The following is a 57,671-nucleotide window of genomic DNA, read 5'->3' as shown; positions in this document are numbered from 1 at the left end:
CACCTCGCAATTTCGTGACGAGCTCAGCATCGTCGCGCACTTCGTAGCCGTAAACGAGACTGTCGGCGTCGGCTGTGCTCAGCCTGGGGGAGCACAAGATGCGCATGGAGCCCGAGTTTTCCAGGAAGAATGCCTCAAGCCCGGACTGAATCAGGTGGAACGCCGTTGAGCTGAAGAAGCCGGTGATTCGGTCATAGTGGGACGCTTCACGCAGGCATGGGTCATAGAAGTCGCGGGGGATGTCGTCGGTATCTGTGGTGTATTCAGTTCGCAGGCTGCCGAGGTCCCTGAGCATCAGAACAACCCCTCGCACATTGCTTCGTTGCTCAGGTGGATTCGCATGCTCAGTGCCTCAACGAGACGATGGGGGCGGGCGGCGACGATCGTCTCCGTCAATCTTCCATGAAGCCTGCGTGAGCCGTGTGAGATGTCCTTCGCCAAGGCGGCCCAGACGATTTCAGGAGGAGTTTGTACATTCTTGGAGGCCCCAAAGCCGCCGTTCAGGTCATGTAGGTCGGCGTCCCACAAGATGAACAGGTTCCAGTCGGGGTGGTACCCCATGACGACCGGCCGAATGTTGTCAGCCCGGTCGAACCAGAGCCGCTTCGCCCGCGGGGGCGCGGGCTTGCCCTCACGCGTGACACCGGCAGTCAGCTGGATCTTGAACGTCCCCGGCTGGCGCTCAGACGGGTGCTGCGTTGCCGCATAGACGTAGAAGCGGAGGCGCGGGGGCAGCGGCGAGGCAAGATCGAGAACGAGTGGCTTGCGCTTCAGGGCTTCGTCGGGGGGTACCCCGTCGACGGCAGACCCCAAGGCGCGGATCAGTACACGATGCAAGTAGCCGCTCGTGAAGTTCTTGGCAGGCCGGTACCGCTCCTGGAACTCGTCCTCCGGCAGTGTGAGCCAGCCGGGTGTTGTCGATCCCAAGCCTCCCCCTCGTCTCAACCCTACTGTCCGTCGTTGACCATGTACACAGTCTCAGACACCACTGACATCGGGCCTGGTTCAAGGGGTTCTGCCTGATCCGGGGCGTCGCAATGGCACTCAGCAGCCCCCATGGCCGCTATAGTGTCTGGGGTTGATCGGTTGCGGAGGGGCTCTACATGCAGAACATCCTTGACCGCCTGCGGTCGGGTCGCGTCTGCTACACCACGCCGCACGGCGCTCAGTTCACAGGTGACAGCTTGGAGCTGCTTGGCGAGTTGCCGGCGAACAGTGTCGACCTCTTCATGACAAGCCCCCCCTTTCCTCTCCTGCGTAAGAAGGCTTACGGGAACAAGGATCAAGAGGAATACGTCGCCTGGCTCGTGAAGTTCGCGAAGCTCGCGAAGGATGCTCTCAAGCCGACGGGCAGCCTCGTGATCGACATCGGTGGCGCTTACCAACAAGGCGAACCGGTGAGGTCGCTACATCAATTCCGTGCACTGCTTGCATTTGTTGACGACCTTGGCTACTTCCTCGCCGAAGAATTCTATTGGTACAACCCTTCTAAGCTGCCGTCGCCCATTGAATGGGTGAACAAGCGTAAGTATCGTGCCAAGGATGCCGTCAATACGGTTTGGTGGCTCTCGAAAACCGAGCGGCCGAAGGCTGATGTCGGTAAGGTTCGCGTACCCTACTCCAAGTCCATGCAGCAGCTACTAAAGGACCCCGCAGCCTATTACAGGCCCAAGGAAAGGCCGTCTCACCACAACATCGGCAAGGCATTCGGCGTTGATAACGGTGGCGCGCTTCCTTCCAATCTGCTTGAGATCCCCTTTCTTGAGGATCTGCTTGAGATCCCCAATCTGCTTGAGCTCCCTAATAGCCAGTCCAACGATGCGTATCTTCGTACGCTGAAGGCGATGGAGCGCCCGGGTCACCCCGCTCGATTCCCGATCAAGCTGCCCACATTCTTCATTAAGATGCTGACCGATCCGGGAGACGTCGTTGTGGACTTCTTCGGAGGGTCGAACACGACTGGCCGTGCTGCGGAAGACCTGGGCAGGAACTGGCTGTCGTTCGAGCTGGACCCTGCATACGCTGCTCTCTCTGCTGTGCGGTTCATGGAGGGCCAGGACCTCAAGGCCATAGAGCGGGCGGTGAAGAAGATCGAGGGTGGCACCACGCTGGAGCTGACAGACGTCTCAACGCCGTCGAGCGAGGAGACCGAGGCGGGTGCCGGAGTGGAGCCAACAAATGTCTCGACCCAGTTGAGCATCGACGCCAGTTGACGTCTCGTTCCGCGATGTCGCGCCGTCTAGTTCTCTTCGACCTCGACAACACCCTCGTGGACCGGCGGGGAACGGTGGCCGACTGGTCCGCCGAGTTCACCGCCCGGCACGGTCTGGATGGCGAGGAGCGGGCGTACGTGCTGGGCATGGTGGCCGAGCGGGCCTATCCGTCCACCTTTGACATGATCCGAACCCGTACGGGCTGCCCACGTCGACAGCGGAGTTGTGGCGCGCGTACTGCATGGTGCCTTCCACGATCGGTTTCCTCCAGCCACACGCCCCGCCTGCTGCCGACACTGGGCGTGGGGCGCTGACCTTCGTGCACCATCCGTTGGAGACGATCAGCGAGGTCCTGGACGCATCGCTCGTTCTGCTAGGGGGGCACCCGTGCGCTGGTTCTTCGCAGATACGGTCCATGGTGGGCGCGGGTCATACTCGTTCTGCCTGTGGCACAGGGAGGTCAGACAGCGTGACGACGAACGAACGAACCGCGTTCGACTCCGCAACGGCAGAGAACATCTTGCGTAGAGCCTGCGAGCTGGCCGGGTTGGACCCCGACGGGATCGAGATGCTGCGGCTCGGTGATCACGCGGTGTTCCGCGTCGACGGCGGGCGAGTCGTTTCGCGAGTCGGCCGACACGCTGACCGCCTGCCGTCGGTGCGCCGAGAGGTTGCTGTGGCGCGATGGCTCGAAGCTGAGGACTACCCGTCGGCGCGACTCGTCACGGAGGCTGACCAGCCTGTCGTCGTCGAAGGGCATCCGGTGACCTTCTGGGAAGGGCTGGCCGACGGCGAGAAATACGCCAGCACGCGTGAGATGGGTGAACTCCTGAGACGGCTCCATGGACTGGAACCGCCGCACTTTCCCCTGCCCGAACTCCGTCCCTTCGACAAGGTCAGGCAGCGCCTGGGGCGTGCTGAGATCCGTGCCGAGACTCGCGCGTATCTAGCCGGGCTGGCCGAGGAGTTGGCGGCCGAGTACCAGGAGCTGGAGTTCCTGCTTCCGCGAGGGCATCTGCACGGCGACTTCAACGTCGGCAATGTCCTGCGAGACGCCGAAGGCCACCCGCAGGTCATCGACCTGGACGGTTTCGTTACCGGTCCCCGTGAGTGGGACCTCATACAGACGGCCATGTACTACGACAGCTTCGGCTGGCACACGGAAGCCGAGTACGCCGACTTCGCGGACGGCTACGGCTTCGACGTCCGGCAGTGGTCCGGGTACACCGTGCTCCGTAGCGTCCGCGAACTGCTGATGGTCACCTGGCTCTCGCAGAACGCCGGCGCGGATCCGCGCGCCGCCGAGGAAGTCGAGAAGCGTGTCGAGACGCTGCGGTCCGGTGGCTCACGGCGAGCTTGGGCGCCGTTCTAGGCGACCCCGGCTTGCTGCCACAGGCGGAAGCCGCGTGCTCGTTCCGCGAAGTCGCGGAACTCCGCGGCCCGCCGCATGCCGTCCGTGACGCGGCCCTGAAACTCCCGCACGTACTGCAGACAGCGTGCCGACTTCAGGCCCTCACCGAGGCTCAGCGCGCTCAGGGCGATCTCGAAGCCGCGGCTGATCTCGCCTTGGTTGATGTACGCCTCGGCCTGCACCATCGTCGCGAAGAAGTCACTGCGGGTGTTCATGCCGTTGCCGAAGATGGAGCCTGCGCCTCGCTCGGTGGCTTCGACAGAGCGCCCCAGGTCTCGGAAGCAGTGGCCGATCTCGGCAGCCAGCTCCACCTCGTCGAAGTACGAGATGTACGGCGGGTCGCTGTCGGCTGTCCGTTGTCCGAGTCGGCGTTCTGCCTCCACCAGGGCGAGGTCACAGCCTCGGTCGTCGCCAAGACGAGCCAGAGCCCGCGCCTCCATCGCGCGGAACTGCGCGGCCATCGTCGGCCCCAGGCTTGCGGCCGGGTTGGTGTACGCGGCTCGGGCGAGAGTCACAGCGTCCTGGTATCGGCCTGTGAACGTGGCCTGATGGCTCATCGCGGACAGGATGCTTCCGCCCAGGCGTCTGTCACCAGCCGCCTGCGTCATGCGAAGGGCTTGGATGAAGTACCGCTGAGCGATGCCGTGCAGGCAGCTGTCGTACGACATCCATCCGGCGAGCAAGAGTGCTTCGGCCACAGCCGAATACAGTTCCTTGCCCACGGCGTCGGAGTACTTCCCGTCGAGCATCGGCCGGACATCCGTGTGCAGGTACTGAATCAGCGCGCGCCGGGCGTGGCCACCGCCGAACCTCCCATCGAGCATGCTGAATGCCTCGGCGGTTGAGCGCACCATTTCTACGTCCACGGCGCCGATAGCCCGGTCACCTGCCCGCGTCAGCACTTCGTCCGGCGGGGCGACGAGCCAGCGCAGGGCAGCGGCGTTCCATGCTGCAGAGTCCAACTGTGCCCGGACCAACGCCTCGGCATCGGCAAGGTCGGCGCGCCACAGGTCGGCCACGGTCTTGGCCGCTGCCTCAGGACGGTCCGCGAAGTCGAGCCCCAGGTCAGGCTGCACGGCGGATACCGCCGCGTCGCCCATCCCGATGTCGTCGATAGTGAGGCGGCGTCCCAGCTTGCGCCCGATGGCGTCGGCGATGAGCTGCGGCATGTTGCCGCGCGGTATCGAGCCCTTGAGCCAGCGGGTGACGTACGTGTGATCGCAGGTGATGTCTTCGCCTGCTATGGCAGCTGCGGCGACTACCGCGCGGGCAAGCGACTTGTGCGAGAAGTCGGCTTCCTGCATGAGCGCGGCCAGCCGGGCGTTCCGTTGTGCCATCGGACCCCCCAGAGAACGGCCGTAGTGCCAGCTTGACGCACGGTCACTCTACGCAGGTCACAGCCAGGGTGCAGGAGGTTTGCACGTAGGAGTGCACGAGTGCACCCCCAAGTGCACGCTCCCGAAGTCGCCTCCGCACGGCGACAGTTGAGTCATCGCCGCAAGATCAGCTCGGCCCTCTTCGAGGTGGTGGCAGCCAAGCCGCTCTCCTTCGTTTGTCGGACGCCTCCGCAAGGCGTCGTGGGGTCGTGGATACCCAGCCGGCCGGAGGACTGGGTTCTGCACAAGATCACCGATCTACTGATGGAGCCTTGCCATGCGCTATCCGCCGACGAGTACCGCCTTGTCGACGAGCCTGTCCGCGGTCAACACACACCCCGTGAGCGACGTACAGCTTGGCGCCTCCCTGGTGCGGAGTTCCGCAATCCGGGCTCCAAAGCCGACCGCGGTGGTACTGGATCTCTTCGGCACACTCGTCGCAGCACCGAGCGCAGTCGAACGGAGTGCTGCCGCCGCCCAGCTCGCCGATGTCCTGGGCGTATCCTCGGCGGTCGCCGAGGCGGCGCTGTCCGGCAGCTGGCGGGCGAGGCACGACGGGCATCTGAGGTCCACGGCTGAAGTCGCGGCGCATCTCGTCGCGCACTGCAACGCTCCCGCTTCCCGTGTGGATGAGCTGGAACGGCTCCTGGCGAAACTCGCCCGCGACCGGCTGCAGGCCGATGCCACTCTCCTGCAGTCCCTGAAGGAGCTTCAGCAGGGTGGGCTCAGGCTGGCTCTCCTCAGCGACGCATCCCCCGACATCGCCGAGGCATGGAGCCGCAGCGATCTCGCGTCGCACTTTAATGCCGCCGTGTTCAGCTGCCGGGAGGATGCGATGAAGCCCTCTCCTCAGCTCTTCGATGCGGTGCTCGACGCACTCGATGTCGCCCCGGAGCGGGTCCTCTACTGCGGCGACGGCGGCGGTGACGAACTGGCCGGCGCGGAGCGCGCCGGGATGCATGCGGTTCGCGTGGAACGCCGGGGCGGACCGCACGGCCTTGCGTTCGGCGAGACCGCTTGGCCCGGCAGGGCGATACCCGCGGTGGAGGCTCTCCCGTCCTTGCTGAGCACGTGGAGGGAACGATGAACGTCCCGTACGCCTGGGCAGTTGAAAGCGGCGCACTCCGCCGGCTCCCCGCTCCGATCGACACCCACCCGATGGGCGACACGACGATCATCGAGCCCCGCTACACAGGCGTGTGCGGGAGCGACGTCGCGAAACTCAGTCACCCCTGGCAGGGTCGGCTGCCGGAGCCGTGGTACCCCGGACACGAGATCGTCGGGGTCGACACGGAGTCGGGAGAGTGGGTCGCGGTCGACCCGCTGGTGCCCTGCCGTTCGTGCCACTACTGCGACCGCGGCTTCGTACACATCTGCCCGGAGCTGCGACGCATCGGCTGGGACCTGCCCGGTGGTCTCGCCAGCGCCGTGAGGGTGCCCCGCGACAATACTCGCCCGCTACCTCACCTGCACGATCCCGCACACGGCGTCCTTGCCGATCCGATGGCAGTGGCACTGCACGGAGTCCGCTGCGGCCTCCAAATGCCGCTGGGGCGGCTCGGCGTCATAGGCGGCGGCGTCATCGGGGTCTGCACGGCGATCTGTGCGGCGGAGGCCGGGTGGGACGTCCACGTGCTGGTCAGGGAGCCTTCGCGGTCGCACCAACTGAGTTACGTCCTCGACCCGCACATCAACCTCCACTCCGCCGACCTGCCGCCGTGCGACGTCGTCGTGGACGCCGCGTCGGGCGACAGCGACGCCCCCGTACGCCAGGCGCTGAGCGCCGTGCGTGACGGTGGAACGGTTCTCGTACAGAACGCCTACGCACCCCGGGTGCTTCTCTCGGTCCCCCTGCGGGACGTCTTCCGGCGCTCGATCACTCTGCGTGGCTCCTTCTCGTACTGCCGCGCGGACGGCCACGACGACTTCCGCGACGCCATCGACGCCCTCGCGAAGGGCGGCGACTGGGCTGCCCTGCTGACCCGGGACCGATTCCCTCTGAGCGACCTGCCGCAGGGGCTGGCAGCCCTGAGGAGCGGGTCCCGCCATCGCCCCTTCAAGGTCCTGCTCACGTCCGACATCTGAAGGAAGGAGCCAACCCCATGGCGGTGACAACGCCATTGCTGGCCCAGAAGATCAACTCGCCCGCCGACATCGCACCCGAGGACATCCACGAGGGCATCCTGAACATTCTCGCGTTACCGGAGGGCCACACCCGGGACGTGATGCTCGGCAGCGTCCTCACCGGCCTGCTCCTGCGAGGGCCGAGACTGGAGGAGGTCGAGGCCGCGGTCCGGGCAGCGACGTCCCTGGACCGAAATGGCTGGGACTTCCACCGGCCGCCCACGGGCATGCGGTTCGTCGGCTACACGGGCAGCGGGAAGAAGACCTTCAAGACGATCAACCTCAGCACGGCTGCGGCGCTGGTGGCGGCCACCGGGGGAGCACATGTCGCGAAGCTCGGATCGCGCAGTGCGTCGTCGAAGACCGGATCGCGCGACTTCATCGACGTCGTGGGGGCGACGGGCGACACGGTGCCGCACCAGGAGATGGTGGACATCACGGCGGAGGTCGGCTTCGGGTTCTTCTCCATCGAGAACCGCGTGCCCGAGTTCGACCGCCGTTACGGAGGCAGGTTCCAGGCTGTACACGCCCTCAGCCTGGCGTTCCCCGCTCTCCTGAGCCCGGTCACCTGCCCCGCCTACGTGTACGGGCTCTCGCACCCCGCGGTTGGCGCTTCCGCCCGGCTGCTCTCCCGGCTCGGGCTGCCGGACGTCACGGTGATCAACTCCAGCGTCGGCCAGGCGGTCCAGGTCGACGAACTGCTCCCCGGAAGCACCGTGCGGGCCTGCCGCATCAACGCTGGCGCCGAGGATCTGGCCTTCAACGACGAGGTACGCAGGGGTGCGGCCTCGATGCCGCAGGACCTGATGTCCATCGCCCAGCACGAGGACCCTTTGGAGAACGTCGCCGCGGCGATCCGAGTGCTGGCCGGCCGGGACACCAGCCAGGCGCGGAACGCGGTCGCCCTCAACGCGGCCCTGCTCATGGTGATGTCCGAGGCGGCTTCCACGATCCAGTCCGGCATTGACAGGGCGCTCACCATCATCGACGCGGGCGCGGGTCTGGACACCCTCCAGCAGTTCGTTCGGCTCACGGGCGGTGCCCCGCACCAGCTCCATTCGCTCCTGCGGCCCGTCTCTCCGCCGGCCTCCCTGATCAGCCCCGGCAGCAAGGAGAAGGCCCCATGCTGACGCACGAAGAACTCGGGATCGTCCACCTGGTCCTCAACACCGACTGCAATGCATGGGACCTGAAGCCGACCAGCACGTCACCGGGCGTGTGCCGCTTCTGCTACCGCGAGCGCAACCGAGTCAGCACCGATGCCGAAACGGTCCGCCGGGTCATCGACCGCGTCCGTTCGGAGTCGGAGGCCCATCGGTGTGTCTTCACCGGCGGCGACCCCGTGATGCCGTACGACAACCACCTGGAGGTCGCCCTCCGGCACGCCACCGAGGTCGGCTTCGAGACCAACCTCCACACCAACGGGCTGCTCCTGAGCGATCGTTACGCCGGTCTCCGCGACCACGTGACCATCTACTCCCTGGCAGTCGACGGTCCGAACGCCGAGACGGCCAACTGGTTCCGCGGCCAGGGGTACTTCGAACGTTTCCTGTCCAACGTCGAGTTCCTCACCGCCGACCAGCGACGGCTCGCCTTCAACACGTTCACCACAGCCAGCTCCGTGAAGGAACTGCCTCGCCTGGCACAGCTCATCGCCGGGGTGACCCAACGGACGGACGTCGAGTACTGGCTGATCTCCCAGTACCGCCCCATCGGCCGAGCGAACACGCGTAAGGCGGAGATCTACGGCTTCGAGCGGGACGACTTCGTACGGGCCGTGGACGACGTACGCGACATGGTCGACGGGGTGGAGATCTACGCCCAGCCCACGCGTGCCCCGGAGGACCAGTACCCGTTCCGGGTCTGGGTCCTCGCCGACGGAACGGTCACCGCAGACCTCGGCAGCGTCGCGGCTCCCCGCAACGAGGTGCTCGGAGACCTCCTGGTCGACGGCTTCGAGCCGCTGGTCCGCCGGGCCTTCGCCCTTCGCGAGCAGACACAGTTGGAAGGAATCGCATGAAGTTCGACACCGCGTACTACGAGAGCGTCATCGACCAGCACCGCTACGAACGCCTGGGGCTCGGCGCCATCGACTTCGCCCTCGCGGGGATGAGCCCCGACGACCTGCGCACGAAGTGGGTGTGCCACACGGGAGCGCGCGGGTTCGCGGAGGCGGTCGCGGACGGGCAGCCGGCGATCGTCACCACCGGGGTCGGGCTCGGAGGGCCGCCCCACGCCGGCACGCTCTTCCAACTGCTGCGTGCGATCAAGCTGCAGCAGTGCGGCCTCGACGTCCAGATCGTGCTGGGCGACCTCGACTCCTACAACGCCCGCCGTACGCCCCTGGACTCTGTGCGGAAACTCGCCGACCAGTACGAGGAGTTCGTCCTGGGTCTCGGGTTCGACGCCAAGCGCGGTGTGCTGCGCAGGCAGGAGGGTGAGACCGACATCCTGGCCACCGCGTTCCTGCTGTCGCGCCACCTGGACGACGACGACTTCCACTGGGCGGAGGAGGACCTCGCCGGTCTCTACCGCAACCACGGGGTCTTCGACCGCCTCAACTACGGCATGAAGCAGGCCACACTGCTCATGGCCGCGGACTTCGTGCACCTCCTCCGCGAAGGGCGTCACGTCCTCGTCTCCCTCGGGGTCGACGAGCACAAGTACGTCGCCCTCGCCCGGCGCGGAGCGGAACGCTGGGGCCTCCCCGCCGACCGCCTCTCCGGCATCTACACCAAGATGATCCCCGGCCTCGGCGGCCTCCCGAAGATGAGCAAGAGCATCCCCGGCTCCGGGATCGACGCCTCCATGTGCGCCGAGGACATCCGAGCCCTGCTCAAGACGGACACCGACACCGCCCCCACCGACGACGGCTCGGCGCTGCTCCAGATGTACGCGTGCCTGCCCGAGGTCGACGGACGGGCATACGACCGGGCCTCGGCCGCGCGCCGCGACGGAAGCCCCGAATGGCGCACCGTACGCGAGCAGCTGGTCGAGCGGATGCTCTCGCTGTTCTCCCACTGGCCGAAGTAAGCAAGGAGTCCCTCGTGCACACAAACACCGCGACCTCCCGCCAGCCCATCGGCGGCGCCGAGACCTACTTCATCAGGAGCGGCTACCGCAGCCGCACCGAGGTGGAGTACTTCCTCGACGAGACGGACGACACCGTGACCTGGCAGCCCGACGTCTACCCCTACGCTGCCGCCCGGGCCCAGGAACTCGGCCGCGACGTCGTGATCGACATCGGCTGCGGACGGGCGGGCAAACTGGCCTCGCTGGCCGGCGAGTATCCGGCCTGGTCCTACATAGGCGTGGACTTCGGGGACAACCTCGTGTGGTGCCGCGACAACCACCCCTTCGGGGAATGGATCGACGTCGACCTTGAGTCGGCCGAGCGGCTGCCCATCGACCCCTCCCTCGTGCGCCGGTCCATCGTGGTCTGCTCCGACGTGATCGAGCACCTGATGAATCCGATGCCGGCCCTGTCCCTGATCCGTGGCCTCCTCATGGAGGGCAGCGCCGCCGTACTGTCCACGCCGGCCCGCGAGTGCCGCAGCGGTTACGACGCTCCCGGCCCGCCCCGCAACCCCAGCCACGTCCGGGAATGGGCGAGCGACGAGTTCCAGGCACTGCTGCGGGCGTCCGGGTTCGAGATCCACTACGCCGGGCTCACCCGGAGCGACGACGCCTCCAACGGCCTGTCCACCCAGATGCTCCTCGTCGGCGCGGGAGAGGTGGAGGGGGAACAGCGATGAGCGCGGTTCCCCGGTCCGACGGCATGCGTGTCGTCCACCTCCCGGCTCGCACTCCGTACGCGTGGAAGCTGCAGGGCCGTGACTTCCACATCCTCAACGGGACGGAGATCCCCAGCGGCGGCACGGTGCCGGCGGCGGTCACCGCTGCCTGGCTCCTCAAACACGGCCCTCTCACATGGCTCGACGTCCTGCACCTGCACCACATCGACTTCGAGGACCTCACCACGCTGGAACGCTTGCTCGATGAGTGCCTCAACCACGGAGTCAACGTGGTCTTCACGGCCCACGACACACGCCCCATGGTCGGCAGCGACGAGGACTTCACCGCGCGGCTGCGAATGCTCCACTCCGCCGAGGTCAGCTGGGTCTGTCTCACCGCAGGCTCTGTCACAGTGCTCGCTGAGGTTCTCGGCGAGCACCCCCAGGCAGCGGTCATTCCGCACGGGTACGTAGCAGCCCCGGAGTCACTGGCCGGCCTGGAGCGCGAGTCGAGCAGCTCGGCGGCCCGGTACCTCATGTTCGGCGCCTCACGGGCCAGCCGGGACCAGCTGTCCACCATGGCCAACTGGAGCCTTGGGATCACGGATCCCCACAGCACTCTCCACGTCCTTCTGCGCGCATTCAGTCCGGCCGACTTCGCCGACGGCGGCCGTGCTCCGCTGCTTCTGGAGACGGCCCGGCGCGATCCCCGCATCCGCCTCACCATGCGCCCTTACCCCACGGACGAGGAAGTGGTCAGAGCCGGGCTGGCTTCGGACTCGCTGCTGCTGCCGTACCTCTGGGGCAGCCACTCCGGGCAGATGGAACTGGCCTTCGACCTGAACCTGCTTCCGGTCTGCTCCCTCACCGGCCACCTGCCCGAACAGTACGAGCGGCACAAGGGGCTCGTCGAAGAACCCGAATGGTTCGACTGGTCGCAGGGGCACCCCAACCTCTTCGGGGAGAAATTCCTGACCGCGCTGGAGAACGCGGCAGCGCGGCTCGACGCTAAGCCACGCCGCCTCGATCGTGAGTTCCTTGAATACAGGGCCCAGGAACACAGGACGATCCTGGACAACTACGCCCGCGTGTATGGAGGTGACGGATGAGCACCCCTCCGCGCATTTCGTGCGTGATCCTTTGCCATAACTACGGCCGATATCTCGACCGGGCCATAACGAGCTGCCTGGAACAGGAGCCAGGAGGCTTCACGCTTCACGAAATCATCGTCATCGACGACGGCTCGACCGACGAAACGGAGGAGGTGTGTCTGCGCCACGAAGGCGACGTCAAGGTCATCCGGAGAAGCCAGCAGGGCTTCGGTCAATCCCTGACCGATGCCTTTCTCCTCAGTTCTGGCGATTGGGTGGCTCCGCTCGATGCCGACGACTGGTTCCACCCGTCGAAGCTGCGCACATGCGCAGAGGCGATGAGGGGTGAAACGCTGTTCATCGAGCACTGGGAAAACGTGGTCGACGTCGATGGGCACCCGATGCTGAAGGAACCGCATCCGGGCGGAAACACGAGCACACTCGTGGTCAACCGCGATGCCGCCCTCAGCCTTCTGCCGGCAAGTAACGAGATCTTCTTCCACGCATTGCGTGAGGCCGGCCGAGGCATCGCGCTCCAGGACCCGTTGACCTTCTACAGGGTCCACCCCCGCAGCATGACCGACCGCAGTACGCCCGGCCTATCGCAGGATTATCGAGCCGAGGTCTGTCTGGCACTTTCCGATCGGCTCCATGCGATGTACGGGAATCCACCCTCCTGGGCAACCACTCACGTGCTCAGGAGGATCTCCCAGCATTTCCATGCACTCGCTTCCGGGCACAGAGTGGAATCTGCCGTGCAGCGAAAGAAGCGTCTATCCGCCTTGTCGCTGATTCCGGGAATGCTCATCGCCACGCTTCGAGCCCGAGACTCACTGGATCCGTGGTTCCGGTCCCTCTCCAGTGCGATCGCAGGTCGGCCGCTGGTACGGCTCACGACAGACCAAGGACAGCAGGCTGAATCGTGATCATTCCGACGATGCAACGAGGGCAGCGATGATAAAATCGCCGCTTCCAATCCCATACTGGTCTGGCCAGTTGTCCGACCCAGGAGCGTATAAGCGCCATGAGCCGTTTGAGTGAGTCTGTCACCCGTGTCATGCACATCCTCGATGGGGCGGACCTGGGCGCGGACTATACGGTCGCGCAGCTGCTCGGCGAGACAACAGCCAGGCGCTCCCTCGACCTCTCCGACCTGTCCCCGCAGGAGCAGGCCGCCCTGGTCGAGGGGCGCGCGATCAACCTGATCCCCTCGGCCGCGGTGCTCGCCGAGAAGATTGAAAGCGCCCGGTCCGAGGGGCGCCCGCTGGTCGTCAAGTACGGCATCGACCCGACCTCGCCTGATGTTCACCTCGGACACGCGGTGCCGATCATCCTCGCCAGCCGGTTCCAGCGGATGGGCCACCACGTCGTCTTCATCATCGGCGACGTCACGGCCAAGATCGGCGACCCGTCGGGACGCTCCTCGGAGCGTCCGCCCCTCACTGACGAGGACATCGCCCGCAACCTGAGCGGCTACCAGCAGCAGGTCACGCCGTTCATCGACTTCGAGCGTGCCGACCTGCGCTTCAACGGCGAGTGGCTGAACAAGGTCACCCTGCCGGAGCTCGTCGGGGTCCTCGCCCGGGTGCCGGTCTCCATGTCACTCCAGCGCGAGGACTTCCGTACCCGGCTCGCCGAGGGCCACGGGCTGTCCGTCGCCGAGTTCGTCTACTCCGTCGTCATGGCGTGGGACTCGGTGGCCATCGACGCCGACGTCGAACTCGGCGGCGTGGACCAGCTGCTGAACCTCCAGATGTGCCGCAAGGTCATGGAGATCTCCGACCAGGCTCCCGAGGTCGTCATCACCACCCCGCTCATCGAGGGCACCGACGGCACGGGCACCAAGATGAGCAAGAGCAAGGGCAATTACGTGGGCCTGACGGCGTCGCCCGATGACGTCTACGGCCGGCTGATGTCCATCCCCGACCACCTGACCGAGCAGTACCTCCAGCTGCTCACCGAGTGGACGGACGACGAGATCCGCGTGGTCACCAAGCGCCTGGAGGCGGGAACCGCCCACCCGATGGCGGTCAAGCGCATCCTGGCTGGCGAGGTCGTCGCTGCTCTTCACGGCTTGGACGCTGCTGCCGCCGCCCGTGCGGAGTTCACGGCGCGCTTCTCTAAGCGTTCCTTCGGGGATGCCCAGAACCTCCCCGTCATCTCCCTGAAGGACCACGCCGAGGACACGCTCGGGGCCCTGATCAGCGGTACGCTGGACTTCGCTCCCAGCATCTCCGCCGTACGTCGTGTGGCTCAGCAGAAGGGTCTTCGACTGATCCGCGAGTCGAATGGAGACCAGCAGCCGACGCCGCTCACGGAGGCTTCTGTGCAGCAGACGCTCGGCGCAGTCGTCAGCGAGATGGGGGCACTCGAAGGTGCCGAGCTGTACCTCAAGGTAGGCCGTAAGGTCGCCCGTATCGACGCCTGAGTTTTGAGACACGGCGCTGGCCCACCGTGTGGGTCGGCGCCGTTCTGTTCGGGGAGGAATAGTCTCGATAGCAGTGGTGAACATCCGTCCCACGTGGCTGTCCGACACTCCTCCTAGCGTCGGTTGAATGGATCACGACAGCGACGAGAACCTGCACAGCGTGCGGATCATCGCTCGCGGTGCAAAGGCCGCGATCGAGATCGACGGACAACGGGTGGACCCGGGTGCCCTGAGCGGCTACACGGTCACCCACCGAGACGGGGAACAACCGCAGGTTGTCCTGTACTCGGGGGACTATGCCGAGTCGACCTTCGAGGGCCTTGTCCGAGTCTCCGTGGCCGACATGCCCGACCCGGGCCCGGCTGCCGCGGTGTTCTTGTCGGCGATCGATGCCGAGGAGCTGGAGCGGTCCGCGCTGGCTCGGCCCGACCTGGGCACCGGCCCGCATTCCCTGACTCAGGCGATGCTCACGCAGCTCGTGGAGTGGGCGCGTGGCCTTTGACGTGGAGGGTGCGCGTCGGGTCGTCGGCCGCATCCTGGACGACAAGCTCGAAGTGTGGCGGGACGGCGCCGGCCGCGCGGACGATGTGCTGGACGAAGCCACCGGCCAACTCGTGTCCCCGACGCCGGACGAGTCCTTGGTCTGGGACGGGCTCGGCGCCGTGATGCCGCTGGGCCGTCCCGCGATCACCCGGCCGCTGAGCGGTGCCGTCGCCGTCGAGCCGCCCACGACGGACTACCAGGCCGTGCTCCCCGTTGACACTCCGGAACTCCGGCCGGACGACGTGGTGCGCGTGGCCGGATCGGTGAGGCCGGGCGGGCCGCGTGATCCTCAGCTGGTGGGCCGCCGCTTCCGCGTCTCGGACGAGACCGTAGGCACCTACAGCGTGGTGCGCATCGTCAGGGTGCAGGTGATCGACTGATGGCACCGGCGAACCCGCATCCCAACGCCCACCCGGACGCGACCGCGTTCCGCGACCCGATCGCGCTGGCCGCCGCGCTGGCGGGGATGGGTCCGGCCACCCGCGCCCGAACGCGGACGATCACGCGGCACCACGCCATGCTGTTGCGGGTCCGCATCCAGCGGAACGCGAGCGGCAGGCCCGGCCCGAACGTGATCACCGGGCAGTACCGCGCCTCCTGGGACGTGCGGGTGCGCACTGGCGGCGGCGAGGTCACGGCCGAGGTGTTCTCCGATGCCCCACAGGCGCGACGGCTGGAGTACGGCTTCGTCGGTGTCGACTCGCTGGGACGGCACTACCGCCAGCCGCCGTTCCCCCACGTCGAGCCCGCGTTCCGGCAGACCGAACCGGCGTTCATCCACTCCCTGGCGGACGGGGTGCTCCCGTGACCGCCCGCCTTCCTGTGACCCGCGCGCTCGCCGCCCTCCTGGAGCACGCCACGGGCCGACCGTGCGGGATCGGTGAACTCCCACGTGTTCAGGGGAAGTCCGGCTGGGAGCCCGCGACTGTCCCGTACACGATCCTCGACTCGCTGCCTGCCGAGTTCGCAGGCCCGCCCCTATGGGACTGGCACGCCGATGCCGCCTGGGCCTACCAGATCACCTCGGTCGGGGAACGGGTCGACCAAGTCGAGTGGCTGGCCGACCGCGTACGCGCCGGCATCGTCGGCCGTAGAGACGGAAACTGGGCCCACGACCTGCACGTTCCCGAAGCCCGCGTCATCGACCGGGAGTTGACCTACGACGCCGGAGGAGAGCCCTCGGTGTCGGCGGCAGGCGCTATCGTGTCCTACGTGCAGCGGGTCACGATCACCGTGACCCCAGCCTGAAGAATCGTTTCTTCTGATCCTCACCGCGGAGGCCTGCGCGGACGCTAGGCCCCAGGCCAGGCGAACCCCCTTTGAACGTCAAGGGGCAGGGCCTCGGCACGGGACGCTGCCCCAGAAGTGGGAGCGGACCGGTGTCCACGAGCACGAAGAAGACCCAGACCCGATTTCTGCGGCGCGGCATCTCCAAGATCCTGTGGTCCAAGGACCTCAACGACCCGAAGTACCCCAGCCGCCGAGAGATCACCAACGCCTTCAGCCTGACCGACGCCGTCTCGGACATCGAGGGCTGGGCGCTGGAGAACGACCCCATCGAGACCCCCGACATGGGCTCGACCTTCAACTCCTCGATCCCGGGCAACGACAAGGCCGAGAACTCCAGCCTGACCTTCTACGAGGACCGGTTCTCCGACGCGATCGAGCAGCAGCTCCCCAAGGGCGCGAAGGGCTACGTCATCCTGCTCCGCAAGGGCGACCTGCCCGGCTCCCGCTCGGTGGACGTGTTCCCCGTACAGGTCGCCACCCGCGCCGCGACGTACAGCACCGGCAACGAGGCCGCGAAGTTCAAGGTGGACTTCACGATCACCGACGAGCCGTCCCTCGACCGGCCGGTGCCGCAGGCGCAGCCCCGCCCGCTGCCGGACGAGGAATGCGAGACCGACCACGGGCACGGTCACCACGACCACGACGGTGACCACGTCGACGTGACCGTGGTCAGCACCACGAAGACCAAGACCGAGGCGACGGTCCGCGAGCACGACGCTGACGAGGGCTGATCGTGTCGCGCCCCGCCCAGGCCAAGCGCCCGTCCCCCTCCGCCACGTCGGCGGAGGGGGCGTGGTCGGCCAAGATGGAACGTCTCCGCCGCCGGGCCCGCCCGCAGAACCGGCTCCGGATCTGTGACGACGCTGAGCTGCGCAAGCGGTACGAGGAGGCTGAGCAGGCCGCCCGTCGTGCCCGGTTCGTCGCCGAGGCCAACCCGGGTGACGAGCTGGCCGCGCGCCAGGCCACCGACGCAGACGCTGCGCGGGACCAGGCGCTCCAGGCACTCGACGCCGCCTCGGAGTTCCTGACCTTCCGCGCGCTGCCGCGCCCGGTACTCGAGGAGCTGATCGCCGAGCACCCGCCCACCGAGCAGCAGGCGGAGGAGGGGGCGATCTTCAACGCCGACACCTTCCCCGCCGCGCTGGTGGCGGCGGCCTCGGTGGACGGCATGAGCCGGGAGGAGGCCGAGGAGCTGCTGAACGGCTGGTCGGCGCCGGACGCCAACGCGCTGTGGGACGCCGCCTGGCAGATCCAGCAGGAGAGCCGGGTCGAGCTGGGAAAAGGCTGAGTCGTGACGCCGGCCTGCGTGCCGAACTGGAGCTGTGTGAGCTGTACGGCATCCCGCACTCGCAGTTCCTCGGCGGCGACGGCCGCTGGACCGACCTCGACCGGGCCAAGGCGTTGGCCTGGGCGGAGTGGCAGCGGTCGGTGTGCCCGGAGTGCCACACCCGGCTGGAGGAGTGGGACCGCGAACGCGGCGGCGGCCCGCACGCCTACGTCACCGACACCCTGCGCTGCCCCGGCTGCGAGCTGATCGAGCAGGAACGCGATCACGTCCCGCAGGACCGGTCCGGCTACGGCGTGAAGATCCAGCTCCTCCCGCGCGCGCAGTACGAGCCGCGCCCCTGATCCACCCCCGCACCATGTAAGGAGGCCGCCGCGGTGGCCGGGTTCACCCTCACGGTCGCGATGCGCGCCGAGGTCCGCGACCTGATCGCGGGAACCCGTGCTGCCTCCGCACAGATGCGGACCCTAGGGGAGCGCACCGACGCGGCGAACCGGTCCCTGGCACGGCTGGACGCCAACGGGGCCCGGCTCGCTGCGCAGTTCGCTGCGCTGAACCGTTCCTCCCGCGCGGCCGTCGGCGAGCTGAACCGGATCGCTGCCCGCGCCGGGGCGGCTCGTGTCAGCCTTCGAGCAGCTGGGGACGACGGAGCCCGCTCCATGTCCCGCCTCCAACGCGCCGTGGCCGGCGCAGGCAGAGGAGGCATCTCCACCACCAACATGCTCGCGGGCGGCAGCCTGCTGCTCGGCGCGGGCGAGATGGTCGAGGAGGGCAACCGCTACCAGCGGCAGATGAACCTCTTCCGCGCGGTGACCAACGCCACCACCGCGCAGATGAAGCGCGCCGCCGTCGTCGCGCAGGAACTCGGCAACGACCTGAACCTTCCGGGCTCGACCGCGGCGGATGCGGCGGAAGGCATGGTCGAGCTGAGCAAGGCCGGTTTCCGCGCCGATCAGTCGATCGACGCCGTACGCGCCTCACTCCAGCTCGCTGCGGCGGCCGACGTCAACGCCGCCACATCGGCCAAGTATTTGGGCGACATCATGGATCAGTACGGCCTCGGTGCTGATCAGGCAGCCAAGGCGTCGGACACCCTGGCCGCCACGGCGAACTCCGCGTCCGGCTCGATCACCGACATCTACTACTCGATGCGGTACGCCGGACCCGTCGCCAACGCCCTCGGCGTCTCCCTGGAGGACACCGCGGCCGCGGTCGGCATGCTCGGCAAGGCCGGCATCCTCGGGCAGACGGCGGGCACCAGCCTGCGAGGGATCTTCGCGAACCTCGCCGCGCCCACCCCGAAGATGCGCACCGCGCTCAAGGAACTGGGCATCGACGCCTGGGACGCCCAGGGGCAGTTCCGCGGGCTGCGCGTCGTGATCGACGGTTTGGCCAAGGCTGAACACGACATGTCGCAGAAGGACTTCGCGGCAGGCGTCACCAGGGCGTTCGGCAAGCCCGCGCTCAGCGGTGCGGTGGCGCTCGCGCATCAGGGCACCGAGTCCTTCGACGACCTGTCGATGGCCGTGCGGCAGACGGGTGCTGCCGCGTCCATCACGGCCTCGCGCGGGCAGGGCCTGTCCGGCGCGATGGTGCAGCTGCGCACCCAGGCGCGGCAGACCGGGCTCGCGCTGTACGAGGGCATGGCACCGGGACTGGAGTGGGTTACGCGGCTGCTGACCCGCGGACTGTCAGGAGCGACCCCGTACCTGACCACCGCGCTGGAGTACGGCCGCAACCTCGCCGTGCTGTACGGCCCGGACCTGAAGGCCAAGACCCAGGAGGGGCTTGGCGGCCTGGTCGATGAGGCGAAACGGTTCGTCGGGCCGCTCAAGGAGCTGGGCGAGGACGCCCTTGCCACCGGCCTGAACCTGCTGATCAACGCCGCCCAGACCCTGGGCCAGGTCCTGGACAACGCGGCCGACGGCGCGGAGCCCATCGTGTCCGCCGTGGCCGACCTCGGTGAGGAGGGCGGCGCGGCGGCCGGCACGCTCGACATCATCGCCACCGTCGCCAACGCGGCGATGGACGCGGTCTCGGGCCTGTCCCTCGTCCTCATGCCGATCGGGCACATTGTGGGCGGTCTCGTCACCGCCTTCGGTGCCCTGCCCGGCCCGATCCAGTCGGCTGCCCTGGCCATGCTGCTGTTCCGCCGTGTCCAGCCGAGCCTGACCAACGTCGCCAACACCGTCACCGGCCCGATCCGCAGAGGGTTCCAGGGCTTCGCCCAGCAGATGCGGGTCCAGCAGGCGCTCGCGGCCTCCGCCGGAGTGTCGCTGTCCCGGTACGGCGCAGCCTGGGCCGCGGTGCAGGCGCGCGTCGGCTTCCTCGGCAACATGACGGCGGCGTTCCGCAGCGCGAACGGCGCCGGAGTCACCTTCATGGGCACGCTGAACGGCATCGGCCGTGCGGCCGGTTCCGGGCTGCGCTCCGCGGTCGGCGGCGTCACCAACGCGCTCGGCGGTCCGTTCGGGATCGCCATGGCCGGTGTCTCCGTCGGCCTGGGCCTGCTCGCGACCCGCCAGCAGAAGGCCGCGCAGGCAGCGGCCGAGCACCAGCAGCGCATCTCCTCACTTACCTCGGCCCTGCGCGAGTCCGGCGGGCAGATCGACAGCAACGTGCGGCAGCAGGCCGCCCAGATCCTGCTGGACACCAAGACCAGCCAGGGCCAGCTCACCAAGGTTATGGACCAGGCCGGCGTCCCGCTCGCGACCCTGACGGACGCGTACCTCGGGCAGGGCACCTCGCTGGAGACGCTGCAGAAGCAGCTCCAGGCGACCGCCGACAAGCACAAGGTCTGGAAGGACGTTGCGGCCGGCAAGGCGTCAGTCCGGGACTACTCGGATGTCGGCCAGCAGTACAAGGACGCCGCGGACGCTCTCGGCAGCGTCAAGGGCGAGATGGCCGAGTCGGTCAAGAACGCCCGGGAGCTGGCTAAGGCGGCGAAGGGCGCGGGGGACGGCACCTCCGCCTACGACCGGCTCAAGGCCGCCGTCGGCGGGCTGGCGGACGAGACGGCCGACGCCGACACCCGCACGCGCTCGCTCAAGAGCGCCCTCGACCTGCTGTCCGGCGGCCAGATCTCTCTGCAGGCGGCGAAGGCGAAGGTCAATTCCGCTGTGCTCGACCTTCAGGAGGGCAGCAAGGGCGTCAATCGGGAGCAGGGGTATGGCGGTAGGCAACTGGTCAACCAGGACAAGACCCTCAACACCACCACGCGGAACGGGCAGCAGCTCTACACCCAGCTCACCGCCCTGTCCGACGCGGCAGCCGATGCCTCCTTGGCGACGTACGACTTGGCCATCCGTAATGGGGAGTCGCTGCCCGCGGCGCTGGCGAAGGCCCGTGGGGAGATGAGCCGGGCGCGGGCTGAGGCGATCAAGGCTGCCCGCAGCTACGGGCTGACCAAGGCCCAGGCCGAGGGCGTCGCCGACAGCCTCGGCCTCCTGCCGTCGAAGGTGTCGCTGCTGCTCCAGACCAAGGGTATGGACAGCACGCTCGCGAACCTGATCGCGGTGCAGGCCGAGTTCCACCGGCTGCCGAAGCAGAAGACGATCAAGGTCGACTCGCTGAGCGACGGCGCGCAGAAGAAACTGCGCAGCCTCGGCTTCACCGTCAAGACGGTGCCAGGCACGCGGCAGATCAAGATCACCGCGCCGACGGCGGGCGCCCGCAAGAACCTGGACGTGCTGATCGACAAGCTCGGACAGACCCCGAACTCGAAGAACGTGAAGGTGTCGGCGCCGACCGCCGCGGCGATCAAGAGCCTTGAGGCGGTGCAGGCGAAGATCCGGGCGACGCCCAGCGCGAAGTCGGTCATCGTGCGCGCGCCGACGGCCGAGGCCCGCAAGCAGCTGCAGGCGCTGGGGTTCCGGATCGAGAAGGTGCCCGGCTCGAAGAACGTGAGGGTCACCGTGCCCACTGGGGGTCCGCGCAAGGCGGCCGACTCCATCCAGCAGCGCATCAACGCCCTGCGCGGCAAGGAGGTCACGGTCACCACCCAGCACGTCTCGGTCTTCAGCGAGCTCGCCGAGCAGAACACCAACGTTGCGGACGCAATCCGGCGACAGGCCGAGGCTCAGGCCCGTGCCGCCAAGAAGCACGCCGATGGCGCGGTCGTGGACTACTTCGCGGACGGCGGCGTCACCGGCGGCCCGCGCCGGGAGCGGCACGTCGCTCAGATCGCCCCGGCGGGGAGCTGGCGCATCTGGGGTGAGCCCGAGACCGGCGGGGAAGCGTACGTGCCGCTGGCCGCCTCGAAGCGCGACCGGAGCAAGGCGATCGTGGAGACCGTGGTCGACCGGTTCGGCGGCCAGGTCGAGTGGTACGCCAACGGCGGCGTACGAGGCCGCCGCAGCCGCGACTACAACCCGATGCTCGCCAGCAGCTTCAAGCAGGCCCGCAGCGTCGCGGCGATGGCGGGCGTCGTGCGCTCCTTCGACCTCCGCACCAGCAGCGACCGGGCCCGCACCCGCGTGGTGGACGCCCGCGCCGGCGGCCGGGTCCAAGTAGTCGTCGTGCGCGAACAGCAGCCGCTGATCGGCACCATGCCGGTCACCGTCACCGACAGCTCCGCCACCCCCGAGCAGATCGGCAACGAGATGATGCGCACCCTGCGCAACGCGCAGCGGGGCGGGAGAGTGTGATGACCACAGCACTGAACAAGCACGACTGCCCCGAACTCGCCCCGTGGCAGTACGAGATCGGCGGCGTCGTCCTCGGCACCGGCAGCTACGTCCCCGTCGGGAACGTCGAAGGGCTCGGATCACCCGGCACCAGGCCGCAGGACGCCGACAACTCCAACAGCGACGGCACCTCACCGGGCCGTGACTTCTACGGTCCGCGCCCCCTGCGCTTCGAGGCGGGCATCAAGACGCCCGGCGACCCGGTGAAGGCCGCCGAGATCCTCGCCCGGCTGGAACGGGCCCTGGACACTCCCGACGCCCGTACCAATCCGGACGGCCGTCACGTCCTGCGGGGCCGGTGGCCCGGGCATGCAACGCGCCGCATGTACGGGCGACTTCGGCGGATGGAAGCCACCAGCACGGCCAACGCCGTGCACGGGTGGATACCCCTCGACATCGAATTCGTCGGCCTGGACAACCCCCGCTGGTACGACGACGAGCTGTCGAAGCTGACGCTCGGCCTGGACCAGGCCGCCCGCCCCGGGACCGGGGACCGCACCGTCGACGAGGCAATGGGCCGTCCTGCCGCGTGCCGCCGCCCGGCCGACCCGCACCACCACCTGGCCGACGACCGCCCCGGCTGGGTCACCAACCACGGCGACGTGCCGACCTACCCGAGCCTGCGCGTGCACGGCCCCGTCACCAACCCACGCATCTGGAACACCGTCACCCGCCGCGTCCTCGAACTCGACCTCTCGCTGCGCGACGGCGAATGGGTGGAGCTGGAGACCCGGCCCGGCACCTGCTGGGCCCTGCGCAACGGCACCGTCAACGTCGCCAACGACCTCAGCCCCGCATCCCGTCTCGACCTGTTCACCCTCCCGCCCGGACGGTCCGAGATCGCCTGGAGCGCGACCGACCCGTCCTGCACCGCGCGCCTCGAGGTCGCGTGGCGGTCCGCGTACACCACCCTGTGAACGGAGAGCATTCGTGACGCTGCAACCCCCGATGATGGTGCGCGGGGCCGACCACTCCGCCCGCGCGATGCGCCTGATGATCCGCGATCTCGCCCGCGGCCGGCAGGGCGTCGCGGAGAGCGAGGACCTGAAGGTCCGTCCGCTGGAGACTCCCGGCCCCGGCGTCCGTGTCGGTGACGGCTCTGCCCTCATCCACGGCGCCCGCCCGTGGCAGGGGGCCTACACCCAGAGCAACATCGGTGACGCGCGGGTCGACGTGGACCCGACCGGCCCGTTCGCCCGCACCGACCTGATCGTTCTGCGGATTGAGGACCCGGAGTGGGAGGGTGAACGCGATCCCCGCACGCAGGAGATCGGCTACTTCCACGTCGTCAAGGGCGTGGCCCGCGACGCCGCCACCGTGCCCGAGGGCATGACCGGGATCGCCCTGGCCCGCATCACCCTGCCGCGCAACACGGCGGCGATCACCGCCGACATGATCACGGACCTGCGGCAGATCGCGAACCCGCGCGCCGAGCGCACCCTGCGTACCGTGCACCCGACCGCGACGGAGGAGGTGCCCGGCAAGCACGGAAAGTGGGCGGCCTGGCCCAAGGAGGCCGCCTGGGATCTTGACGTCCCGGCCTGGGCGACGACGGCCACCGTCGTCGTCACGCTCTCCGGCCTGCGCGCCGAGGCGGGCTCCGTGTACGCCGAGCTGCGCACCCGGCTCGGAGAGCGCGCCGCGAAGCCGACCGTCGTGGACGACGACGGCACCACCACCCGCCGCTCCTCCGTGACCCTGGCCGACACGCTCGCCGTGCCGCCCGCCTACCGGGGCACCCGCCAGCACCTGGCCGTCGAGATCAACCAGAACGACAAGTACGGCGACGGCGACTTGAGCGTGGCCAAGGGCACCACGGTCACGCTCGACGTCGCGTTCACGGAAGGGCCTGCGTGACGATGGCCGACTACCGCTACATCGTCGCGCGGGCCGCGACCGGTGACGTTCTGCACTGGAACCTGCCGCTGAGCGAAGTCGAGTACGGCCCGGAGATATCCGGGCCCGGCTCGCTGAAGGCGACCTTGCCGACGGCGTTCCGCCGCTCCCTCGGCGACGCGCTCGACGCCGGCGACACGGTGCTCCTCGTCGAGCGCAACGCCCGCCTCGACTGGGGCGGGCTGCTCTGGCGCGCCGAACCAGAGGGCAACACCCTGCCCGTCGAAGCCTCCGGGTTCACGAGCTACCTCCACCGCCGCTTCGACCTACACGGCAACCTCGACGGCCGCGGCCCATACATCGAAGCGGACCCGTGCGACGTGATCCGCGATGTGTGGGCCTACGCGCAGGCCCAGCCGGACGGCGACCTTGGCGTGGTCGTGGACGACACGAAGTCGAAGGCGAAGACCGGCACCGCGAAGGACCCGTACTCCACCTCCAAGACGGACCCGCGCAACCTCGGCGAGATGGTGGACGAGATGGCCGAGATCGATGACGGCCTGGAGTGGTCGGAGACCGTGGCCTGGCGCGGGCGCCGCGCCGAGCGCCGCATCATCCTCGGTGCGCCGCGCCTTGGCCGACGCCGTGAGGACCTGACGTTTACCACCGGCGCCAACGTGGTCGGCACCCCGCACGTCATCAAGGACGCCGACTCCTACGCCCAGTGGGTCATCGGGCTCGGGGCGGGCGAGGGCAAGCAGCGCAAGGTCGTCGTGGACGGCGCACGCAACGGGCGCCTGCGCCTGGAACACCGGCTGGAGACGAGCGAGAGGAACGAGGCGAAGCTGAAGCAGCGGGCCCGCCGCGAACGGCTGGCCCGCCAGGTCCTGCCCTCGCTGACCGAGCTGGAGGTCATCGACCACCCGGCGGCCCCGATCCACGCGCTGCGCATCGGCGACGACGTACGTATCCGCCTGTTCGAGCCGCACACCGAGTTCGACGGTTGGTGCCGGATCGTCGGCTGGACGGTACGCCCCGGCGAGGGCGAGGCGGCCGAGCGCGTGACGCTGAAGCTGGAGCGCACCAACAAGCCCGAGGACGAGACGGGCGAGGGAGAGGAGCAGTAGGTGCCGGACACGATCGCCGACCTCGGCCGCCGACTGGCCAAGCTGGAGAAGCGCGTCGTCACCCTGGAACGCGCCCGCCGCGCGCCGTACCCGGAGTGGCGCGACCTCCCACTGACCGGCGACACCACCGTCCCGGACGAGGAGCAGCCGCCGCAGTTCCGGGCCAACCCCTGGGACACGACCGAGTTCTGCGGCCGGATCGGACTGGCGGGCGGCCGGGCCGCCGACGAGCAGCTGGTCGCGCTGCTGCCCGAGGGGTACTGGCCGGAAGCGCCGCGCACGGTCGATGTCGCCTCCGACGCGGCACGCCGCAGCCTCCAGCTCGACATCGACCCAAGGGGTCTGGTGCGTTTGCGTGTCCAAGGTGGAGGCAGTGTTCCTGCGTCCTGGATCAGTCTCGATGGGTGTATGTGCCGCACCGATAGCGCCGACGAGGGCGACTAGTTCGCCAGATCGATCACCACCGACATCATGAGCCGAGGGTCGGGGGGCCGGACGTCACGTCCCGCGATCATGGCAACAACACGTTCAGGCAATGCGGGGAGCGGCTGATCGTTGGCGTTCCGCAGGGCCAGGCGCCGAGAGACACCGCTAGGCAAGGCATAGGAATCGACCAGGGGTGCCGGTTGAGTCACTGCCGGAACCTCGGCGTGGTCGCCTGACGCAGATGGCCGCTTGTCACCCTTGCCCGTGTCGTTTTCAGACCGTTCGGCCCTGAGAACGACAGAGGTTTCAGCCCATGCTAAGTGGGCGAGACCAGCTCGGTGCATGAAGTTGACTACCGCATGGGTATCCTCCAGTTCGGCCCGGTTTCGATCTGACTCGTCGCAAAGGATCGTGTGCCACGGCATGCTCTGCTGTCTGGCGTACCTTGGCCCCAACGTGGGATCAAGAATTGCAGCTCTCACTGTGTGGGCGGAGACGATGGTGCAACCGAGATGGGCCTGCTCGCCGGAACCGTGAGGGCAGTCGAAGACGGCGTGGCCTGTGGAGTAGGGGGTCCAGTTTCGGTGGTTGTAGAACACGTAGGCGGGCAGGCAACCCGACGCTTGCGCGTCTTCCACGAGTAGATCGCTTTGCAGGCGGCCTCTTACGGTGTACTTCAACTGATAGCTGCCGCCACGTTTCATGCGCTTTGCTTGTACCCGCATGCCGAATCCCCGTGTACCGGAGTAGAACCACCATTCCCAGTCGGCACCGTTCTGAGCCTCTTCGGGTCGATGGAACTCCTGGATCTGCACGCGGTCTTTGTGCAGTCGGTGAAATCTCCGCAGATTCTTCTTGGTGAATTCCTCCTCGCTCGCGGGAGAGCCATGGACGTGGTCCATCGCGAGGTCCTCGAATGTCTCCTTCGCGCAGTCGCGAAGCGTGCGACACAGGGAGCCGGGAGGCGCCGAGCCTTGCGCTGATAGGGACTTGGTGGACCCGTCAAGCGGTGTTCCGCAGTACGGGCAATAACGGAACTGCTGGTCGATCTGATGCCCGCAGCACAACATTGGTCCCCTCCCGGTGCAAGTGATGCGCGGAGCAAAGGCTAGCGGGCTACGCCCGAGGTGCGGCTGGGTACCATGTGGGCGGGGTGACCCTCCATCCAGCTTCGATCTCCCGAGGGACCGGACCGCCGCGGCGGCCACGGCCGACTGCCATCCGGCGCAGGGGAGAAGGACGAAGCGCGTGGCTACACCGCTGAGCGCCGACAGGTTTCTGTCCGTGCTGAAGGGCGCCGGGCTCGGCGTGGTCGAGCACGGCAAATGGCGCACCCACAACCGGAACACCCACGGCAACTGGGGCCCCGCGAACGGGGTCATGATCCACCACACCGGGCCATACAGCTCCGAGAAGGACATGGTGGAGCTGTGCCGCGTCGGCTACCAGGATCTTCCAGGGCCCCTCTGCCATGGCGTCATCGACCGGTCCGGGACGATCCACCTGGTCGGCTACGGCCGGACCAACCACGCCGGCATGGGGGACACAGACGTCCTGCTCGCGGTCATCACCGAGAAGGCGGACCTGCCGCGCGACAACGAAGCGGACACCGACGGCAACCGGCACTTCTACGGCTTCGAGTGCATCAACGCCGGGAGCCAGCCGTGGCCGGTGGCACAGCTCGACGCGATGGCGCGTGCGGCCGCGGCCATCTGCCGCGCACATGGATGGAACGAGCACTCCGTCATCGGCCACAAGGAGTGGCGGCCAGGGAAGCCGGATCCGGGCGGTATCGACATGGACGACTTCCGCGCCCGGGTCGCCCGGCACCTTAATGACGGCGGTAAGCCGAAGCCCGACCCCATGCCGAAGCCCAAACCGGACCCCAAGCCCAAGCCGAAGCCGACACCGAAGTACGCGGCGTACCCAGGCAAGCAGTTCTTCCGCGAGGGGCGCTCGTCCCCAGTAATCGCCGCGATGGCGAAGCGGCTGATTGCCGAGGGCTGCGACTCCTACGACACGCCGCCCGGCCCCGTGTGGAACGACGCGCACCGCCGCTCCTACGCGGCCTACCAGATTAAGCGCGGCCACCACGGCGCTGACGCCGACGGCATTCCCGGCCCGCAGACCTGGGCGGACCTGCGAGTCCCGCACCAGGCCGGTGCCGCCGACCCGACCCCCACCCCGCCGAACCAGGAGCACGACCCGATGCCGCAGGCCCTCGCCGATGTTGCTGAGCGCACGATCGCCACGTACCTCCAGGCGCTGCTGGGCCTGATGGCGGCCTCCAGCACGACGGACATGGTGTCCCTGTCGGCGTGGCAGGCCGCCGCGGTCTCCTCGATACCCGCCGCGCTCAGCGCGCTGAAGTCCACCCTCGGCACCGTCCTGGGCAGGCCCGGAACAGCCTCGTGGCTCCCGCTCAAGCGCGACCCGGCCACGCCCAAGCACTGACCGCCGGGCCGCGAGAGAAGAGGAGGAAAGACCGTGCCCGAGGGACAGGTCGCGCTCGCCCTGGCGGAGCTGCGCCAGGCGCTGGAGGTCGGATTCGCGCGCATCGACGGACAGTTGGCGCTGCTCGTCCAGCGCAGCGACCAAGCGGACAAGGCCCTGGAGGACTTGGAGGAAAGGGTGAGCGCGCTGGAGAAGACCAGGTGGCCGCTGCCGACCGTCGCCGTACTGGCCAGCATCACCGCGGTGGTGCTCACCGCCTTCAGCCTGGCCCGCGGCTGAGACGAACGCCCCTGCTGTCAAGCGGTGTTGTCCGACAGCGCGCATAGCGTGAGGGCGCACTTGTTCCTGCGGCCTGGGGGTCATGATGGATACGACAAGCCTGCTCGTCACCGACCTGGAGGTGGACACCGCGCTCGCGAACCCGGCGGTCCCGGCCGCCATCCGCGCGGTGTGGCAGCTGCTCTGGGAGTTGGAGGTCCGGCTGGACGAGGTCCTGGCGTTCGTCGTGCCGGACGCGGAGCTGGATGACCGTCTGGTCGTCATCCGTCATGCGAAGGAGGCCGGCGTCTACGAGGCCGGGATCACCGTGTCGGCGGCCAACGCGCTGCGCGAGCTGATCGGGGCCCGTACGGACGGACCGCTGTTCACGCTCGGAGGGCGGCGGCTGACCAAGGCCGAGGTGGCGACCGCCTTCCGCAAGGTGACCGGCGGGCGCACCATCCACGCCCTGCGGTTCACGCGACAGAGGAAGGAGCAGGGCTCGACCCGGCTCAGCTCCACCGCCGACCATCCCGAGGGCAAGAGCGCGTAGAGCGCGCGGCAACGCACACGGCCCCCGCCGAGGCGGGGGCCGTTTGGCCTCTTGGAGAAAAGACCGCCGCCACCATAGCAGCGACCGCCGCGTACGCCGGCGTGCCCGTACGGCTACGCTGCCCTCTGCACCAGGGCAGACACCGGAGGACGGGGATGAGTCGGGGCAAGCCGTATCTGGTCGGGCACCAGGAGTTCGCCGCGCTGTACCGCGTCGATCCGAAGCAGGTCGCGCAGTGGCTGGCGCCGAGCCGCGGCAGCGTGCTGGATCCGGAGACCGCCATCATCGTCAGTGGGGTGCGGTATTGGCCGCTCGGCTTCGCTGCCCGGTGGGGAGCGACCACGGCGCGGTTCCGCCAGGTCGACCTGGACGTGAAGGCGCGGATCATCGCGGAGCAGGGCGAGGGCTGGGAGCCGGATCTGGGGGATGAGCTGCCACCGATCGTCGGCCAGCAGGAGATCATCGAGCTGTTCCATCTGCCCGCGCAGGGCAACTTGGCGACGACCATCGCGACTGGGCGGTTTCCGGAGCACGACTGGCTGCTGTCCGGGTCGATGCTCTGGATGCTGGACACCGTCCTCGATGCTGTCCCGAAGCTCCGCGAGAGCGCGCGGGGCCTGCCCTGGGACGTGGACGAAGTGGTCGTCTCCGCGCTGCGCGACGGCACGTATGACGGGCCCGGCAGTCGCGTACTGACCCGAGGCCGCCACGCCCGAAAGGCCCTCTGACCTGCGCAAACACTGTACTTAGCCTCGAACTGCAATTAAGATATAAGTAATCCCCGTTATGGGGGTCGCAGTTCACCAAGGAGGCAGTAGTGCAGTTCATCGCCACACCGGGCGGCGACGAGATCGCGGTCATGGATGCCCGTGAGGCCCTGGTCGTCGAAGGGGCCCTCTCGCTCTACGTGCTCAAGCACCCCGAGTCCAACGTTGCCATCGATGCCCTGCGGGCTGCGTCGGCGGCCAACGAGGCTCGCGAGGTGCGCATGGAGGAGGCGGCTGAGCGGACCTCTGCCTGACCTCGGGCTGAGCGTGTGAAGTCGCGCCTGTAGCCGGTGGGGTTGATCATCTGTCCGCCGACCCGCAAGATAGGTGACATTCTTGAAAGAAGTCACACCAGGGGGTGGGTATGGCAGCCGTCCAGGACGAGATACCGGGCCTGGTCATCCACACCGTGAGGCAGCCGGACGACCAGCCAGCGTCGATCCAGGCCCAGTTCGAGACGTTCCACCAGCTCAACCCCTGGGTGCTGCGTGCCCTGGAGGCCCTGACCGCCGACTACCTGAAGCGCGGCGCGAGCCGAGTCGGCATCGGGATGCTCTTCGAGGTCCTGCGCTGGCGCTACGTCACGGCGACCGAGGGCGACGAGTTCCGCCTCAACAACAACTTCCGCAGCCGGTACGTCCGGCTGCTCATCGAGCGCCACCCCGAGTGGGCGGGCGCCTTCGAGGTCCGCGCCCTGCGGACCGACTGAACCAGCTCTCTTGGAGACGAACGACCCATGAACCAACCGACCGAGCAGCAGGGCGACGACGCTCCGTCCACCGCCCCGCCCCTGACCACCACCGAGGTACTGCCCGAACGCAGCGTGTCCCAGACCGCCGTCGTCCTGCGCGCCGACCAACTGGAGTTCGACGTACGTCAGGTGGCCGCCCTGGCCCTGATCAGTCCCGGGCTGGAGCAGGCACCGCGTGCGCAGTTGGCCGTCTTCTTCCACTACTGCGTGCGCAGCGGCCTCGACCCGTTCGCGCGGCAGATCTACATGATTGGCCGCACCAACTGGAAGGCCGCCGACAACCCCGACGAGCCCGAGAAGACCTGGACCATCCAGACCGGCATCGACGGCTTCCGCACCGTCGCGCACCGGGCGGCGGCCAAGGCCGGGGAGTCCATCTCGTACGAGGACACCGTCTACTACGACTCCGAGGGCAACGCCCACGACGTCTGGCTGTCCAAGGCGTACCCGGCCGCGATCAAGGTCACCGTCCTACGCGGCACCGCGCGCTTCCCGTTCATCGCCAAGTGGGACGAGTTCGCCCCCACGTACTACGACCGCAAGCAGGGCGCGTACGTCGTGGCGAAGATGTGGCAGCAGATGCCCGCCCACATGCTCCGCAAGTGCGCCGAGGCCGGCGCACTGCGCATGGCCGCACCGCAGGACCTGTCCGGCGTATACGCGGACGAGGAGATGGCGCGGGCCGACGCCGAAGCCGTCGTCCGCGAGGCGGAAGAGGCGACCCGACGCCTGCGCGAGGCCGCCGGACTGGAAGCAGGCGACGACAAGGACGGCGACGCGAACGACGAGTCCGCCGAAAACTCCCAGGCCGGGGACCAGGAGCAGAGCACGGACAAGCCCGCGCCGAGGAAGCGGGCGCGAGCTGCGAAGAACGCCGCCCCGAAGGCCAAGCCGGAGACCTCCGCCGAGTCCGCCCCGTCTGACGAGGCCCCGGCCCCGGCGAAGCGCGCACCGCGAAAGCAGACCGCCGCGCCCCGCCGCGCCTCCTGACCTCTGACGACACCGGGTGCCGCCCGCGCCGGCGGGCGGCACCCCACCCTCTTGGAGAACACCGTGACCACTATGGGCATCGCGCCAGAGCGGCCCGTCAGCCTGTGGCCCGCCGCTCACGCGGCGGACGCACGCCGTCCCCGCTCCCAGCAGACCAAGCTCGGCGCCAGCGACACCGTGTGCGCACGCCGTGCCGGATACCTCCTGCACGGCCGCACCCCGACCGACGTCGGCGAGAAGCGGAAGGCGATCCTCGGGACCTGGCTGCACGCCGGGATACTCGAGGCCGCCCGCGAGGAGTACGGCTGGCTCGTCGAGCGCCGCGTCGAGGACCAGACCGTCCGGGGCCACATCGACGCCGTCCAGCTCGATAGCGCCACCGCCGCCCGGCTCCCGAAGCGGCTGCGCCCTACGCTCCCGGCCGAGGAGACGACCGTCGAGGACGTGAAGACCAAGAGCACGTACCAGTGGGACAGCGTCCTGCGGTACGGCGCGAGCGAGGCCGAGCTACGGCAGGTGTACCTGTACGCCGACCTGCTCGGCACGGAAGGCTTCGCCAGCGTCCGGGGCCAGCGGCAGCTCGCCCACCTCGGGCCGGTGCCGGTCGCCCGGATCCGCTTCCGGTTCATCAACCGCGACTCGGGCGACGACCACGTACAGGAGATCGCCTACGAGGCCGAGCGCGCCCGCCGTGCCCGCTGGTGGGTTCAGCAGGTGCGGGCCGCTGCCTCCCCGGAGGAGCTGCCGCGCACCTTCCAGGGGCCGGGCATCTCCGCGATCTGCGACCACTGCCCGTTCCGTACCGCGTGCTGGGGGCCGCTCGTCGCCGGGCGCTCCCCGCAGAGCCAGCTCATCCACGACGACGAGGACCGTGCGAAGGTGCTGGCCGAGTACGCCGAGGTCTCCGAGCAGATCAAGCCGCTCAAGGACCGGCAGAAGTTCCTGCGCGCCCAGCTCGAAGGCTCCGAACCCGGCGTCTACGGCGACAACGTCCTGAAGTGGAGCGGCGGCAACCCGACCAAGGTCGATGACGTCGAGGCGATGGTCGCGCTGTACCGCCGCGCAGGGCTGGAGGTGCCGATGGCGCCGGACGCGGCGGCCATGAAGGCGACGCTGAAAGAGGTGGGCATCCCTGTGCCCACGCGCCTCGACCACGACCGGCGGACCGCGGTGAGCATCAGCGTCACCGCGCGCAAGAAGCCCTGATCGCGCATCCGGCGGGGGCGCGGTCGGCGTGCTCCGCCCCCGCCCCGGCGCGGCGGGAACCGGACGGAACACGGAGAGGTGCCGGTGAGCATCCAACTGATGGTGGTCGCTGCCTACCTGCCGAAGGAGGTGATCAACACCACGCAAAAGCTGGTCCTCATGAAGATCGCGGATTCGGCCGACGACCAGACCCGGCTGGCTCGGCCGGGTCTGGAACGGATGATGGCCTGGGCCGGCGTGGGGGAGAAGCAGGTCATCACGGTCGTGACCCAGCTCGTCGGGCTCGGCCTGGTCGAGCGGGTCACGGTCGGCCGTGTTGGCCGCCGCGCCGAGTACCGGGTGTTCCCGCACGGCGTGCCGCCCATCCCGTCGACGGAGGAGCTGATCGAGCGGCGCCGGGCGGCGCAGCGTGCCCCGACCAACCCCCGGCTGGCCCGCAAGACCGCGCGCCGCAAGCCGTCGGCGGCGGCCCGGACCCAACAGGACGTCGCCGCGCGGGAAGAGGCGCGGGCCACCGCCGAGGCCGCTTCGGAGCCAGGGTTGCCCCAGGGGAACCCTGATGACGCTCCGGGCAGGGTTGCCCCGGGGAAACCCAGTGGGTTGCCCTCGGGAAACCGGGCGGGTTCCCCTGGGGAAACCCCTTCTCTTCCTCCTTCTTCCTCTTCTCTTCCTCACCCCCCTACCCCCACGGCTGACGCCGCAGGGGAGCCGGAGGCGGAACACGGAGAGCCGCAGCGGGCGGGCTGCCCGAAGCACGCCGAGCCGGTGTCGAACTGCCGTGGGTGTGGGACGAACCCGCGTGCCGGGAGAGAGCAGGCGCGGCGCGAAGCGGCCGACCGCGAGCATCGCCAGCAGCAGGACTGGCTACGGCAGTTCTTCGCTGAGCAGGAGCGGCGTGTTGCGCAGACCGACCCGCAAGCCCTGGAGATGGCCCGCCAACGAGTGCGAGAGCTGGCGCGAATGGGGCGCGAGCAGGCGGCTAACTCCCGGCAAAGACAGGGGCGTTAACAAGATCGGCAACATTGACGCCCCGGTGTACGCCATTAAGATATAAGTACGAGTTCGGAACTCGCCGAACTCACCGACCTCTTGGAGACCACCTTGACCGACACACTCACCCCGGCCCCCGACGCCTACGTCGTGGTCGCCGAAGTGATCCACGGCGAACCGGTCGCACCGCGCCTCGGCGGCCACGTCTACTGCTCGGCCGAGTGCGCCGAACACGGCGTCCGCGAGCTCGTCAGCGACCTGAGTGAGGAGGAAGGCGGCAGCGGCTTCGTCCTGCCCCACGAGGGGCGTGCGATCGGCTGCGTCGTCACCCGCGGCGGCCGGATGTGGTCGGTGCAGATCCTCGCCCGCAGCGAACTGCCCACCGTCTGACATCCGCTTCACCTCAGATAGGTGACATTTTTCAACGGCGGGCGTGCTTTCTGTGCGCCCGCCGTGCACACCCTCTTGGAGACCAGCACATGACCACCACGATCGCGGCTCTGCCCGACCACAACCGCACCACCGACCCGCTGTGGCAGCGGCTCTTCCACGGCTACAGCCACGTCGTCACCCCGCTGCGCTACGCGGGCTGGGTCACCGACATCGAGACCTGCGGCGGCGAGTTCCACATCCGCGCCGACCTTCGAGACGGCACAGAGTTGATCATCGTCTCCGAGCACAGCCTGCCCGCCGACCCCACCGAGGTGGACGGCTGGAGTGCCATCCGGCAGGACGTACAGGACCCGAGCAAGCACACCGTCCTGTACGACTCCACCCCCAACGGCCCCCAGCGCCACCACGGCAACAGCCTCATCCCGCTGCTGATGCGCGTCGACGCCCTCGACGTGCCCAGCCGCGCGCCCCGGCTGATCGTCTCGGCCACGCACACCGCGCCGTACGGCGCCAGCCACAACCAGACCGCCGGGATCGAGGGCGCTGCGACCGCCATCGCCCGGTTCTGGGAGTGGTCGCAGCGACTCATGGACCACGAGGGCTACCGCCGCGTGTGGCAGCGGCCGGAGAGCGACTACCCGCTGGCGCTGTTCGAGAGCGTCGGGCACATCTACACCCTCCGCGTCACCCGCAGCGATGACTGATCGGCCGCGCCGCGCACCGCGCCCCACCGGGAGTGCGGACGGGTGATCTGGCTGCTGATCGTGTGCGCCTTCGGCCTGCTGGGGTTCACCGCCCTCGGCATCGAGGACAGCCGCCACCACCGCGCGTTACGCGCCTCCGACGAGTCCTGACCACGGCCGCCCGGCCCGCCATCCGGGCCGGGCGGCCCCTGCCTCTTGGAGACCTAAGACCGTGCCCCGATCCATCCACCTGCTCTGCGGAGCGGGCGGAGATGCCACCGGCCTGTTGGAAGCCGGATTCGACCCCATCCTCGGCATCAACCACTGGCAGACCGCCGTCGACACGTTCGGGCTCAACCACCCGAATGCGGCGGCGCGCTGCGCCGACATCCAGAACTACCCCATGCGCTGGCCCCGGAAGGCCCTCGTGCTGTGGGCCAGCGTCATCTGCACCGAGGTCAGCCCCGCCGGCGGGAAGAAGCGGCCCGACCCGGCGCAGGACGCGCTGTTCGAGGAAGAGGAGCTGTGGCGCGAACTGCCGCCCGAGGCGTTCGAGATGACCCGGGTGACCGCCTGGTGCGTGCTGCGCGCCGCCGAGGCGAAGCGGTTCCCGTGCGTCGTCGTGGAGAACGTCGTCGAGTTCATCACCGACTGGCTGCTGTTCCCCGAGTGGATCCGCGCCATGAAGAAGCTCGGCTACCGGGTCCAGATCGTCTCCGTGTCCTCCGCGCACATCGGGTCGGAGACGAATCCGTACGCCCCGCAGTGGCGCGACCGCGTGTACCTGGTCTTCACCCTCACCGGTATCCGCCGCCCTGACCTCGCGCCGCGCCCGCTGGCGTACTGCTTCGAGTGCGGGCGGGACGTCAAGGCACGCCAGAGCTGGCGCGACCCGCGGGTGAAGGTCGGCAAGTACCAGCAGCAGTACGACTATCGCTGCCCGAACAGCCGCTGCCGCCACGCGCTGGTGGAGCCGTACGTCCGGCCCGCCTCCGACGCGATCATGTGGGACGACATCGGCCAGCGCATCGGGGACCGATCCCGCCCGCTGGTGCCCAACACCATGCGCCGCATCGCGGCCGGACTGGCGAAGTTCCCCTACGAGCCGTCCGTCGTCACGCTCACGCACGGCAAGGACGGCACCGACCGGGCCTTCGCCCCGCACACCCGGCCGCTGCCCACACGCACGGCCAAGCTCGGTGAAGCCCTGCTGGTGCCGGTCGGCGGCTCGTGGAACGACACAGCCTCGCCCGTCGGGGAGCCGATGCGCACCCGCACCACCCGGGAGAGCGAAGCCCTCGTCACGGTGGACCCGTTCATCGTGGAGTTCCGCAACAACTGCGACGCCGCGCCGATCGACGCCCCGCTGAGCACCATCGCCACGGCCCGTCACCACGGCCTGGTCGTGCCCGACGGCGACGTCCGCACCCGGGCACGCAACACGTTGGTGATCCCGTACCGCAAGGCCGTGCCGAAGACCGCGGCCGAGCCCCTGCACACGCTGTCGACCCGCGACTCTGCGGCCGTCGTGCGCAGCGCGCCCGCCATCGAGGACTGCCACTTCCGCATGCTCCAGCCCCGCGAGCAGCTGCGCGGCCAGCGGTTCCCCGACACCTACGAGGTTGTCGGCTCCAAGGCCGCCCAGACCCAGCAGGCCGGCAACGCGGTGAGCGTCAACGTCGCCCGGTGGATCGGCGAACGTCTCAAGCCCGTCCTCGCCTGACCCCATCCCCCCAAGAAGAAGGGACACCCCTGCCATGACACCGGCAGCACACGACCAGGCGGCCATCCTGGCTCAGCAGCGGGAGGAGCTGTCGCTCGCGCTCCGCCGAGCCGAGCAAGCCCACTGCCTGGCCATCATCGATCACCTCGCGGCCAAGATCCGTGCCCGCTGCCACGAGGCCGTTTACGTGGCCTTCGACCGCAGCGGCGACGACCGCGCCGTCACCGTCCACGGCGTGCTCGGCGAGCAGCCGAGCCCGCTGGGAGCGTGCCCCTGGCTGTGGGACGGCACCGAGACCGGCCATCCGCTCAACGAGATCGACTCGGACATCACCCTGGACGTCGAGTACGCGCTCCTGCCGCCGACCTCACCCGTGTGGGCGCTCGTGCACCGCAACACGGGCATGGACGGCAGCTGGCTTCTGGAGCTGCCCCCGGTCGACCGCGCGGCCCGCGCGGCCGAGCTGATACATGGGTACCACCCGGCGGCGACGGCGATCATCGTGGACGGCCGCGCGGGCGGGGGCCGTGTCGTCGGGGTCATCGAGGAACAGGCTGATGGCGACGCCCCCGTCCCTGTGGCCCGTCCACGCCTTAGCCGCGCATGTGACGAGGCCCTCACGCGCCTCGTCGCGCAGGTCTTCCTCCTCCCGCCGCTGGCTGACCGTCACCTGATGCCGGTACCGCGCGGCTTCGGCCATCCCTACGGCTCCAGCGTCAGCGATCAGGTCCGCCTGATGCCGCTGCCGCAGACCGCGTAGGGCACGGGAGGAGGAGCAGATGAGCGGCAACGGGTGGGTCGCCCAGGCCCCCTGCGCCGGGGACGCCCGCTTCACGTCCGAGGAGACGGCGGCCGAAGCCCCGACGGAGCCGCTGGTCCTCTCCCTCCTCGCCGCCTGCCAGGAATGCCTGTTCCGGTCGCAGTGCATCGACCTGGTCATGCCGAGCATGAGCCTGTTCGACGGCGTGTGCGGAGGGCGGCTCTGGCGCAACGGGCAGGTCCTCGCGACCTGCGAGGGCGCTGAGCCCGTCGAGCTACGCGAGCGCGGACGACGCCCGATCACCCACGGCACCGAAGCCGGTGCCCGTGCCCACAACCGGCGCGGGGAGCGCGCCTGCTCCCTGTGTCTGGAAGCCGGACGGCTCGCCCAGCAAGCCCGCCGGGCCCGCAAACGCGCCTCCGGCTCCTGATCACCACCCCTACAACTCCTGCGGAGATCCAATGTGTTCACCATCAAGGCCGAAGACCTGGCGGTCATCCTCGACCAGGCCGCCCCGCACCGCTTCCGGACGGAGGACCCCTTCGACCCCGACGCCCTGATCCTCGACTGCGCCCCCAGCTACCTGCATGTCGTCGGGTGCAGCGCGCGGACGTTCGCCATCGCGCGCACCTCGGTAGAAGAAGGTGACGTGTGGACGGCTCCCGTCGAATACGAGGACGCCGCCGCGCTGCGCGGCTGGCTGGAGTCCTCCCACACCGTCACCGTCGAGCACGTCACCGCCGACGGCCACCAACTGCTTCGCTTCACCGAAGGCGTTGCGCAACTCACCGTTCCCGCCGCGCCTCACGTCGGCCGCTGCATGCCCTGGCGGGTGCTGATGCGTCTCATGCTCGACGCCCGCCAGCACCCGCTGGCTCAGGGGCGGCCTGTGCAGTTCAACACCGAGGACCTGTCCCTGTGGTCGAGCGCCGGCGTCAACGGCGAGGCCATCGAGTTCCGCTCCCTCGGGCCCTTGGGAACCCTGGTGACCGCCGGACCGGACTTCCTCGGCCTCCAAACCCCGCACGGCTGGGACGGTCCGGAGCCCGGCGAGGGATGGGCCTCGTCGCTGCGCGCCCGCCAGTTCCCCTTCGCTGGACAGTTCCTCGAGGTCGGGGCTCGCTACGTGGACGCGATGGGCACGGCCTGGATCGTGCCTGCCAAGCCCGGTCCCGGCGAGGAACCGCATCTGATCTCGGCCGACTTCGCGGCCGTCGCCCTGCCCATTTCCCAGGTGCTCGCGGTCGGGAAGTACCTGATCCGCGTGCATGCCTAACGCAAGATAGGTGTCATTTATGAAACACGGTATGTGCACCCATGGTCCGGTGTGCGACCAGGTCGCGGACCCCGGCTACGGACTGAACCCGTGGCCCGCCGCGTGGCGTGCCCGTCCCTCGACTCCTGCGGCCCAGCCGAATCGAAAGGAAGAACCTGTGAACAAGGCCCAGCTCACCCAGGCCGTGGCGAAGGTGACCGGCAACCGTGCTCAGGCGGCCGACGCGGTGGAAGCCGCGCTCGACGCGATGGTCCGCGCCGTTGCCGCCGGAGAAGTCGTCTCCGTCACCGGCTTCGGCAGCCTCACCTCTGAGGTGCGCCCTGCCCGTACCGCCCGCAACCCGCAGACCGGTGAGCCGATCGAGGTCGCCGAGCGTCGGGTTGTGAAGTTCCGCCCTGGAGCCCGGTTCCAGGACCTCGTCGCGGGCCGCCGGGCGATGCCCGAGTCCGGCAACTGCATCCAGAAGGACCGCCCCGAGGCCCCCCAGGCCGCCCGCCCGTAACCCGTCGCACACCAGGGGGCCGTCCCGGCACGCGCCGGGACGGCCCCGCCGAAGGAGTACGAGATGAACGACCGCTCCGTGGGCGTCGAGATCGACGCCACCGCGAAGTGGCTGGAGGAGCGCGGCATAGTCGGCGCGGCCGGTCTGCTGCGGCGCGTCGCGCGCCAGAGGGACGACGCCCTGCGACAGCTCGGCCCTCGCCTTGCCCCGCCCGCGCACCCGGGGGGCCGCGTCGAGCACCCGGCCCCGCGCGACCTGGACGCCGCCGCCGAAGCAGCAATGCTCCGCACCGACGTGGCTCGTCTGCAGGCCCTGGCCGAGCGCGCCGGCTGGGTGCCCGACCTGGCTGCGAAGCGCCTGTTGCGGTGGCGCGACGGCTGGTGGGAGCTGAGTCACCGCCGAAAGAACCCGAAGGACGGCTACCACGACACCGGCTGGTACCTGTGGGGGCCGGTCGGCAGCTACGACGGCGAGTGGGTCGACCGCCACAAGGCACCGGCTATGGCCGAGGCGGAGCGCCTGATCACAGCGCACCGTGCCGCGACCGGCGAGGGGCAGCGGTGAGCGGCCAGATGGAGCTGGTCAGCGTCCGCACCGTGCATGGCCCCGATCCGGTACCCGATCTTGCCGGTGCCGACCGCCTCGTGATCAGCAACAGTGGCGGCAAGGACAGCCTCGCAGCCATGGACAAGGCCGTGCGACTCGCCGACGAGGCCGGGGTGCGCGACCGCATCGTGGTCCTGCACATCGACCTCGGCCGCACCCCGCGCGGCCACACCGTGGAATGGCCCGGAACCACCGACCTGGCGCGCCGCCAGGCCGACCACTACGGGCTTCCCTTCGAGATCCGGCGCTCCACGCGATGGCCGTCACTGGTCCACCGCATCCGGGCGCGCGGCCAGTTTCCTCACTTCCTGAGCCGCTTCTGCACTTCGGAGATGAAGCGGGCCGTGGCGCACCGCTTCGTGACCGAGCAGGTGAACGCTCTCGGCGTCACCGGCCGCCCGGCGCGGATCGTCCACGTGATGGGGTTCCGCGCGGAGGAGTCCCGTGCCCGCGCCCGGCGGCCCGCCGTCGAAGTCGACAGCCGGGCCAGCAGCGGGCGGCGCACGGTGACCCAGTGGTATCCGGTGCTGCGCTGGAGCACCGCCGAGGTGTGGCAGCGCATCCGGGACCGCGGGCTGCCCTACCACTGGGCGTACGACGCCGGCATGTCGCGCCTCTCGTGCAGCCTGTGCGTCCTCGCCTCCGTCCCGGACCTGACGTGCGCGGCCGGGCTCCGCCCCGATCTGGCGCGCGAGTACGCCGACCTGGAGGAGGAGTTGGGCGTCCCGTTCCGGCGGGAGCTACCGATGGCCGAGGTGATCCGGCGCGCGGGAGGTGCCGCGTGACCGCCGAACTCCAAAGCGCCCCGGTGACGTTGCCGAGCGTGCAGGAGAAGGGGGAGTGGCAGCCGCGGGTCGTCGGCCTCGACCTGTCGCTGACCTCGACCGGCATCGCGGGTACGGACTGGGCGCACGCCTACCGGCCCGGCCGCCGCCGCAGCCACGAGCGGCTGGACTGGCTGCTCACGGCCGTCGCGCTGAGCGTGAAGGACGGCGCGGACCTGGTGGTCGTCGAGGGCGCCGCGTACGCCCAGGGCGGGCAGGCCGGGCACCACGAGCTGGCCGGGCTGTGGTGGCTGGTCACCCAGTACCTGTGGAGGCACCGCATCCCGTACGCCGTCGTGACCCCGCACGGGCGCACGATCTACGCGACCGGCCGGGCCAACCCAGCCCAGGACTTCCCGCGCAAGGACCGGGCCCGCATCGCGAAGGGCATGGTGCGCTCGGTGGCCGTCGAGCGGTACGGGGTCCCGTGTGAAGGGCCGGGCCGCTACGACCAGGCGGACGCCACGATCCTCGCCGCGATGGGACTCGACTGGCTCGGCTACCCGACCGTGCCCGTTCCCGACTCGCATCGCCGCGCGCTGGAGGCCGTCCGCTGGCCCGATCTCATTCCAGCAGCCGCGAATTAGGGAATTGAATTGCGGAAATTAAATGCGCATTCGTTTGGGTGCACCTTGCTTCTGGGGTATATGCCATTAAGATATAAGTAAGGAATTCGGGAAATGCTCGAAGAGAAAGGGGAATTGGAAATGGAAACCCAGAACCACGGATGCGGCTGCGAGTGCAACAGCGGCGGCTTCTGCGGCGGCTGCGGCCACGCCGGATGCGGCGGACGCCGCTAACTAACCCCAAACCCCAGCAGCACCCCGCGCCCCCGGCCAACGCCGGGGGCGCACCCATACGCGCAAGCGCCTCTTGGAGAACCCATGACCGACACCTACTACTCGCCCGGAGTCCGGCAACTCGCCCACGAAATAGGGCTCGACCCCGAACACGTCGCCCACGCCGTTCGCTTGGCCTCACGCACCTTCGTCCGCGTGCAGGTGACGACCGGCATGACCCTCGACCAGTTCCGCCGCCTGTTCACCCAGGACCGGCACTCCATCGCCATCGTCGCGAACATCGCCATGCGCCACGCCGGCCGTCGCGACGACGCCCAACTCCTGATGGACATCTACAAGGCCGCCGTCGGCCGCCTCCCATACGAGCGGCCCCTTCACACCGGCGTCGGCACCCTGCCCGAATGCCACGGCCACCCGCACGTCCAGGCCGCCGTACGCATCCTCACCGCCGCCGGACTGCCGCCCATCCACACCGACGGCGTCCACGAACTGCGTCCCGGCTTCGAGGTCTTGCCCGACGACGCCGGAGACCTGCCCGGCTGGGTGTTCATCGCACCCGACCCCGACGCCAAGGCCCGCACCGGCTTCGCGGGCGGAGACCTCGGCTACCTCGCCGTCATGCGCTGGGCCGGATGGGGCGTCATCACCGAACGCCTCCCCGGCGGCCTGTACGCCGCCTGCCACCCCGACTACCGCGACAACCCCTTCCCAACCTCCTGACCCCACCCGTGCCCGGCCGCACCGCGCGGCCGGGCACGGCCCATCCGAAAGGCAACAGCCCGTGAAACTCCCCGTCGACGACGCCACCCTGGCGTCCTGGTCCACCCTGCTCGGCCTCACCGACGAGCAGGCCGCAGCCACCCTCGACGAGATCGAGAAGACCCTGCGCATCGGCTACGAGCACCGCCCCGACGAGCTGCGCGACACCAGCTTCGACCAGCTCATCAGTGACATGGACACCGACGAGGCGGCCCTGATGTTCCTCATCAACGGCCTGCGCCAGGCCGGTTACCCCGCCGCTGCCTACGACGTCGAGATCCGCGGCATCTTCGCCACCCTCCGGGACCTCCAGCAGACCAGCTGATCCCGCTCCCAACCCCATCCACACGCCGCCCCGGCCGCGCACCGCGCACCGGGGCGGCCCCATGCGCGCCCACAGAAAGGATTCCGCCCCCATGTCCGACGACTTCTTGCCCCGCGCCGCGGCCCCGGCCACCGCCGCGCGGCCCGCGCCCTCGTGGGCAAAGAAGCCCCCGCCCAAGACCAAGGCTCGCCCCATCGGCAAGATCACCGCCCGCCGCTACGCCGCCCCCCGCGACCCGCACGAGCACGCCCGCAAGATCGCGGAGAACGTCCTCGACGCCTGGTACCAGTCCTTCGGCGGCAGCAGCATCGACGTCCCCCTCGGCACCGTCGCCGGGCTCTCCCTGCTCCGCAATGTCCCCGGCCTGGCGGACTGGGTGCTCAACCTCCAACCCGAACAACTCCCGCAGCTCCTCAAGGAGATCTACCTCGGCCACTGGATCAAGCGCCCCGACCTGATCAACCGCGCGATACGCCTCCACGACTGGGCCTGGAACCCCAACCCCGACAAGCAGCAACTCCGAGCCGTCCACGCCGTCACCCGCGCCGCCATCAACACCGGCCTGATGGACCTCACCGGCCACGACGACCCCTGGCAACGCTCCGAGGCCGACGTCCTCAGCCCCCTGCTCACCGGCCTGCGCCACAAGAGCGACAAGAAGTGGCGCGGCGAATACCACACGCCGGCGTGCGTCACGGACCTGCTCGCCAACATGACCGTGGACAAGGACTTCGCCCAGCCCAGCATGTCCTTCCGTGAACCCGCCGTCGGCTCCGGCACGATGTTCCGCTCCGTCGCCCAGCGCCTGCGTGACCTCGGCCTCAATCCGCACGACTTCCACTGGTACGGCAACGACATCGACTCGCTGTCCGCCGGGTGCGCCGCCGTCAACGCGATCATCTGGGACCTCGGCCCGCGCTGCCTCATCGGCTGCGCCGACTCCCTCGCACCGGACGACGACTACGCCAAGACCCGCGCCGAAGCCAAAGAAGCCTTCGAGCAGCGCGACCGGTACATGGAGACCGCCTCCACGATCATCGCCCACCGCCGCGCGCTGGCACTTCTCGACGAACTCATGCCCAGCAAAGAGAACGCCGCGTGACCGAACCCGACACCTTCGCCCGACCCGGCACCACCCCGACACCACGCCGCCGCCGACCGGCCTTCGCCGGGCCGCGCGACGAGATCGACGTGCCGCCCCTCGACCACATCGCCCCCACCCTCGCCCCGCCGTGGCGCAAGGAGGACACCGACACCCCCGACCGCACCGCCGCCTACCACCACCCCGACGGCCACCGCATCGGCCTCCGCGTCCAGCCCCGCGGCCTCGCCATCCAGACCTGGATCACAGCAGGCCCCGACCTGCCGCCGATACCCGACGGCACCGACATCGAGCAGGCCGAAGCACAAGCCGCCAACGACGCCCGACTCCAGCCCGGCCGCACCTGGCACGCCGTCCTGACCACCCGCACCAGCAAGGCCCTGGCCGCCGACCTCGCCGCGCTCGTCCGCGACCGGCTGCTCCCCGCTCTCACGAACAAGCCGCGCGGCATTCCCGCCCCGGCACCGCCCGCCCGCATCGGGCAGCCCGACACCACCCAGCAGACGGAAGGAACCCAGAAGTGAGCACGCCCGACAACACCGTCGAAGTCACCAGCCTGCCCAACCTCGCCGAGATCCTGCCGTACCTCCTCGGCCACTACCCCGACGACAGCATCGCGCTTCACGCTCCCGGCCCGAACTTCCACGATGGGCCGACCATGACGTGCCCCCTGCCCGAGGACACCGCCGAGTGGCAGGCCACCGCCGAGAACGCTGCCCGCCAGTTCGTCGCCTACGCCCACGACCGGGGGCACGACCCCGCCCAGGGCGTCATCATCTACCTTTGCCGCGAGCCTCGCCCCGGCCAGAGTCCCGAGGAGACCGCCGCGCTCCTCGCCCCCATCGGCACCTGGCTCACCAACGAGTTCGTGGAGCACCGCGCCACCGTCCTCCAGACGATCGGGCTCGTCGCGAACCGGTGGTGGTCCTACGAGTGCGACATCGACGGGTGCTGCGAGGGCGATCCGCTCCCTTCGCCCGACGACCCCACCAGCGTCGTCGCGCAGATGACCCGCCTTGGCCGCACCCCCGGCCCCCGCACCCGCGACATCATCACGGAGTTCCGGGCGGCCACGGCCGGCCCCGCATTCCTCAGGGACCTCCACACCGCCGCCGACCACTTCAACACGCAGTGCGCGACCAAAGCCGGACGCGACGCCATGCTCGCGCTGACGTCGAACCAGATCGGCGCCGCCATGCGCCAGTTCGGTGACGGAGCGACCGCCCTGAGCCGCGCCCTGACCACACAGCTCATCGTCGGCCTGCAGGACGACGCCGCCGTGGAGGCCGGCATGGCCCACGCGGAGGACGACAGGCTTCCCCACGCCCGACGCCTGTGGGCCTACCTCGCCCGGCACTGCGCCGAACCGTTCACGCAGGAGGCCGTGCCCATCCTGACGCTGTTCGCCTTCGTCGCCTGGCGGCAAGGCGACCTCATCGCCGCCCGGCTCGCCCTGCGCGACGCCATCACCACTGACCCCGACTACGAGCTGGCCACCGGCATACACCTCGGCGCCATCGACGGCGAAGACCCCCGAGAATGGCTCGCCTCGGCCCGCGAGGGCCATGCCCACCGCGCGGCACACCTCCAGCACGCCGTCGAGGTCGCCAGCGAGTACCGCCCCACCACCGACACCACCGCGGTGCGATACCGCGAAGCCCTCGACGCAGCCACCAGCCACCACTACGACCAGGTCCTGACCGAAGACGAGCGTCTCCTGGCACGCCACAGCACCATCGACATCATCAACGGAGCCTTGGCCGACTTCCGCAACGGCCGTCCCCAGCTCATGGACGAGATCGCCGCCCGCATCATCCTCGGCCTGCAAGACCCGCACACCAGGGACGCCGCACTGTCCACCGGCGAGGAGAGCGACCTTCCCTACGAGCGGCAACTGTGGGGCTACCTCGCCCGGCGCTGCGTGCCGCCGCACACCGGAAAGGCACCGCCCCTCCTCACCCTCCTCGGATGGGTCGCCTGGCGACAGGGCGACACCGTCACCGCCAGCCACGCCTTCGCCGAAGCCGTTGACATCTACCCCGGCTACACCATGGCCAAGCTGCTGCTCGACGGCATCCGCAAGGAGTGCGACCCGGCCCGGCTACTGGCGACGTACCGCGCCGCGGCGGCGGAGTTCGCCGCAGGCCGCCCCGACCTCGACACCCTCTGACCAACACGGTGGCCTCGGCAAGCCGCCGGGGCCACCCGCCTGGAGACCCAACCATGACCACGCCGGACGACTCCGAGTCCGTCACGTGGCTCCGTCCCGAATACAAGGGACGCGAGCACGAACTGATCAACCTCGCCGCTGGAGCAGCCCTCGTCGGGGTCACCCGCTCCGCCGTCACTAATTGGGCGAAGCGCCACTCCAACTTCCCCAAGATTGCGCTGCTCACGGGCATCGGCGACCGTCGCACGAAATATGTCCCGCGCGCTGAGTTCCTCGACTTCGCCCGCAGCCAACTGAACAAGAAGCGTGGCCCCAATCGGCCGCCCGCTCCGCGCCGTCCCGCAGCAACGCTTCGAGCCGAAGAGATCGCGCATGCCCAGCGGCAGATAGATCGCCTTACGGAGCTCGAGGCACGCCAGGCCGCAACGCTTGCCAACACGCGCCGGGCCTTGAAGAAACACAGGGCGCGACTCCAACGCGCCAAGCGGCGCCTGGCCGAAGAAGTCGCCGCTGCACGGCAGATAGGAGAGGTCAGAGCTGACCCAGGTAGGGAGGCTCCGGACGGGCGACCAAAGAGGTAGCGTGTAGATCTGGCGGCTGACCTGCGAAAAGCCGCGATGCTCCACCTCCGGGCACAGGAGGTGAGAACCCGCTGCGCCGGTAAGGCACTCCGCTGCGCTCAAGATCGGTCGGGCCGCCGCTCGCAGCGGCGACCAGCACCTTCGCCAACCGGACAGTGCCGCACTATCTCACCGCGCGTTCAGGGGCCGGGCAAAGGGACCTTCCAGGGACCCGTACGGGCCCCAGGGGCCCGCGAGGGACCGGAAAGGCACGGAAGGATCAGGAAGGATAAGGGGCTCAGGCGTACGGCATCACCGCTCTGACCTGCGTAAACAGGAAGTGCAGGGCAGGATCAGGAAGATCACGGACGATCATCAAAGGACTCATAATCCGTCGGCCGTGGGTTCGAGTCCCACCCGCCCCACCAGCGGTCACCTATGCAGAAACGTTCTGACCTGCGGAAACGCGGTTTTCGAGGGTGTGGCGTGCAGCGACAGGTGCGCGGTCGTGCAGCGAACTCGGCTTTGTGCACGTCCAGGATGATGCTTGCGCAGCTGTGACCTGCGCTTTCTTCCCTGCGTACCGTGGGAGAGCCAGGGCGGCGTCCCACCCGTCCTTCGGGGGTTGCCCTTGCAGGAACGTTTCGAGCAGGGGCAACGTTCGGCCCCGCGGCGGAGGCTTTCTCGTGCTGTGGAGATCGACTATCTCTCGATTGCTGCTCGGTCAGCAGGTCCACCCGCACATGGAATGGGTTCCTCCGTCCGGGCATGTAGCACCCGACCGTCCTGGTCCTGTTGGAGCAGCTCGGGTCGCCTGCCCAGATTCGCCAACCCGGACGCTGTAGCCTCGCCTACCTAAGCGCTGAACGCCCCCAGCCACCCCGGTCCCTGACTGCAGCGCTCCTGGCGCCGCCTGATGGAGGCCCACCTGGAAAGTCCTGACCGCGGTGCCGGGCGTCGGCGTCAGGACCGCCGCCTGCTGAGGTAGGGACCACCCTCGCGGGCGCAGGGATCATGGCGTGTACGCGACACGCCGAGCACGGGTCAGGGTCCCACGGGGTATGCGCCGTTCCTGGCCTTGGAGCAACACACCACTGAGAACGCCCGCGCTGGCGCGGACTTGATTATCCGTACGCCGTCTTCTGCGGGAATGCCACTGCAGAGCTGCTTGCCCTGGCGCATCAAGGTGATCCCTATCTATGCAGTATGCGGGCGAACCGTCGCATTCTTGAGATCAAGCCTGACCGGGACGGGTACACGGGAGGGTCCTCACCGTTAAGCTCTCCCGGTCAGGGCACTCGTCGTGTGGGACAGGTCGCTGAACGTGGTGGCCTGACACTCGGACGGGGCTTTGGGGGGACCGTGGTAGTCGCATTACCTGAGAAGGGCCGCCAGGTGCGCGTAGACGGCGCACTGGTTACCGTGCGCGATGCCGACCACGCCGGTGACGGCACTATTGAGCTGTTCGTGGTCGATGCTGCTGGAGCCCCTCAGCGCATCCTGCTGACCACTGCCCAACTTGAAGCTGGGCTGATCCCCGTCAACGATCGGGGCGGCGACCCGGACAGGGCGTTGACCGGCTTATGGGGCCGCTGGATGCAGCACGCCGTCCCGCGCATCCGCTCCGCGGTGCTGGCGACTCGTCCCTTGAAGCCGTTCGCTCACCAGGACGAAGCTGTGCACGGGCACATGCTCACCCAGCCGCGCCTCCGGTTTCTACTCGGAGACGAGCCCGGCACGGGTAAGACGATCATGGCTGGAATGTACTTAACCGAGGGGCGCCGGGTCGGCCTTATCCAGGGCCGAGCGCTGATCGTCGTTCCTGCGCACCTCGTCACGAAATGGGAGCGAGACCTTCAGCGACTCTTCGGGTTGACGGCCAAGCGCATCACGGCGGCGATAGCCGCAGACCCGGCTGATTTGGATCCTCGCTACGACACGTGGCTCGTCTCGCTAGACCTCTTCACCCACAATGGTGAGGTTCGCCGGAAGATCGCTGGCTCACACAGCTCTTGGTCGCTCGCAATCTTTGATGAGGCCCACCGTCTCACTCCGACGAGCCAGTTTCTTGCTGCGGCACGCCAAGTAGCGGACTGCTCACATCACTTGCTGCTCATGACGGCCACGCCACATCGCGGTAAAGAGCACTACTTCCGCGGCTTGATGAACTTGCTCGATCCCACCCTGTATCCGTGGGATCCCCGCAAGACCGATTACGAGTCGGCGCTCGTTCCCTCGAAGTTGTCGTTCCTGCGTCGTATGAAGGAAGACCTCGTCGGACATGACGGATCGAAGCTGTTCAAGCAGAGATTCTCCGAAACGATTTCGGTGGATCTGAACCCACACGAGTCAGCCGTGTACGACGCGGTGATGGACTATGTGGAGGCCTTCTACGCGGACTCAGCCACGTTGGCACGCTCGATCTACGGCAAGCGGGCCGCATCGTCGCTGTCTGCGGTTGCGGCGACGCTGCGTCGTCGCCAGGCCGCTCTCATGGGTGCTGCCCATGAGCGCACCCCGCCGGTCCCTCCGGAGGGGCTGATCACAGCGCGCGGTCTTGGTACGGCGGCGGACGACGACGAAGCGTGGACACGAGCAGAGACGGCTCTCGTTGCTGCCCGAACCAAGGACAAGCCTCGCGAGCTCTCAGAAGTTGCAACGCTTCTCGAAACGTTGAACAGTGCCGAGGCTGCCCAAGCGCCGGCGAAGTGGTCGCATCTGACGCAGTTAATGGAGCGTCATGGACTTCGCCAAGGTGAAGGCCAGCTCCTGGTCTTCAGCGAGTTCTCTGACACTGCGCGGTGGCTCCAGGCGCGTTTCGAGGAAGCGGGATTCAGCTCGAGAATTCTTGAGGGATCAGTCGACCACGCAACTCGTGATGCGTTACAGGAGGACTTCCTGGCGGGTGAGTTTCAGGTTCTGGTTTCCACGGATGCCGGCGGTGAGGGGATCGATCTCCAGTCCGCTCACGTGATGGTTGACTGGGATCTGCCTTGGTCGATGGTCCGCCTTGAGCAGCGCATGGGCCGACTCCACCGAATCGGACAAGAGAATCATGTTTACGTCTATCACCTGGTCGCTCCGCACACGAGGGAGGGGCGCGTCCAACAGGTGATGCTGACCAACCTTGAGAACGCGGGAAAGTCTCTCGAAGGCAAGGTCTATGACCTCCTGGATGCCACGGCCGATCGCGCCGGTTTCGACTGGGGTAAGGCCATGGTGGATGCTCAGGCTGGTCGAGAGGTCGTTGTCCCTGACACACAGGCGCTGATCGCGTCGGCGCAGGCCCTCGTCGCCGAGGAGCGGAGTCTGGCCACACCGGCCAACGTCTCTGAAGCCTTGGAGCGTTTTGCGGCAGACCGGCTTGAGGCCATCAATCCAATCATCGTCGAAGCAATGGTCGAGCAGGTGGCCCGCACCGAGGGTTGGCGAGTGGGGCCGGGTCCGGCCAAGGGCATTCGAGAAGTGGCCGCTACCACTGCGCCATTACCCGCGGCATTGGGCGGCATGTGGCACGCCTATGTGGCGGCGGCGGGTGACTCCGTGCGGCAGGCGATCAACGACGGTGCCGCTGGCCTCGACGACGTGATCGTGCTCGGTCCTACGGAGGGGCCTTTCCAGGAGCTCGTGGCACACGCGCTCGCCCTCGGCGAAGCGGACCTGGTCCGCGGGTCGACGCTGGTCGACAGTGGTTCGCTGACTTCGTATGTGTTGACGCTGTTCGATGCGGACATCCAGGTACACGACGGCCGTGCCAGGATTATCCGCAAGGCTCCGTTGCTCATCCGGTGTTCTTTCGGGCAGGCGATACCCGTGGCGTGGGACTCGCTGATGAAGCTCCGCGCACCAGCTCCCGGAGACCCGGCAGCGGGAGGTCCTGATTTCCTACCGCCTGCGGTCCGACACGATGCGCATGAAGCAGCCCGGGAAACCCTGCGCAGCCAGGTTGCAGCCCTCATCAACGAGCGTCGGGCCTGGATCGCTGCCGCGCGTTCGCAGCTGGATGCCACCCAATACCGATTCGAGGAATCGATCGCAGACCGCCCGCTCGATGAGCGCCGGTCCCTGCTGGAGCAGTTCGCCGTCGCGAAGTCGTCGAGGGAGGCTGTCCTCGAAGAGATCGCCGGTGTTACCGCTAGCTCCGTACGACTGGTCGGCTGGGTGAGCGTGACTGGAGGCGCACGGGTCGAGACGTTGGGCTACGACCCCGACGCAGAACAAGTGGCCATCACCACTGTCGTCGCTGAGCTCGAACGTCTGGGTTATGACGTCGATGACAGGCAGAGCTCCGGATTGGGCTACGACCTTTACGCCCGCCATCGGGTGACCCGAGAGCAAAGGCTCATCGAAGTAAAGGGACAGAGCGGTCCCCTACGGGCTATCTGGCTCGAACAGAACGAGTGGGCGCAGGCCCAGCAGCGTACGGATGCGTACTGGCTTTACGTCGTCATCAACTGTGCGACTAGTCCATACGTCGCCCTGCGGCAGCAGGATCCCGCCGCTGCCCTGAGCGCGCATCGGCGCGTCGAACGCTTCCAGATTCCGCTCTCTGAGCTCAACAGACTGATTGGAGACCAGCAGTGACTGCCGGATCTGTCGTGAATGCGGCGACGGGCACCGTTCGTGCCGCCATGAAGGGGTCTGCAGGTCCGCAGCCAGATTCGACGGCACGCATGATCGACACGTGGTTCCCATGCGCCGAGGTGGATGCAGCCGTGACAACGCCGGCCGGGTCCGGCCGCAGTGAGAAGGCTCTATTCACCTGGTTCGCTTCGCGGCCAATTGCACAAGCCCGCGCCGCAGTCGCCTGCGCGTTGTTGCCGGACACACCCGAAAACCGCACCGACATCAGGCTCGCTGTACAGGTCGGCGACGCTGGTGCGATGTCGCGATTGCGAGAACGGATCAAGGCCCAGTACCCAGGCAAGGCTCCCGTGGTGCTGGATATGTTTTCGGGGCGTGGAATTATCCCGCTCGAGGCTGCTCGATTGGGTGCGACGGCCGTGGGGACAGATCTCTCTCCCGTGGCCACCCTTGCGGGCCGGCTCCTAGCTGATTTTCCGCTTGCGGATTGGTCGAATGAGTCTCCACTTCCCTTCGGTGACCCGTCGCCCCAGCGACCCTTCGCTCTTCAGGAGGGTGGGGACACTCATGAGCTTGGCGCCGCAACGCTCGCGATCGACGGCCTCGTTATGCCTGATGACGAGCCTCGATTGCTGGTCGACGTACGTGCGGTGCTGGCTGAAGTGGGGAAGAGGGTTGAAGCCCGCGTCGCGCGGTACTACCCGCGGAATCCCAACTCGGGCGGAGGGTTGCCGTGGGCTTACCTGTGGGCGGTCACCATTCCTTGTGATGGTTGCCGTCGGCGATTTCCACTTCTCGGAACCATGACGCTGCGTCATCCCTATGTGCGAACAGGGGATGAGGGGCAAGCTATTCGACTTCTCACCGATGGCGATGAATGGAGAGTCGAAATCCATTCGGGGAAAGCCGTGCAAAATCCCCCTTTCAGCTCACCTGAAGGGAAGCGTGGGAAGTCGGCGCGCTGTCCATTTTCGACTTGTGGGCAAACCCACACACTTGATGTCGTCAAGGCGAAGGGATTCGCTGGCCAATATAGAGATGTGATGCTAGCAGTCGGTGAAGTGGACGTCGAAAGCAAGCAGAAAATCTTTCGCACGCCAAGAACTGACGAGCTGGAGGCCGCGCGGCTGGCCTATTCTGCTGACCTTGATAAAATTTCCAATTTGAGTGCAATTCCCGATGAGCGTATCCCCGTGGGGAACAGGGACAACGTACGAGGTAGTGGCTATGGCTACTTGACTTATGGCTCTCTCATGAACAGTCGTCAAGCCGTGCTATTTGCCACGACCGCACGTGTCATATCCGAACTTCATGCCGAACTCGCCGAGAGCGTTTCGGTCGAGTACGCCGCTGCTCTTGCCGGTTACGCAGCAAGTAACATCATGCGTCAAGTGAAACATAGCACCAGAGGTGCAAACTCTAGGGCTCATGGGAGGGTTAATGGGTCCGAGCAGAATCGCGTTCAGATCGATCACATTTTCTCTTCTCAATCCGTCATCAAGCATCAATTTGACTACATCGAAGCTGGGCCTGGGGAGGGTCCTGGTACGTGGTCCTCAGTGTCAACCAGCCTGATTAACGCGCTCAAGAAGATCCTCGATGAGACGGATGCGTCCGGGCGCCCAGGAAGGTTTCGGCGGGCCTCTGCTGTGGCGCTGCCATATCGAGACGGAACTGTGGATGCCCTCGTTTGCGATCCTCCTTATTACGACATGATTGCATACGCCGACTCGTCGGATCTTTTCTACGTATGGTTCAAGCGCGCCTTGGGAACTGCCATGCCGGACCTGTTCGCCGGAAGTTCCGACGGTCCTGATGGCCTGCAAGACAAGGCCGAAGAGATCATCGTGAAGGGACGGGGAGCTAAGGGGGCCGGCGACCACAGGTCGAGCGAAGAGCGCTATGAGGCCATGCTGGCCAGGTCGTTCACTGAGGCGCGGCGCGTCCTCAAGTCCGATGGGCATCTGACGGTGATCTTCGGTCACTCGGATCCGGAGGCATGGAAGAGGCTGCTCACCGCGCTGACAGATGCAGGGTTCGTCGTAACGTCTTCGTGGCCTTCGAGGACTGAAACTGCGGTCACAGGTGTGGCCACGATCTCCGTCACTGTGTCGATCGGGGCGCGTGTCGCACCCAGCCGCCGACCAATCGGCATCGCCGCTCAGGTGGACGCTGACGTCGTCGCTGACGTCAAGGCCCGCTGTCGTGGATGGGACACCGACGGCCTTGCGCTGGAAGACCAGCTCATGGCGTCGTACGGTGCTGCGCTCGCAATCGTGGGTCGCTATGAGCGTGTCATCACTCCAAGTGGCGAGCGGGTTCCGCTTGAGCATTACATGACGCTGGCGCGTCGTGCAGTGCGAGATGCAGTCGCTCTGCGACTTGATGAGCTGCCCTTGGAGACGTTCGATCCGCACACACGCCTCGCTGTCTTCTGGCATGAGCTCTACGGCCGCGCGGACGTACCGAAGGGGGAGGCTCGGTTCTTCGCCCAGTCAGATGATCTCCGCCTTGAGGATTTGCGCGGTCCGATCCTCCTGGAGACCAAGGCGGGATACAGGCTGCGCCACGACGCCCCTGAGAAGGTCGCACCCTCGTCGAGTGTCTACGAGGTGATCCGCGCGATGGCAGCCCAGTGGTCGTCAGGCACTGAGGCAGTCGCAGCAGTTATTGCTGACGCAGAACTGTCGTCTACCGACGCCCATCTGTGGGCGGTTGTGGACTGGGTCGCCGCGAAACTCCCCGGTTCGGACCCAGTTGCGGTTGCCCTTGCCGCTATCAAACGCAATCGCGGCACTGTGCAGGCGTCTGCCGCTGTCACACCCACCGCAGCCGCCGTTGTGCCGCACTCTCGCAACCAGACCAGCCTCTTTTAGGAGATGACGTGACCGCTAACACACCTCCCGTCGCTCACTGGGCTGACGTTCTGACGCTGAGGGATGAGGTTCGCCAGACAGAAGGATCAGTGGGCGAGCTCCAGATGAGCCTGGCCAAGGCCGTTTACCAGACCGTGCCTGTTCCGTATGCAGACTGCGGTTACTACACGGATATCACTCAGCCGACGCCAAAACTCGTGGGGTTCCTCGGTCGTGTAGCCCGTCGGCTCGGTGTGAGCCATCTCGATGCCCAGGCATGCTTCCATCTCGACCAGGGGATGGGCGGGGGTAAGAGCCATGCCCTGGTGGGGATCTGGCACATGATCAGTTGCCCGAACGCGTTCTTCACTTCCGAACTGGGGCAGGCGGTGAGTGCCGAAGCTGGCGCAGGTCAGCATGCTGTCGACCTGTCGCGAGTACTTCCGGTCATTTTGACCTGTGATGGAATGTCGCCTGGCAAGACGGATCCTCGTTTCGGTCCCGCTACTGATCTTTTCGGCCGCTTTCTCTGGCTCTTGTTCGCGGATATCCCGAACAGGATGGATCGCTATCAGCATTACAGCAGTCTGGGTGCGAATAAGGCGACCTTGCAGGCGGCGTTTGCTGAGGTTGATCGTCCGGTCCTGGTTCTCGTCGATGAACTCATGGACTATGCGATGGCGCTCACCGACGAGAGCGCCATTGGTGGGATGCCTGGTGAGCAGGCATTTCTGAATGCGCTGACCGATGCCGTGGATGACCAGGCTGGCGTTGCTCTTGTGATCGTCATGATTAAGAGCGAGGAAGACCAGAGTGGCTACCATCCGGCAGCCGTGGCTTTTCGTGACTACCTCAGTCCGCGTTTGCAGCGAAACGGAGAAACAGTAACAGTAACCGAGCCGTCCGATTTCGCGCAGATCATTCGTCGCCGCTTGTTTACTCAGGCCAATACTGATGATGTCGCCGTCTCCATAGCGTCTGCGTTCACGGCCACCGGCCATCAAGGGGCGTGGAAAGATCAGGTATACACGCCACTGGGAAGTAGGCGCACGCTGGCCGGACTGCCGGAGCGCGTTGCAGAGACTTATCCGTTCCACCCGGATCTGTTTGCCCTGGTTAGCAAGGAGTGGACCGTCGTCCAAGCTTTCCAGCGGGTGCGTTCAACTGTCTCGATCTTTGCTCGTACTGCCCTCTTCTGGAGTGACGAGCACAAAGCAGGGCGCTGGGCACCTGCCCTCATCGGTGTGGGCGACATACCGCTCCACACCAGCGCCCTAGAGGCACTTCTTTCAAGTGGTGTCCTTGCGGGGAACGATCGTGCGATTCAAGGTTTCCGAGCTGTGGCGACCACTGACATCGTCAACACTGGTGCCGGCGGTGGTACGGCGTTCGTTCTCGATGCTGCCCTGAGGGCCAGTGGGGTTGATGCGGGCCAGCCGGTCCCGGCGTTGCGGATGGGCACCGCCTGCCTCGCTTACAGCCTGGTACCTCGTCCTCGCGCAGTTCGGGGCGCCACCAAGGCTGAACTGCTGGCCGCAGTTGCCGGGCCTGGCGTGGATTACTCCGCCGCCGAAGAGGTGTTCAACGCCCTGGTAGCGAGCCCAGCTGAGGGAGGGCTTGGCGCCCTTGAGCGGAGCCGGCCGGGGAGGGGGCCTGAGCGTTTCTATCTGTCCATCAAGCAGACGCTGAACATGTACCACGCGAACGCTCTGGCGATGGTCAGCGGCGAAGAGTCAGTCGACACGGTGTGGGTGCGTGCGCAAGCGCTGGCGGAGAAGCACAGCTTCACCGCTCTTCATAAGCTGGCTCGTCCCGAGCACGGAGCTTCTGCGGCCGCCGCGTTTGCTGGACTGGATTCTCAGCAGACCAGGCTCGTTGTACTCGACCCGCGTCGTTGGACGCTACTCAATGGCAGAGACCAGGCAACTCGTGCTGACATCGACGTAGCCTATGGAATTTCCCCAGGCCTGCCCAGCACTTTCGCAGCCTCGATGGTGATGGCTGTGGCCACCACCCAGCGACGGGACCGAGCTAAGGCTTTCGCCCGCGACTACATGGCCTGGAATCAGGTTGTCGCTCAATTGGCTGAGGACAGCGAAGAGCTAGGCGCAGCACGCGAGCGCCGTGACCAAGCGGGTAGGAAGCTTGATGAGGCTGTCGCTTGGGCGTTCCAGCATTACGCGTTTGTGTTGCGGACTGACAATGGGCTTGCAGTGCAGTACAAGACACTGCCGGAGCCGCAGACATCGCTCTCTGGTCGTCATGTATGGGCTGCCCTTGTGGGAGACGGTCGGGCTGTCCAGGCGAACCAGCTCTCCGCCGATTATGTGGCGCAGCTCATCACGTCAGGTCAGTATGGGCGGGACCTGACTCCGAAGGAACTGTTCGCGCATCCATACAGTGATCCGACCTGGCCTCTGATTCAAACCGACGAGGAAATGCGTCTGGCACTGTTCAAGCTGGCCACGTCCGAAGAATGGATGCTCACGGACAGCGACGGCGTAGAGATTCGGCCCGCGAGCGCGGCGCAGATCCAATCCGCAACCCTGCAGCAGCAGCTCCGGCCGCGGCTGCCCCTGGCGCCGCCCGAGCAACGGAACGGGGAGGAAGACGCTGCTCATAGTCGTACTGCTACCGCGGAAACGCCCGAGCGAATCAGTGAGTGCGGTTCGCCGGCTCCTGGAAGCTCCGCGCTTACTGTGCAGGTTCCGGCTGGCGGGGCGACCGAGCCGTCGTTTGAAACCACAGTCATCAGCATCCCTCTCTCGTCGGTTACTGACCCTCTGAAGCGGGAGCAGGTCTGGCATTTATTGCGTGAAGTGGCATCGCTCGTCGACCCTGCGAAGTCGAGCCAGAACGATCTGCAGATGGTTGGTTTGCAGATCACGATCTCGGCCGCCACGGGGGAGACGCGGGGCATGCTGGGTAAAGCTTCGCAGGTACCTGGTTCAAGTTCGCGAACAGAGCAGGACGATCTGTAGCTGCGGCCGTCATGGTGTGCGGATGAGGGCCTTCGAAACGTCGGGTGGTCCTCACGAGGGGAGTTCTGAACCATGGCTTCCAACCGGAGTCCCGGCGGATGCAGCACCGCAGGTAATGCCGTTCTTGGGGTGACAGGCGGCAGCATGCACGACCGCGACCGCAGTCAGCCGGGTCCGCGGTCGGTTGCTTGCGAGATGGACAGGTCTTGTGAGGCATCAGATTCTCTGAGAAAATCAGGTCATGAAGACGATGACCGCTACTGAAGCATCACGGAACTTCGCCTCCGTGCTGGATCGCGCGGAACGCGGCGAAACCATCGTGATTACCCGTGGAGGCAAACGCTTGGCCGTGCTTGGTCCGGCACCCGGAGCCACGGGACGGGCGGTGAAGGATGCCCTCCTGCGCCACGTCGGTACCCTCGACGGCGCCTTCGAGGACGACGTGACGGCCAGTCGTGACCTGCTGACACTGGACGATCCGTGGAGCGACTGATCCTGGACACCGGTGTGCTGATCGCGATCGAGCGCCGGAGAGTCTCCCTCGACGACGTGCTGGCGGACGATGACGATCCCGCGATCGCCGCCATCACGGCGGCAGAGCTGCTTCAGGGTGTGGAACTGGCGGACGACACCAACCGGCTCGCCCGCCAGTCCTTCGTCGACACCGTCCTCGCCACCATCCCGGTCGAGGAGTACACCGTGGATGTGGCCCGTGCCCACGCGCGACTGCTGGCTTATGTACGCAAGGCCGGCCAGCCCAGAGGGGCTCACGACCTGATCGTCGCGGCAACTGCCCTGACCACCGCGCGCACGGTGGTCACCCATGACAAGCGGGCGCGCTTTGACGACCTTCCCGGCGTCCGGGTGCGTCAGTTGTGACGGGGACCCTGGGCGAGGCCGTCGACCGGCGGCTGGCCTGGAGTGAAGTCGCGTCGGTCCCACCCTCGGGCTCTGGTGCCTGACTGACAACGAGGCTGTCGCGGGCACGTCTCTGTCCCGTCGTCTCGCAGAGTCCGTGCCCGCCGGAGAATGGTCGGGCATGTCGGCGACCTGGAGCCGTCGAGGCGACTGACGATGGTGTTCACGTACTGTCACGGTGCCGAAAGGGCGACGCGCCTCGCCTGCGGGCTCCAAGGCATGGGATCACTGTCGGGAGAGTCGCTGTCTTCATAGCCGCGTACAACAGGTCTCGAAGTGTCCACGTGAGTGCGGTGGGGTGGTGCAGCGAAC

56 protein-coding genes and 1 pseudogene (1 of these 57 running past the window's edge) are annotated in these 57,671 nt (G+C 67.7%); 53 read left to right on the top strand and 4 right to left on the bottom strand.

Annotated elements, in window-relative coordinates; genetic code table 11:
- Together ABZ078_RS31850 and ABZ078_RS31845 are read right to left on the bottom strand one after the other, a co-directional pair.
- On the bottom strand, positions 1–295 hold the 5' portion of the coding sequence (locus tag ABZ078_RS31850) for a DEAD/DEAH box helicase family protein (RefSeq protein WP_356581015.1). It extends 1,841 nt beyond the left edge of the window; 295 of the gene's 2,136 nt are visible here — the first part of the coding sequence; it begins with the start codon at positions 293–295; its stop codon lies beyond the left edge, outside the window.
- The gene (locus ABZ078_RS31845) at positions 295–927 is read right to left on the bottom strand and encodes a hypothetical protein (RefSeq protein WP_356581013.1); all 633 of its coding nucleotides are present in this window, start codon (positions 925–927) and stop codon (positions 295–297) included. The genes ABZ078_RS31850 and ABZ078_RS31845 overlap by 1 nt, the downstream gene beginning before the upstream one ends.
- 176 nt (positions 928–1,103) lie before the next feature.
- Between ABZ078_RS31845 and ABZ078_RS31840 the strand changes: the two genes are divergently transcribed.
- Both ABZ078_RS31840 and ABZ078_RS31835 read left to right on the top strand, forming a co-directional pair.
- Positions 1,104–2,213 carry a site-specific DNA-methyltransferase gene (locus ABZ078_RS31840; protein ID WP_356581011.1) on the top strand — a complete coding sequence of 370 codons (1,110 nt, stop codon included), beginning with the start codon at positions 1,104–1,106 and terminating at the stop codon, positions 2,211–2,213.
- Between the two features lie 415 nt (positions 2,214–2,628).
- On the top strand, positions 2,629–3,585 hold the full coding sequence (locus tag ABZ078_RS31835) for an aminoglycoside phosphotransferase family protein (protein ID WP_356581009.1): 957 nt from the start codon (positions 2,629–2,631) through the stop codon (positions 3,583–3,585).
- Here the strand turns inward: ABZ078_RS31835 and ABZ078_RS31830 are convergent.
- A complete protein-coding gene (locus tag ABZ078_RS31830) occupies positions 3,582–4,961 on the bottom strand; it encodes a hypothetical protein (protein ID WP_356581007.1) in 1,380 nt (459 codons plus the stop codon). The genes ABZ078_RS31835 and ABZ078_RS31830 overlap by 4 nt on opposite strands.
- A 316-nt stretch (positions 4,962–5,277) precedes the next feature.
- On the opposite strand from ABZ078_RS31830, the gene ABZ078_RS31825 reads away from it, so the two are divergent.
- The 21 genes from ABZ078_RS31825 to ABZ078_RS31725 all read left to right on the top strand — a co-directional run bounded on the left by ABZ078_RS31825 (position 5,278) and on the right by ABZ078_RS31725 (position 25,587).
- A complete protein-coding gene (locus ABZ078_RS31825; protein ID WP_356581005.1) occupies positions 5,278–6,087 on the top strand; it encodes an HAD family hydrolase in 810 nt (269 codons plus the stop codon).
- A complete protein-coding gene (locus tag ABZ078_RS31820) occupies positions 6,084–7,085 on the top strand; it encodes an alcohol dehydrogenase catalytic domain-containing protein (protein WP_356581003.1) in 1,002 nt (333 codons plus the stop codon). The genes ABZ078_RS31825 and ABZ078_RS31820 overlap by 4 nt, the downstream gene beginning before the upstream one ends.
- 17 nt (positions 7,086–7,102) lie before the next feature.
- Positions 7,103–8,254 carry a hypothetical protein gene (locus tag ABZ078_RS31815; protein WP_356581001.1) on the top strand — a complete coding sequence of 384 codons (1,152 nt, stop codon included), beginning with the start codon at positions 7,103–7,105 and terminating at the stop codon, positions 8,252–8,254.
- On the top strand, positions 8,248–9,144 hold the full coding sequence (locus tag ABZ078_RS31810) for a radical SAM protein (RefSeq protein WP_356580999.1): 897 nt from the start codon (positions 8,248–8,250) through the stop codon (positions 9,142–9,144). Before ABZ078_RS31815 ends, ABZ078_RS31810 begins: the two co-directional genes overlap by 7 nt.
- Positions 9,141–10,157, top strand: coding sequence for a hypothetical protein (locus ABZ078_RS31805; RefSeq protein ID WP_356580997.1), 1,017 nt, complete (start codon positions 9,141–9,143; stop codon positions 10,155–10,157). The genes ABZ078_RS31810 and ABZ078_RS31805 overlap by 4 nt, the downstream gene beginning before the upstream one ends.
- Positions 10,158–10,171: 14 nt before the next feature.
- Complete coding sequence (locus tag ABZ078_RS31800) at positions 10,172–10,879, top strand: methyltransferase domain-containing protein (protein WP_356580995.1); 708 nt, start codon at positions 10,172–10,174, stop codon at positions 10,877–10,879.
- On the top strand, positions 10,876–11,967 hold the full coding sequence (locus tag ABZ078_RS31795; RefSeq protein ID WP_356580993.1) for a hypothetical protein: 1,092 nt from the start codon (positions 10,876–10,878) through the stop codon (positions 11,965–11,967). The genes ABZ078_RS31800 and ABZ078_RS31795 overlap by 4 nt, the downstream gene beginning before the upstream one ends.
- On the top strand, positions 11,964–12,875 hold the full coding sequence (locus tag ABZ078_RS31790) for a glycosyltransferase family 2 protein (protein ID WP_356580991.1): 912 nt from the start codon (positions 11,964–11,966) through the stop codon (positions 12,873–12,875). The genes ABZ078_RS31795 and ABZ078_RS31790 overlap by 4 nt, the downstream gene beginning before the upstream one ends.
- 98 nt (positions 12,876–12,973) lie before the next feature.
- On the top strand, positions 12,974–14,377 hold the full coding sequence (gene tyrS / locus ABZ078_RS31785; RefSeq protein WP_356580989.1) for a tyrosine--tRNA ligase: 1,404 nt from the start codon (positions 12,974–12,976) through the stop codon (positions 14,375–14,377).
- A gap of 127 nt (positions 14,378–14,504) precedes the next feature.
- Complete coding sequence (locus ABZ078_RS31780; protein ID WP_356580987.1) at positions 14,505–14,879, top strand: hypothetical protein; 375 nt, start codon at positions 14,505–14,507, stop codon at positions 14,877–14,879.
- Positions 14,869–15,300: a DUF6093 family protein gene (locus ABZ078_RS31775; RefSeq protein ID WP_356580985.1), complete on the top strand. Its 432-nt coding sequence runs from the start codon at positions 14,869–14,871 to the stop codon at positions 15,298–15,300. Before ABZ078_RS31780 ends, ABZ078_RS31775 begins: the two co-directional genes overlap by 11 nt.
- Positions 15,300–15,728: an HK97 gp10 family phage protein gene (locus ABZ078_RS31770; protein WP_356580983.1), complete on the top strand. Its 429-nt coding sequence runs from the start codon at positions 15,300–15,302 to the stop codon at positions 15,726–15,728. Before ABZ078_RS31775 ends, ABZ078_RS31770 begins: the two co-directional genes overlap by 1 nt.
- Entirely contained in the window at positions 15,725–16,168 is a 444-nt protein-coding gene (locus tag ABZ078_RS31765; RefSeq protein ID WP_356580981.1) for a hypothetical protein, read from the top strand. The genes ABZ078_RS31770 and ABZ078_RS31765 overlap by 4 nt, the downstream gene beginning before the upstream one ends.
- A gap of 131 nt (positions 16,169–16,299) precedes the next feature.
- Positions 16,300–16,941, top strand: coding sequence for a hypothetical protein (locus ABZ078_RS31760; RefSeq protein WP_356580979.1), 642 nt, complete (start codon positions 16,300–16,302; stop codon positions 16,939–16,941).
- A 2-nt stretch (positions 16,942–16,943) separates the two neighbouring features.
- A complete protein-coding gene (locus tag ABZ078_RS31755) occupies positions 16,944–17,498 on the top strand; it encodes a hypothetical protein (protein WP_356580977.1) in 555 nt (184 codons plus the stop codon).
- On the top strand, positions 17,441–17,839 hold the full coding sequence (locus ABZ078_RS31750; protein WP_356580975.1) for a hypothetical protein: 399 nt from the start codon (positions 17,441–17,443) through the stop codon (positions 17,837–17,839). The genes ABZ078_RS31755 and ABZ078_RS31750 overlap by 58 nt, the downstream gene beginning before the upstream one ends.
- 33 nt (positions 17,840–17,872) lie before the next feature.
- Positions 17,873–22,141: a phage tail tape measure protein gene (locus tag ABZ078_RS31745; RefSeq protein WP_356580973.1), complete on the top strand. Its 4,269-nt coding sequence runs from the start codon at positions 17,873–17,875 to the stop codon at positions 22,139–22,141.
- Positions 22,141–23,097, top strand: coding sequence for a hypothetical protein (locus tag ABZ078_RS31740; protein ID WP_356580971.1), 957 nt, complete (start codon positions 22,141–22,143; stop codon positions 23,095–23,097). The genes ABZ078_RS31745 and ABZ078_RS31740 overlap by 1 nt, the downstream gene beginning before the upstream one ends.
- 13 nt (positions 23,098–23,110) lie before the next feature.
- Positions 23,111–24,037 (top strand): hypothetical protein, encoded by a 927-nt coding sequence (locus tag ABZ078_RS31735; protein ID WP_356580969.1) that lies wholly within the window; start codon positions 23,111–23,113, stop codon positions 24,035–24,037.
- A complete protein-coding gene (locus ABZ078_RS31730) occupies positions 24,034–25,143 on the top strand; it encodes a hypothetical protein (protein WP_356580967.1) in 1,110 nt (369 codons plus the stop codon). The genes ABZ078_RS31735 and ABZ078_RS31730 overlap by 4 nt, the downstream gene beginning before the upstream one ends.
- The gene (locus tag ABZ078_RS31725) at positions 25,144–25,587 is read left to right on the top strand and encodes a hypothetical protein (protein WP_356580965.1); all 444 of its coding nucleotides are present in this window, start codon (positions 25,144–25,146) and stop codon (positions 25,585–25,587) included.
- Here ABZ078_RS31725 and ABZ078_RS31720 read toward each other — a convergent pair.
- The gene (locus ABZ078_RS31720; RefSeq protein WP_356580963.1) at positions 25,584–26,471 is read right to left on the bottom strand and encodes a DUF6615 family protein; all 888 of its coding nucleotides are present in this window, start codon (positions 26,469–26,471) and stop codon (positions 25,584–25,586) included. The two genes, ABZ078_RS31725 and ABZ078_RS31720, sit on opposite strands and share 4 nt — an antisense overlap.
- A gap of 346 nt (positions 26,472–26,817) precedes the next feature.
- On the opposite strand from ABZ078_RS31720, the pseudogene ABZ078_RS31715 reads away from it, so the two are divergent.
- The 30 genes and pseudogenes from ABZ078_RS31715 to ABZ078_RS31570 all read left to right on the top strand — a co-directional run.
- A pseudogene (locus tag ABZ078_RS31715) lies at positions 26,818–27,723 on the top strand (peptidoglycan-binding protein); the annotation flags it as partial.
- 333 nt (positions 27,724–28,056) lie between these two features.
- Positions 28,057–28,302, top strand: coding sequence for a hypothetical protein (locus ABZ078_RS31710; RefSeq protein ID WP_356580961.1), 246 nt, complete (start codon positions 28,057–28,059; stop codon positions 28,300–28,302).
- Positions 28,303–28,384: 82 nt separating this feature from the next.
- Positions 28,385–28,834, top strand: a complete 450-nt coding sequence (locus tag ABZ078_RS31705; protein ID WP_356580959.1) for a hypothetical protein — start codon at positions 28,385–28,387, stop codon at positions 28,832–28,834.
- 155 nt (positions 28,835–28,989) lie between these two features.
- Positions 28,990–29,562 carry a hypothetical protein gene (locus ABZ078_RS31700; RefSeq protein WP_356580957.1) on the top strand — a complete coding sequence of 191 codons (573 nt, stop codon included), beginning with the start codon at positions 28,990–28,992 and terminating at the stop codon, positions 29,560–29,562.
- Positions 29,563–29,651: 89 nt separating this feature from the next.
- Positions 29,652–29,855, top strand: coding sequence for a hypothetical protein (locus tag ABZ078_RS31695; protein ID WP_356580955.1), 204 nt, complete (start codon positions 29,652–29,654; stop codon positions 29,853–29,855).
- Between the two features lie 110 nt (positions 29,856–29,965).
- Positions 29,966–30,310, top strand: coding sequence for a hypothetical protein (locus ABZ078_RS31690; RefSeq protein WP_356580953.1), 345 nt, complete (start codon positions 29,966–29,968; stop codon positions 30,308–30,310).
- 27 nt (positions 30,311–30,337) lie between these two features.
- Positions 30,338–31,342, top strand: a complete 1,005-nt coding sequence (gene bet, locus ABZ078_RS31685) for a phage recombination protein Bet (protein WP_356580951.1) — start codon at positions 30,338–30,340, stop codon at positions 31,340–31,342.
- A 72-nt stretch (positions 31,343–31,414) separates the two neighbouring features.
- The gene (locus ABZ078_RS31680; protein ID WP_356580949.1) at positions 31,415–32,548 is read left to right on the top strand and encodes a PD-(D/E)XK nuclease family protein; all 1,134 of its coding nucleotides are present in this window, start codon (positions 31,415–31,417) and stop codon (positions 32,546–32,548) included.
- Positions 32,549–32,632: 84 nt separating this feature from the next.
- Positions 32,633–33,556 (top strand): helix-turn-helix domain-containing protein, encoded by a 924-nt coding sequence (locus tag ABZ078_RS31675; RefSeq protein ID WP_356580947.1) that lies wholly within the window; start codon positions 32,633–32,635, stop codon positions 33,554–33,556.
- A 93-nt stretch (positions 33,557–33,649) separates the two neighbouring features.
- Complete coding sequence (locus ABZ078_RS31670; RefSeq protein ID WP_356580945.1) at positions 33,650–33,928, top strand: hypothetical protein; 279 nt, start codon at positions 33,650–33,652, stop codon at positions 33,926–33,928.
- A gap of 89 nt (positions 33,929–34,017) precedes the next feature.
- On the top strand, positions 34,018–34,635 hold the full coding sequence (locus tag ABZ078_RS31665) for a hypothetical protein (RefSeq protein WP_356580943.1): 618 nt from the start codon (positions 34,018–34,020) through the stop codon (positions 34,633–34,635).
- A gap of 211 nt (positions 34,636–34,846) precedes the next feature.
- Positions 34,847–36,337 (top strand): DNA cytosine methyltransferase, encoded by a 1,491-nt coding sequence (locus ABZ078_RS31660; RefSeq protein ID WP_356580941.1) that lies wholly within the window; start codon positions 34,847–34,849, stop codon positions 36,335–36,337.
- A gap of 34 nt (positions 36,338–36,371) precedes the next feature.
- Positions 36,372–37,097: a hypothetical protein gene (locus tag ABZ078_RS31655; RefSeq protein WP_356580939.1), complete on the top strand. Its 726-nt coding sequence runs from the start codon at positions 36,372–36,374 to the stop codon at positions 37,095–37,097.
- A 19-nt stretch (positions 37,098–37,116) separates the two neighbouring features.
- A complete protein-coding gene (locus ABZ078_RS31650) occupies positions 37,117–37,527 on the top strand; it encodes a hypothetical protein (protein ID WP_356580937.1) in 411 nt (136 codons plus the stop codon).
- Positions 37,528–37,560: 33 nt separating this feature from the next.
- Positions 37,561–38,373: a hypothetical protein gene (locus tag ABZ078_RS31645; RefSeq protein WP_356580935.1), complete on the top strand. Its 813-nt coding sequence runs from the start codon at positions 37,561–37,563 to the stop codon at positions 38,371–38,373.
- Positions 38,374–38,530: 157 nt separating this feature from the next.
- Entirely contained in the window at positions 38,531–38,875 is a 345-nt protein-coding gene (locus ABZ078_RS31640; protein WP_356580933.1) for an HU family DNA-binding protein, read from the top strand.
- 63 nt (positions 38,876–38,938) lie between these two features.
- Complete coding sequence (locus ABZ078_RS31635) at positions 38,939–39,439, top strand: hypothetical protein (protein ID WP_356580931.1); 501 nt, start codon at positions 38,939–38,941, stop codon at positions 39,437–39,439.
- The gene (locus tag ABZ078_RS31630; protein WP_356580929.1) at positions 39,436–40,266 is read left to right on the top strand and encodes a phosphoadenosine phosphosulfate reductase family protein; all 831 of its coding nucleotides are present in this window, start codon (positions 39,436–39,438) and stop codon (positions 40,264–40,266) included. The genes ABZ078_RS31635 and ABZ078_RS31630 overlap by 4 nt, the downstream gene beginning before the upstream one ends.
- A complete protein-coding gene (locus ABZ078_RS31625) occupies positions 40,263–40,892 on the top strand; it encodes a hypothetical protein (protein WP_356580927.1) in 630 nt (209 codons plus the stop codon). The genes ABZ078_RS31630 and ABZ078_RS31625 overlap by 4 nt, the downstream gene beginning before the upstream one ends.
- Positions 40,893–41,189: 297 nt before the next feature.
- A complete protein-coding gene (locus ABZ078_RS31620) occupies positions 41,190–41,825 on the top strand; it encodes a hypothetical protein (RefSeq protein WP_356580925.1) in 636 nt (211 codons plus the stop codon).
- A gap of 61 nt (positions 41,826–41,886) precedes the next feature.
- Positions 41,887–42,189, top strand: coding sequence for a hypothetical protein (locus tag ABZ078_RS31615; protein WP_356580924.1), 303 nt, complete (start codon positions 41,887–41,889; stop codon positions 42,187–42,189).
- Between the two features lie 91 nt (positions 42,190–42,280).
- Entirely contained in the window at positions 42,281–43,291 is a 1,011-nt protein-coding gene (locus ABZ078_RS31610) for an N-6 DNA methylase (protein ID WP_356580922.1), read from the top strand.
- Positions 43,288–43,815, top strand: a complete 528-nt coding sequence (locus ABZ078_RS31605; RefSeq protein ID WP_356580920.1) for a hypothetical protein — start codon at positions 43,288–43,290, stop codon at positions 43,813–43,815. The genes ABZ078_RS31610 and ABZ078_RS31605 overlap by 4 nt, the downstream gene beginning before the upstream one ends.
- On the top strand, positions 43,812–45,461 hold the full coding sequence (locus tag ABZ078_RS31600) for a DUF4192 family protein (protein WP_356580918.1): 1,650 nt from the start codon (positions 43,812–43,814) through the stop codon (positions 45,459–45,461). The genes ABZ078_RS31605 and ABZ078_RS31600 overlap by 4 nt, the downstream gene beginning before the upstream one ends.
- Before the next feature lie 53 nt (positions 45,462–45,514).
- Positions 45,515–46,042 carry a hypothetical protein gene (locus ABZ078_RS31595; RefSeq protein WP_356580916.1) on the top strand — a complete coding sequence of 176 codons (528 nt, stop codon included), beginning with the start codon at positions 45,515–45,517 and terminating at the stop codon, positions 46,040–46,042.
- Between the two features lie 1,401 nt (positions 46,043–47,443).
- Complete coding sequence (locus ABZ078_RS31590) at positions 47,444–50,605, top strand: helicase-related protein (protein ID WP_356580914.1); 3,162 nt, start codon at positions 47,444–47,446, stop codon at positions 50,603–50,605.
- Complete coding sequence (locus ABZ078_RS31585; protein WP_356580912.1) at positions 50,602–53,481, top strand: hypothetical protein; 2,880 nt, start codon at positions 50,602–50,604, stop codon at positions 53,479–53,481. Before ABZ078_RS31590 ends, ABZ078_RS31585 begins: the two co-directional genes overlap by 4 nt.
- An 89-nt stretch (positions 53,482–53,570) precedes the next feature.
- The gene (locus tag ABZ078_RS31580) at positions 53,571–56,441 is read left to right on the top strand and encodes a DUF499 domain-containing protein (protein ID WP_356580910.1); all 2,871 of its coding nucleotides are present in this window, start codon (positions 53,571–53,573) and stop codon (positions 56,439–56,441) included.
- Positions 56,442–56,682: 241 nt separating this feature from the next.
- The gene (locus ABZ078_RS31575) at positions 56,683–56,934 is read left to right on the top strand and encodes a type II toxin-antitoxin system Phd/YefM family antitoxin (RefSeq protein WP_356580908.1); all 252 of its coding nucleotides are present in this window, start codon (positions 56,683–56,685) and stop codon (positions 56,932–56,934) included.
- Positions 56,922–57,320 (top strand): PIN domain-containing protein, encoded by a 399-nt coding sequence (locus tag ABZ078_RS31570; protein WP_356580907.1) that lies wholly within the window; start codon positions 56,922–56,924, stop codon positions 57,318–57,320. Before ABZ078_RS31575 ends, ABZ078_RS31570 begins: the two co-directional genes overlap by 13 nt.
- The last annotated feature ends 351 nt before the right edge of the window (positions 57,321–57,671 follow it).

Source organism: Streptomyces sp. NPDC006385 (assembly GCF_040612485.1).
In the GTDB taxonomy this organism is placed as follows: Bacteria; Actinomycetota; Actinomycetes; order Streptomycetales; family Streptomycetaceae; genus Streptomyces.
Note: the sequence above shows the minus strand (reverse complement) of the source record. Positions and strands in the feature narration are given on the sequence as shown.

Bases quoted from the DNA above. Each gene is read 5' to 3' on its own strand.
- ABZ078_RS31840 (WP_356581011.1), top strand. From the start codon at position 1,104: ATGCAGAACATCCTTGACCGCCTGCGGTCGGGTCGCGTCTGCTACACC.
- ABZ078_RS31835 (WP_356581009.1), top strand. From the start codon at position 2,629: ATGGTGGGCGCGGGTCATACTCGTTCTGCCTGTGGCACAGGGAGGTCA.
- ABZ078_RS31830 (WP_356581007.1), bottom strand. From the start codon at position 4,961: ATGGCACAACGGAACGCCCGGCTGGCCGCGCTCATGCAGGAAGCCGAC.
- ABZ078_RS31825 (WP_356581005.1), top strand. From the start codon at position 5,278: ATGCGCTATCCGCCGACGAGTACCGCCTTGTCGACGAGCCTGTCCGCG.
- ABZ078_RS31820 (WP_356581003.1), top strand. From the start codon at position 6,084: ATGAACGTCCCGTACGCCTGGGCAGTTGAAAGCGGCGCACTCCGCCGG.
- ABZ078_RS31815 (WP_356581001.1), top strand. From the start codon at position 7,103: ATGGCGGTGACAACGCCATTGCTGGCCCAGAAGATCAACTCGCCCGCC.
- ABZ078_RS31810 (WP_356580999.1), top strand. From the start codon at position 8,248: ATGCTGACGCACGAAGAACTCGGGATCGTCCACCTGGTCCTCAACACC.
- ABZ078_RS31805 (WP_356580997.1), top strand. From the start codon at position 9,141: ATGAAGTTCGACACCGCGTACTACGAGAGCGTCATCGACCAGCACCGC.
- ABZ078_RS31795 (WP_356580993.1), top strand. From the start codon at position 10,876: ATGAGCGCGGTTCCCCGGTCCGACGGCATGCGTGTCGTCCACCTCCCG.
- ABZ078_RS31790 (WP_356580991.1), top strand. From the start codon at position 11,964: ATGAGCACCCCTCCGCGCATTTCGTGCGTGATCCTTTGCCATAACTAC.
- tyrS (WP_356580989.1), top strand. From the start codon at position 12,974: ATGAGCCGTTTGAGTGAGTCTGTCACCCGTGTCATGCACATCCTCGAT.
- ABZ078_RS31780 (WP_356580987.1), top strand. From the start codon at position 14,505: ATGGATCACGACAGCGACGAGAACCTGCACAGCGTGCGGATCATCGCT.
- ABZ078_RS31770 (WP_356580983.1), top strand. From the start codon at position 15,300: ATGGCACCGGCGAACCCGCATCCCAACGCCCACCCGGACGCGACCGCG.
- ABZ078_RS31740 (WP_356580971.1), top strand. From the start codon at position 22,141: ATGACCACAGCACTGAACAAGCACGACTGCCCCGAACTCGCCCCGTGG.
- ABZ078_RS31720 (WP_356580963.1), bottom strand. From the start codon at position 26,471: ATGGACCACGTCCATGGCTCTCCCGCGAGCGAGGAGGAATTCACCAAG.
- ABZ078_RS31705 (WP_356580959.1), top strand. From the start codon at position 28,385: ATGATGGATACGACAAGCCTGCTCGTCACCGACCTGGAGGTGGACACC.
- ABZ078_RS31700 (WP_356580957.1), top strand. From the start codon at position 28,990: ATGAGTCGGGGCAAGCCGTATCTGGTCGGGCACCAGGAGTTCGCCGCG.
- ABZ078_RS31690 (WP_356580953.1), top strand. From the start codon at position 29,966: ATGGCAGCCGTCCAGGACGAGATACCGGGCCTGGTCATCCACACCGTG.
- bet (WP_356580951.1), top strand. From the start codon at position 30,338: ATGAACCAACCGACCGAGCAGCAGGGCGACGACGCTCCGTCCACCGCC.
- ABZ078_RS31680 (WP_356580949.1), top strand. From the start codon at position 31,415: ATGGGCATCGCGCCAGAGCGGCCCGTCAGCCTGTGGCCCGCCGCTCAC.
- ABZ078_RS31665 (WP_356580943.1), top strand. From the start codon at position 34,018: ATGACCACCACGATCGCGGCTCTGCCCGACCACAACCGCACCACCGAC.
- ABZ078_RS31655 (WP_356580939.1), top strand. From the start codon at position 36,372: ATGACACCGGCAGCACACGACCAGGCGGCCATCCTGGCTCAGCAGCGG.
- ABZ078_RS31650 (WP_356580937.1), top strand. From the start codon at position 37,117: ATGAGCGGCAACGGGTGGGTCGCCCAGGCCCCCTGCGCCGGGGACGCC.
- ABZ078_RS31635 (WP_356580931.1), top strand. From the start codon at position 38,939: ATGAACGACCGCTCCGTGGGCGTCGAGATCGACGCCACCGCGAAGTGG.
- ABZ078_RS31620 (WP_356580925.1), top strand. From the start codon at position 41,190: ATGACCGACACCTACTACTCGCCCGGAGTCCGGCAACTCGCCCACGAA.
- ABZ078_RS31610 (WP_356580922.1), top strand. From the start codon at position 42,281: ATGTCCGACGACTTCTTGCCCCGCGCCGCGGCCCCGGCCACCGCCGCG.
- ABZ078_RS31595 (WP_356580916.1), top strand. From the start codon at position 45,515: ATGACCACGCCGGACGACTCCGAGTCCGTCACGTGGCTCCGTCCCGAA.
- ABZ078_RS31575 (WP_356580908.1), top strand. From the start codon at position 56,683: ATGAAGACGATGACCGCTACTGAAGCATCACGGAACTTCGCCTCCGTG.